The organism is Sphingomonas pollutisoli (genome assembly GCF_029167165.1).
Classification (GTDB): domain Bacteria; phylum Pseudomonadota; class Alphaproteobacteria; order Sphingomonadales; family Sphingomonadaceae; genus Sphingomonas; species Sphingomonas pollutisoli.
Map to the genome: position 1 here is coordinate 56,370 of NZ_JARFNJ010000008.1, position 55,460 is coordinate 111,829.

Below are 55,460 nucleotides of genomic sequence, written 5' to 3' on the forward strand. Positions count from 1 at the left end.
TGACCGCGCCCGCGTCCGCCTGATGGGCGAGGATGCCGAGATCGCCGGCCGCGTCGAAAGCATCGCCGCCGCGATCGCCGACGATCAGCGCGATGACACCGGCAATCTGCTTCCGAAGGTCGCGCCGACCTTCTCCTGGGTCCGGCTTGCCCAGCGTATTCCCGTCCGCATCCATATCGACCGGGTGCCCGCCGGCATCCGCCTGATCGCGGGGCGGACGGCGACCGTGGAGATCCTTCCAACCATCGCGGCGCGGGCAGGGGGGCGGCGGTCGTGAAGCGCGCATCCGCCTTCCTGCCCGCCCTGCTTCTCGCCGCTTGTGTTGCCGGGCCGGACTATCACGTTCCCCCGGCAGCGATCGTCAACCGACCCGAAGCGGCGGCACCGTTCCTAGGTGGCAAAGAGGCAGGCGTGTCCCAGGCCGAGCTTCCGCCGCGCTGGTGGCGGCTCTATGGTGATCCCCGACTCGATGCCTATGTCGAGGAGGCGCTGGCGGCGAACACCGACCTTCGTGCTGCCGACGCCAACCTGCGCCGCGCCAGCGCGGTCGTTCGCGAAGCCGCCGCGGCACGGACCGTGAGCACCGGCTTGAACGGCCAGGCAACGGGCGGCCGGATCGGTGGACCGACCGCTGGCCTGCCGGCGCCGTTCAGTTACGCGCTCGGCTTCGACGTCGGCTATCCGCTGGACCTTGCAGGCGGCATCCGTCGCGGGATCGAGGCGGCGACGGCGCAAGCGGAGGCGGCCTTGGCGGCGCGCGATCAGGTGCGCGTCGTGGTCGCAGCCGCCGTTGCGCGGAATTATGCACGGGTCTGCACCGGTGGGGTGGCATTGTCCGCCGCGCGGCGCGTCGCCGCCATCCAGCACGCTACGCTGACTGTGGCGGTGCGGATGGCGCGCGGGGGGCGCGGCACCCGCTTCGACACCGACCGGGCGCGGGCGGCCGTATTCGCCAGCGAGGCCGCCATTCCCGACATACTTGCCGACCGCAAGGCCGCGCTGCTCGCACTGGCCGCGCTGATGGGTCGAACACCCTCCGAGTACCCGCGCGACCTCGAGACCTGCGCCGCGATACCGACGATCGCGCGGCCGATCCCGGTCGGGAATGGCGCGATGCTGCTCAGGCGCCGTCCGGACCTGCGGAAAGCCGAGCGTATGCTGGCCGCCGCCACAGCGGGCATCGGCGCCGCGGAAGCCGAGCTCTACCCGAACGTCAGCCTCGGCGGATCGGCCGGCACGGCTGCTTCCGTGGGTCGTGCTTTGGGACAGAGGTCGTTCGGGTTCAGCCTCGGGCCGCTCGTCTCCTGGTCATTCCCGAACAGGAAAGCGGTGCGCGCTCGGATCGAACAGGCCGGTGCCGATGCGGACGCCGCGCTGGCAGGCTTCGATGGCGCCGTGCTGGTCGCGCTGCAGCAGACGGAGACGGCGCTATCGGCATATGCGCGCGCAACGGACCGGCTGAGGGATCTCGAGCGGGCGGCAAACGCCGCCGCCGATGCCAGCGGCGATGCCGAAAGGCTGCAGCGGTTCGGCCGCACGCCCTTCCTCGACGTCCTGAACGCGCAGGCCGGTTACGCCGATGCCCAGGCGTCCCTGTCCGCCGCCCGCGCCAGCGTCGTCGATCGGCAGATCGATCTGTTCCTCGCGTTGGGCGGTGGGTGGGATTGATGGCGCATGAGCTGACCGGCCTTGTAGCGGCATGAATCTTCGATTGGCTCGGGTCGCCTTCAATGAGACAGCCGATTGCCGGCCTTCCGATAGCGAAAGAAGGATACGGACGCCGCATGCGTCACCCGCTCGCGCGCCCCGCCTGTTCGACCGAGCGGTCGCGCAGGATCAGCACGGGGATGTCGGATGCGATGCCGGGATCGACGCGTAGCACGGCGAACAGGTGTTTGCCGGTATGCCACGCGCGCAGCGTGCCGTAGCGCGGGGCGGAGCCGTCGAGCGCGACCGGCTGCCACCCCGGCGGTATGCCCGCGCCGATCGCTCCCCATAGTTTGCCGTCGTTGCCGGGCGCGACCGCATAGTCGCTGACGTCGAGCTTGCCCCAGGCGGGTTCGAGCCGATCGAGGCTCGCGAGCATCGCCACGACGCGGCGGTGGTTGACCGCGTCGCCATAGGGCGGCTCATCGTGCTGGACGAGGATCGCGGGCAGCGCGACCGGCGCCGGCGCGGGGTGGCAGGCGGCGGCGGTCATCGCCAACGCGAGCGCGAGCCGCAGCTTCAAGGCCGCGCCCGGCGCTGGACCGACGCGAGCGTGTCGTCGAACGCGCTCGACACCTGATCGCCGACGCCGAGTTCGCCGGTGCGCGCGTCAACCGGCAGTGCGGCGTTTTCGAGCCGGGTGCCGGCGTTGGCGGTCGGATCGGCGATCGCGGCGTTGACGGCGAACTGGACCCATTCCTTGGCCACGCTCGCGCCGGTGCCCACCGCTGCGGCGGCGGGGCCGCCGATCTTGGCCTTGTCGATGATGGTGAGCGCGGATTTGAGGATCGCGGTGACCTGCGCGCGCTGTTGCGCGACATCGCCCGACAGCGACTGCGCGCCCGCATAGACGCTGCCGACGAAATAGCCGAGCGCGCCGGCGTTCGGGCGCCGCTCCTGCGCGGTGTTGGCGACGGTGACGGTCTGGTCGAGGCGCGTGACCGGGTTCTCGGTGCCGGCGTTGCCGACTTGCAGCCGGCCCATTTGCGCGCCGAGCTCGGCCTCGCGGCCTTCGTGCAGCATCTCCTTGGCATAGGCCGAGAAGCTCGATCCGTCGGCAGTTGCCCGATTGTAGGTCAGTTCGCGCATGACGCCGGTCGTATCGCTGTCGATGATCCGGGTCAGCCCGTTGGTCATCTGCTGGAGCGCAGCGTCCTTGCCGACCACGGTGAGCCCGCCGATCACGCTGTTGGTGTCGCGCAGCGCGCGCATCGCCTGCACGCCCTGGTCGAACACCTGTGCCTTGAGATCGGCATCCCCCATGCTTGCGGCGGCCTGCATGATGCCCTCGAACGGACTGGCGTGCCACGTCATCGTATTGGCCGCGCCCGCACCCGAGGTTGTGGTGGTCATCTGCGCATCGACCGAGGAGGTCAGCACGTCGGGTAGGTGGGTGCCGAGCGCGCGGAACCCGGCCTCGGCCTGGGTGCCGCGCAAGCTGCCGAGCACCTGGCCGACCGCCGCGCCCTCGGCATCGCTGAAGCTGGTCTGGCTGAAGCCGAACCCGGTGTCGAGCCGCGCAGTGCTGTCGCCGGTGGCGCCGGCGAGCGCGTGGATGTAATCAACCTTGACCTGTGCGCTCGCATGGGTCGCGACCGCGCCGCCAAGTTGGGTCACCGCGCCGAAGGCGCCGTTCTTGTCCGTGCCGGCGAACGCGGTGCTGAGCGTGGCGAGATGCTGGCCGTCGAGCTTGCCGGCCATGTCGGCGAAGAACTGGCCGCGCTCGTCCGCGGACAGCCCGCCGAGCCCGAACGGGCTGCCGTCCTCCACCTCGCCAGCGATGCGGCCGAGTTCGCCGCTGTGCTGCAAACGGTCGATCAACTGGTTGGCCTGCGCCGGCGGGAGCGACGTGATCGTCGCGACCACCTGCTTGATCTCGCGGTTGGTCACGGGGTTGAGGAAGCCGGTCTCCATCTTCTGCGTGATGGTGTTGACGGCGTTGGAGACGGGATCGGTCACGTGCGGACTCCTCTCACGGGCTTGGCTTTCCCGGTATCGCAGGCTTCGTCGACGAACGCGCTAGTCGATGCGACTAGCGCGGCAGCGGCCGCTAATCGGATCGCTTATCGTGGCGCCGCGACGATGCCGCGTATCATCGCGCCATCCCCAGCGTGAAAGGTGACGCGATGAGCATCGAGATCGACACGGGCGTGCGGTCGCTCGGTCCGGCGGGCGGTATGCCGCCCGATCCGCTCGAAGTGCTCGCGCAGCGCGGCGATATCGACGCGTTGCGTGCGTATCTCGGCGAGCATCCCGGCCAGCGCGACGCGCTCGACAGCTTGCTGGTGCGCGCTTCGCGCTACGGCGACGTGTACGCGCTCGCCGAGGGTGAGCGGCGGGCGGCAGGACCACAGGCGGCAGCACCGGTCGATACCAAGCCGAAGCCCAAGCCCGTCGATTACGACACCCCGGTGTGGACCAAGACCAAGGTCGGCGACGGCCCGGCCTTCCCCGGCCGCAAACCCTCCGATACAAGCTACCGCCTGTCGGAAAGCGCCGCCTGGGGCGGGATGGTCGCGCAGGGCACGGTCAGCGAGTCCGAACAGCGCGTCATCAGTCGCATGGCCGATAATGAGGGGCGGCTGGATTCGGTGCAGTCCTACGACAACCAGATCGTCACGGTCGGGTCGATGCAGAAGACAATCAATCCGCAGGGGAGGGGCGAGTTCGCGCGCCAGGTGTTCGAATTCTCGCAATCGAACCCCGACGCCTATGCGTCGCTGTTCACGGAGCAGGGCTGGAGCGTCGAGAATAGCGGGAAGGGGACCGGCGACGGCGCCTATACGATGTCGCTGACCGTCGACGGCACCAAGATGACCGGCAATGCCCTTTCCGCCTACATCAAGGACGAGCAGCACCCCGATCACTGGATGACCGCGCTGTCGCCGCTCCAGAATGCGGGCCGCGATGCGGCTTTCCAGGCGAAGCAGATCGGCGATTTCGTCGCGAGGCTCGACAGCGCGCTGGCCAAGGTGCCGGCCAGCGCGGTGAAGGGGCAGAGCTATACCCGCCCGATTTCCGCCTATGTCACCTCGGAGCAGGGTGCGGCGCTGGTGCTGGACGAGAGCGTCAACCGACCCGCGCACGTGCCGAACACCTTCGGCAAAGCGCTCGACGCGTTTTTCGCGGATAACCCCAAGGCCGAGCGTGATCCGACGCTGTGGACAGCGGCGCAACGCGCGACGTATGAGCCGCGGATCGTTTCCAAGTACGAGGCGCAGCGCCTAGTGTCGCGCATGACCGATCCAGATCAGCGCGCCGCGCATATCACCGGTAAGGGTACGACGCTGAGTGCCGATCCCGGCAGCTTCGTGCGCGTGTCGCGCTGAAGCGCCTCCTCCTCGCGCTGCTGCTCGCCGCGGCCGCGCCGGCGCCGCACGCTTCGACGCGCTACGCGGTGTCCGGCACACCGGGCGCGACCAGCGCGATCACCATCATACCGGGCGGCGGCGGCAGGATCGTGGCGGACCGGCTGCTCGACCGGCCGACGCTGATCGCGAACGAGACGGATGCGTTCAGCGCGAACACGCTGCCGCGCGGCAGTTGCGGCTATGCCGCTGCGGCGCGGCCGTTCACCCGGCTGCGCGGTTATGATCGCAGCGGGCGGCTGGCGTGGAGCTGGGATCTGGCGCGGGAGCAGGTGGCGCTGCGGCTGCTCGGCACCGGCATCGACGATTGCCTGTCGCCCGATCACGCGCATCTGCTGGTCTTGATCTACGGGCTGGCGCCGGGCGATCTGTCGTTCAGCGAAGCGTTGCAAGCGCAGGGTGTGGTCGCGCTGGGACCACGGCACGGCTTCGTCCGTGCCAAGCCGAAGGGCGCGGCCGAAATGTTCGGCAACGCACGCCGCACCAGCGCGATCGGCTGGCGGCCGGGCGCACCTGCGACGCTCGATTATGAGGTCGATGCCGACGTCGATGGCGATGTCGTCAAGGCATCGACGGATTTCAGCACGCCGCTGGCGAGATAATTTCCGCTGGCGTGGCTTGGACCGTAGTAAAAGCAGGCGTGCTCACGCGCCCGCTTTCTCTTGGCGGTAATGATCGAGGTAGTGATCGAGCCGCTCCTCCTTCGCTTTGTCCCAGATGCCGTTGAGGCGCTTGGGCGCATCGTAGGAGAAGTGGAATGTGTACGTGCCCGGCTGGTCGATCTGCAGTTCGAAGCCGCCGAGTACCTCGCCCGCCGCCTTGCGCTGCTTGTAGAGATCGACGATCGCCGCGCGCGCGGCCTCGCTCAGATCGAACTGCGGGTCGCTCAGCGTGCCGGCTGCGTCGCGCGCCACCGCGAAGCTGACCGTGTCGAGCTGGTAGCCGTCGTCCTGCTCGGCGATCTCGACATCGGCGACGATCCGCTCCCACGCGGAGACCGGCACGGTGCGCACAACCTCGATGACGATGCGGTTCTGGAGGTCGGTCAGATCCACGGCTGGTCCTTACTTGTTGACGAAACTCTGCGTGCGCCACTTGCCGTCGTTGACGCGGTACGACGCGATGAAGTCGTCGGGCCGCTTGCTGGCGTTGGCACCCTCATATTTCGCCTCGATCTTCACTTCCACCGTATTGCCGGGCTTCGCGGCAATGTCGGCGACCGTGTTCTCGAAGCGCTTATAGGCGCCGGTGTTGAGGTTGGGGAGCCCATCGCCGATCGGCTTGCCGTTCCCCGGCACCACGTTGAGCCGGTTGGTCTGGCCGCCGAAGCGATCCGCGATGAGGTGGAAGCCGACATCGGTGTCACGGCCTTCATGGCCGATCTGGCTTTGCAGCGGATTGTCGTTGCGACCCGTCGGGGTGAGCGCGATCTTGCCCTCGGCGGTCTGGACGCGGCCCTTGGCATCAGTCGTGTAAGCGTAGCTACCATATTCGTAGCGGGTGTTCGCCGCCGCCTTATTGGCCGATGCGTTGAACTCGGCGGCGGTGGAGAAGCGCTTGACCGCGAGCTTCTCGCCGGCCTGGACCGCCTCGTCGGCGTGTTTGGCGACCGCGCCGGCGACCTCCGCGCTCGCTTTCTCGCCGCCTCGGATCAGCCCCTTGGCGGCGTCACCGACGCCAGGGATGAAGCCGACCGCCGAGGCTGCGAGATTCGTCCAGCCGCCCGTTTCACCGTTCCAGATCTGGCCGATCGCATGGGCGGCGTCGCGCACGTCGGCGATCTGCCCGGCGATCGGCACGAAGCCCATCGCGACCTGCCCCGCGGTGGCGGACCAGCTCGAATTGCCGGCGAAATCGCCCTTCACCGCGCCTTCGAAGAACGACCCGATTCCTTCCTGTGAGTCCGCATGAAGCGCAGCGGCGAACTGGCCGCGCTCCACCGGGGTCATCTGCGCTTCGAGCGCGGTGGCGAGCGCCGCCGTCTTGGCTTCGTCACCGCCCGCCTGGGCCTTGACCGCCGCCGCCAGCGCGGGCACGTCGAGCGCGCCGCCCAAGCGGTTGGCGGCGAGCAGGCTGGCGGCAAGGCTTGCCGATGCGCTGGCGCCGGGCGCGGTTCCGCCGATCCCGGCGGCGTTGGTGGCTTGAACACTCATGACGCTCTCCGCATCCTTTGGGGACGATCGTTCAGGCAAAGGCCGCGCGCAGCGCAGCCGACTGGGCGACGCGCTGGGCGCCCGCCTCGAATCCGGCGACCACCCCGAAGAACAGGAAGGTCGACAGCGCCTGGCTGACCTCGCCGAGGCTCGGCATCTCGCTGTCGGGGCCGTAGAGCTGGCCCGGACGAGTCATGTCGAGATCGGCCTGGGTCGCCTGCTGTCCGGTCAGTTCGGAGGTCCAGCCGGTCGCCGTCTGGTCGAGGACATAACCGTCGCGCGTGGCGGCATCGAGCGCATAGCCGTCGTGCGACAACGACACCGAAAGGTCGCCGAGGGTGTTCTGGCTGAGCCCGTTGATCTGGAGCGCCTGATCGCCCTTGGTGATCGTCACCGCGTTGGCGACGTACATGCTGGGATTGGCGGCATATTGTTCAGTATTGATGGTGATCTTGGTGCCGTTGCCGAGCGTGAAGGTCGTAGTGCCCCAGAAATCGAACTTGTGCTCGCCGTTCACCTCTACGTGCGGATCGCCCCAGATCTTGGTGGTCTCGCCGGTGTTGGCGTCGTGGATCACCATCTGCGAGTTGTTCTCGTCGAGTTGCAGCGTGTAGCCATCGCCGAGGTCGACATCCGCCGTGCCCTGGCCTTGCAGCGTCGCGGTCCATTCGGCGCCGGGGGTCGGCGCGAATTCGGGTGCGGCGCTCGCCTGTTCGGGCTGCTGCATCGTGCCGCCACGCATCGCCAGCAGCATCGGCAGCACCGCGAAGGCGAAGGCATTGGCGACGAGCGGGTTGACGAAGGTGCCGAGGACGCCGGGGGAAAGCTGAATCGCCTGTCCCTCGACGGCGCGGTTCGGCGCGGTTTGCGGGGCAAGCGTCGCCTGGAGCGTCAGGCCGGTGTTGAAGAGCAGGTCGGTCATCATGCCATCTCCTTGTGCCTGGCCCGCCGCGTCCGGCATGCGGGCGGGTGGGTTAGCGTGCGTCGCTGATCGTCGCCGCCGCGCGTTCGAACGAGGCGCTGACCGCCTCGATATCGTGAGCATTGAAGTCGGCGATCGCGCTGTCGACTCGGTCCAGCGTGCGGCCGTCGGCGAACGCGGCCATGTCGGCGGCGACGGCGCCGGCGAAACTCTCCATCGCGCGGTACAGCGTGCCGACGGCGGCCGGGTTGCCGTTCGGGAATGCCGCCGCGACCGTGTCGGCGAGCGCACGTACGCCGTAATTTTCAGCAACGTTGCCGGGCCGGGCGGGGGCGAGCAGCAACTGGCCAGCGATATGTCCCACCACCGCGACCGCGATCGAGCGCGCGCTCGCCTGGGCGACGTCTGCGCCACCGCTATCGCCAGCGCGGCCAAGCGCGCTGATCTGGGAGGCGGAAATCGGGGCGATCGTCATGGTCTCATCTCGTCGGTTGATGCGAGAGTAAGACCATATTCGACGGTGGATTGGGCTCGGCGATCCGATTAGGCGGCTAGTCGGATCGACTAGCCGCCACCGTCTTCAATAATACCCGGCCGCGCGGCAGAGCCGGAACAGGTGTTGGGTCGCCGGGTGATCCATGCCGAGGTTCGAGGCGACGGTGTAGCGGCGCGCGCATTTCGCGCGCGCGCTTGCTTCCGAAGTGCTCATCGGTGGTGCGCGGCGCGTGCCGCGATGTCGCAGGCTGTGTTGCATCGCCGCGCCGCCGGCCCAGCCGGTCATCGCGCCGGGGTCGAGCGCGGGGCCCACATCTTGCGCGAACACCGGGAGGGGCAGGGCGGCGATGGCCAGCGCCAAGGCAAGGGTGCGGGTCGCCCGTTTCATGCCGGCACCAGCCCCTGATCGGTCAGCGCCATGCCGCGCAGATCGAAGCCGTAGGAATTGCGTGCGCCCTGCGCGACCGTTTCCGTGATCTTGGGAAGAAGCTCAGGGTTCTTCTTCGCCTGCTCGGCGACGCTGCTCAGGATCATGGCCTGGATCAGGTTCGCCTCGCTGAGTTGCTGCTTCATCGCGTCGCTTGCACTAGCGAATTCCGGGGTCGCGCCGATCGCGCGGGCGAGTTGGTCGCGCAGGCCGTGCAACTGGCCCGGCGTAGGGTCGCTGGTATCGGCGCGGATCGTGTACCAGGCGGTGGCCAGATACACGGCCAGCGCGTCAGCGACATTGGTGGTGCGCATGCCGTATCGGCCCATCCATTTCTGCGCCTCGGCCATCACGTCGGTGGTGGCGAGGAGATGTTCGAGTTGGCTGGCACCCTGCGGATCTACCACACGCGTCTTCGTGATGAATTGTGCGTAATTGGCTTTGCGCACCGCCGGATCGGGCCGGAACGACACCGCGGCCGTCGGCGGCAGCGGGGCGTCGGAAGCATGCGGCGTGGCGAGCAGACCGCGCATTGGCAGCGGCGCCTGTGCCGCGCGCCGTTCGAGATCGTGCTGGACGGCGGCGCCCCCGGCCCAGCCGACCATCACGCCGGGGTCCAGCGCCGGGCCGATATCCTGCGCAGCGGCGGGGGCCGAGCCGCAGGCGGCGGCGAGGATGAGCAAGGTTCGCGGAAAACGCATGGCCAATCTCCAGACAATCGGGAATCATTGCTGAAAAGAAACGGGGCTCCGCGACTTTCGTCGTGGAACCCCGCGAGGAAAACACTTTTGCGGTGAAGCGCTTACTGCTTGCGGGCAGTCGACGACATACCTTCGCCGATCGACTTGAGCGCGGTGCTCGCGGCGTTGAACAGGATACTGAACTGCTGCGACAAAGCGCTGAACTTCGTGGTGATGTCTGGCGTATCCTTGCTGATCTTGCCGGCCATGTCGTTCATGTCCTGCGCCATGCCGTTGAGCTGCTTGCCCAGCGCCTCGGCGATCGCCATCAGCCAGCCGCCCTTGTTCGCGACCTTTTCGCCCTGCTTGCCGAGATCGACCGCCATGTCGTTGATCGAATCGTTGATGGTGCGCTGCAGGTCGCCTTCCTGCGCCGGGCTGCCACCGAACGCATCGGAGAAGCCGCTGACCGCTTCTTGCACGTTCTGGAACGCGCCGGCCTGATCGCCCATCGCGCCAGCGAAAGCGCCCTGCGCGAGATCGATGGTCGATTGCGGCAGGCCGAGCTGCTGGCCGAGCTGCTGGATGACCTGCTGGCCGATCGACGACGCGAGCGTCTTTACCGCCAGCGCGGCCCAGCCGGTCGGGCCGGTCGCCAGCATGGCTAGGTTGGCCGGGTTTGTGAACACGTTGGTAATGCCACCGAGAAAGCTCATCATGTCCTCCAACGATTGAGGGGCGGCCCTGAGGGGGAGTGGGGTTGCCGCCGTTTGCGAAAATGTCCGCCGGGTGATCCGACGCCGATCCTTATCCGCGCTTTTGCCGTCGTCCGCGCTCACCGATCCGACTAGCGGCCTAGTCGGATCGCTTAGGTGAGCGGGTGGAAGAGCAGTCCCGCCAGCGCGTTCAGTTCGCGCACGCCGTCGAGTTCGAGTTTGCGGCACATGTTGTTGAGGTGGACGCGCACGGTATTCTCGCTGATCGCGAGTAACGTCGCGATGTCGGCATTGGCACGACCCCAGCCGAGAAAGCGCAGCACCGCGACTTCGGACTTGGTCAGCGTCGCGATGCTGTCGAGATGCCGTTCGGGGATGCGCGCGCGGGGGATGCGGAAATCGCCGACACTGCGCTCCTCCTCGGCAGCGCGGTCGTCGGCCTTGCGCAGCAGCCGCATCAACTCGCGCAGCCGCGCTTCCTCCTCCAGGTCGATGCCGAGCGCGGGCGCGTTCATCGTGCCAGCACCTCGACGACCTGCCGCGCGACGTCGCTGCGGCTCGCCACCTCGGTGATGACGGCCTGGGCGAAGGCGGGGATCAGCGTGACCAGCAAGATCGTCGCCGCCCAGCTCTTGAGCGAGAGCGACAGCGTGAACACGTTGAGCTGCTGCGCGAACCGGTTAAGCAGGCCGAGCCCGGCGTCGATCACGTACAGCAAGGTCAGGACGGGCGCCGCGAACAGCATCGCGAGCATCACCAGCCGGCCGAATTCGCCTTCGAACAGCAGCAGCCCGTGCATGTCGAGATCGGGCCAGTCGGCCGCCATCGGCCAGATCGCATAGCTCTGCATGATCGCGCCGACGAACAGCGACAGCCCGCCCACCGACATGAACACCACGTTGGCGAGGCGCCCGAGCAGCGCGCCATTGAGCGAGGTCTGGTTACCGCCGAGTGGCTCGACGATCTGGCCGATGGTGGAGCCGATCTTGGCGTCGATGATCTCGCCCGCGGCCTCCATCGCCCACAGCATCGTTCCGAAGAAGAAGCCGATCACGACACCGACCACCGCCTCCTTGAGCAGCAACCGGACCCACCCGAACGCGCCGAGCAGCGCTGGCTCGACATGCGGCTGCATCGTGAACGCGACCCCGCCGAGCGTGAGGATGATGCAGTTGCGCACCGTGGACGGGATCAGATCCTGTGCGAACATCGGCACCAGCGCGAAGGCGAAGCCGAACCGCGCCGATGCGACTGCCACCAGCAGGATCTGGTCGAACCACGCGCCCCCTGCGGTCATCCGCGCACCATGCCGGCGAAGCCGCTGAAGATCGTGTCGGCGAACTGGTAGAGGCTGCCCGCGAGCAGCGAGGCGGTGACGAACAGCGTCGCGACGATCGAGAAGAACTTGAGCGTATATTGCAGCGTCTGTTCCTGAAGCTGCGTCGCCGCCTGGATGATGGCGACGAGCAACCCCACCGCCGACGCGGCAATGATCGGCGGTGCGGAGAGCAAGAGCACCAGCCACAGCGCCTGCACGGTGATGTTGACGATCGAATCGGTCATGCGCGTGCCCCCGCGCCGCCCGGCGAGAGCGACGCCGCGCGATCGATCCGGCGCACGTCACACATAGCTCAGCACCAGCCCGTGGCTGATCTTCACCCAGCCATCGACCAGCACGAACAGCAGCAGCTTGAACGGCAGCGAGATCGTCACCGGCGACAGCATCATCATGCCAAGCGCAAGCAGGATGTTGGAGATGACGAGATCGATCACCAGGAACGGCAGGAAGATCAGGAAGCCGATCTGGAAGGCGACGGTGAGTTCCTTCACCACGAACGCCGGGATGACGATGATGAAGTCGCTCGCCGAAGCCGCCTGCGTGCCGCTCTTCTGCGCGACCCGCTGCTCGGTGCGCAGAAAGAACTCGCGCTCGGCTGGGTCGCTGTGCTTGAGCAGGAAGGCGCGCAGCGGTTCCTTGGCCTTGTCGGCGGCGGCGAACAACTGATCGGTCTGCGCGGGCACCTTGGTCGTGCCGGCAGACGCCTGCATCTGCTGCATCGTCGGGTACATCACGTAGAGCGACAGGATCAGCGCGAGCCCGTTGAGCACCATGTTGGGCGGCACCTGCTGCAGCCCGAGCGCGTTTCGGATCAGGCTGAGCACCACCACGATCTTGGTGAAAGACGTTACCATCACTGCGAAGAAGGGTGCGAGCGCGAGCAGTACGACGACGACCAGCGCCGAGCCGGGTGTGAATTGCGAGAGATCCATCACGCATCGCCCGCGATGAGCACGCCGTAGCCGTCGCCGATCGCGACGAGCGTGCCGCGCGCGAGGGGGCGGCCGCTGGCGAGGATCCGCACCGCGATACTGCCGCCGTCGCTGCCGATCGGCAGCACCGCCCCTTCGCGCAGCGCTTGCAGGCGGTCGAGGGGCACAACGCTGTCCTCGATCTCGATGGTGAGCGGAACGTTGAAGGTGGCATCGGGCGCCGGCTGCGGCGCGGGGGCTGCGGAACTATCCTGCATCAAAGGCTCCTCGGGCGGGGTCACGCGGGGATGAAACGAGCGGCGGCCGGATCGAACCGGCCGGCGAGCGGGGCTTGGCCGGACACGTGCAGCGTCGCGGCGAGCGGATTTTCGAGCAGCAGGAGGTCGCCCGGCGCGAGGCTGGCGGCGGCGTGCGGCGCGAGGCGCGGCCCGGCGATCCGCACCGCCACGCGCACACTGACGCCGCCCAACAGTTCGGGCGCGAACTCGGGCGCGGCGGGGTGCAGCATGAGCGTGGGCGGCAGCGCGAGCAGCAGGCGCTGGCGCGCGATACCCTCGGCGAGCGCCGTCACCTCCACGATCGGCGTGTGCGCGGGCGCCTCCACCAGCCGCTCGGGCACGAGCGCGATGCCGAGCCCGAGTTCGATTTCGCGGAGCAGCGGCTCGCATGCCTCAAGCGCCTCCGCCGCGGTGGGGCCGTCGTCAGCGAGGAGACGCGCGTCGCGGCCGTCGCGCAGCAGCAGCGCGAACGCAGCCTCGTTCGCACATGCATACCACCAGCGTGCGGTCGACGGCGCGGCCGGGATGCGCGCGACGAGCGTTCCGTCCGCACAGCGCCGCCCGGACAGCGCGGCAGGCACCGTCTCGCGCAGGCGCGCTTCGGCGGGATCGAGCCGGGGCAGGCGATCGAGCATCATCGTAGATCTTCCTGGGCGATGGCACCGGGGTCATCCTCGGGCCAGCGGGCGAGCAGGCTGATGCCGCCGGCGGTCACGCCGAGCAGCATCGTCTCGCCGCGCACCGCAACCATCACCACGCGCTCGGTCTGGCCGAGCGGCATCGCGCGCAGGAAGCGGATCGGGCGCTCGCCGCCGTCCTCCTTGCCCTGGAAACGATCCTGCCAGGTGCGCAGCGCCTTGAGCAGCACCCAGGCGAGCCCGAGCACGACTGCGAGCGCGATCACCACCGCGAACAGGCTGGAGAGCAATGCGCCGGTCATAGTCCGAACTCCTGCGCGTCTTCGCGGTGCAGTGGCGCATCGCCAGCGCGGGCGCGCTTTGCCCATAGGATGATCTCGGCAATCGCATCGAACAGCGGCTCGGGTATGATCGCGCCCGCCTCGCCGGTGGCGAAGATGGTGCGGGTAAGCCCGATGTTGCGCACGATCGGCACGCCATTTTCCTCGGCACGGGCGCGCATCGCGGCGGCAAGCGGCCCTTCGCCCTTGGCCGCGATCACCGGCACCGGGCAGGCGCCCGGATCATAGTCGAGCGCGATCGCGAGATGAGTCGGGTTGACGAGTAGCACGTTGGCCGCGCCAGCCGCGCCGATCGCGTTCTGGTTGGCATATTCCTCGTGCATCTGGCGGCGCTGCTGCCGCAGCAGCGGATCGCCCTCGCTATCCTTATGCTCCTGCCGGATGTCGCGGCGGCTCATTTTGAGCTTCTTGATGAACGTGTGGTGCGCGTAGATCCGGTCGGCGAACGCGACGAGCAGGAACACCGCGGTCGTCCAGCCGATCAGTTGCAACGTCACCGATTGGCTGAGCGCGAAGATCTGCGCGGCGACCTGCGGGCCACTCGATTGTACCGGAGACCATGCGGCGGCGTTGAGCAACTCGCCGAGCGCGCCGAACGAGCCGCGCATTACCGCCACGACGATCGCGAGGATCAGCAGCGCCTTGACCAAGGTCTTCGCGAGCTCGACCAGATTGTCCATGCTGAACATCTTCTTGAGCCCCTCTATGGGGTTCATCTTGTCGAGCGTCGGCTTCATCTTGTCGGTGGTGAGGATCACGCCGGTCTGGAAGAACTCCGCGGCCAGCCCGACGATTGCCGCCGGCACCAGCGTCATCGCGGCGATGCCGAGCAGCAGCGTGACCGCGCTCCAGCCGACCAGGGGCAAGGCGGTAGCGAACGGCACCGCCACCGCGCGATCGAGCGTCATCGTCGTGAAATCGGCGATGCGGCCGCCGAGCAGCCCCGCCGCCGTCGCGAACAGCGCCAGCCACACGACCATGCCGAGCGCCGCGCCAAAATCCTTGGACTTGGCGACGTCGCCCTTCTTGCGCGCATCGCGCAATCGCTTCGCGGTCGGCTTTTCGGTCTTGTCGCCGCCGTCGTTCTTGTCGGCCATAATAGCTTCCCGGATCGGGCGCGATCATCGCGCCGACTTGGGGCATCCCGTCACGCAAGTATTACGCGACATTCAAGACTTTCGGGCAGGCAATTCGGATAGAAAAATCGAAGTAAAAATGCCACCGGCTCCGAGTTGGTCAATACAAATGTTACAAGATACGATGAGCCGTGTGGCTTTTACAGATATTGCGATTCCGGAATGATTCTTCGCAAAAACGTAGCAAATCTGCAACAGTCAAGGGGATTGCGATGAATGGGGCCGGAATGGCTCGACTCGTCGCAAAAAGCATAACGGCTCGTCGCCAAGCGGTTCCATTACAATCATTTGACCGACTAGCCGTTGGCGCAAGACACGTGCCGTCACGCTACGGACACATGTCGTAACAGGGATATCACCACAGGTCACAGTGCAGGCAGGGCGCCACGACGGGCATCGGGCGCCTGGACAAGACGGTTCGGATCGACATTTCGCCGGGTTCCTTAAGTTGGATCGGAGACCGCTTCGTGACGAAGAACGCTATCCGCACTACCGTTTATAGTTTGGCCGCTTCCGGTTTGATTGCTGCGTGCGGTTCAACGTGCTTGGCGCGGCCGATCAAAGATACCGATCTCTTCGCGAAATGTCCGCTCACGGCGAATCTGCGCGTGGCGGACCCGCGCACGTTGAACGAGTTCGAGTCGCTCGAAGCGTGTCGTGACACGATCGTCAGCCAGGCGCCCGCCGATGTCCCGGACGATACGGGCGTGGTTCGCATCATTGGCGTGAAAGCGAAGCCGGCGCCGCGCGGCAAGCGGGCCGCGCCGCCGCCAGAGCCAGACGCGGCTGGCGGCGTGACCAAGGCGAGCTGGTCGGCCACGCTCAGCCCGTTCGATCGCGACGTGGCGCGCACCGCCGCCGCCTATCGGATCGATCCGCTGTTCCTTCATGCCATCATCCGCACCGAATCCGGCTATCGCCCGGCGGCGGTGTCGCATGCCAAGGCGGTGGGACTCATGCAGATCATGCCGGCGACCGGCGCGACGCTCGGCGTGCGCACCGCTGGCCTGTACGAACCCGCCACCAACATCGACACCGGCGCGCGGCTGCTCAAACGGCTGCAACGCCGCTACGGCCGCAACTTCGGGCTGATCCTCGGCGCATACAATGCCGGCGAGGGTGCGGTTGCGCGCTACGGCAACCGCGTGCCGCCCTATCGCGAGACGCGTGCCTATGTCGGCACGGTGATGGGCCGCTACCAGGCGTTGCGCGCCGCGTCGTTCAGCGCGGGGGTGGCGCGGTGAGCGCCGTCACGCTGTTGCGCCGACTGCCGCGCACCTCGCTGCGCGCCGCCGATCTGCTGCTGGTCGGCGCGCTGGTCGCGGTGATCGGGCTGCTGATCCTGCCGCTGCCGCCGCTGGTGCTCGACGTGCTGATCGCCACCAACATGACCGTCGGGGTGCTGCTGCTGCTGAGCACGCTGTACGTCACCAAGCCGCTCGATTTCTCGACCTTCCCGTCGGTGTTGCTGCTGACGACGCTGTTCCGCCTCGCGATTTCGATCGCGACGACACGGATGATCCTCGGCCATGCCGAAGCCGGGCATATCGTCCGCCAATTCGGCGAGATGGTGGCGGGCGGCAATCTGATCGTCGGGCTGGTGGTGTTCCTCATCATCACCATCGTTCAGTTCGTGGTGATCTCCAAGGGCGCCGAGCGGGTTGCCGAAGTCGCCGCGCGCTTCAGCCTGGATGCGATGCCGGGCAAGCAGCTCTCGATCGACAGCGATCTGCGTTCCGGCCTGATCGGCAAGGACGAGGCGCGCGCACGCCGCCGCACGCTCGAGAACGAAAGCAAGCTGCACGGCAGCCTCGATGGCGCGATGAAGTTCGTGAAGGGCGATGCGATCGCCTCGATCATCATCGTGCTGGTCAACCTGATCGGCGGCCTCGGGGTCGGCGTGTTCTCGCACGGCATGCCGGCGGGCGAGGCGATCACGACCTATTCGATCCTGACGATCGGCGACGGCCTGGTCGCGCAGTTGCCGGCGTTGTTCAGCGCGATGGCGGCTGGCCTGCTCGTCACGCGCACGACCGACGAGGAGGACGAGCGCGATCTCGGGCCGACCATCGCGCGCCAGATCGCCAGCAAGCCGCGCGTGCTCGGCATCGCCGGGGCGCTGTGCCTGTTGCTCGCGATCATCCCCGGCTTCCCGACCCTGGTGTTCGTCGCGCTCAGCGCGGCGCTGTTCGCTGGCGGCGCGTGGAACCACCCGGTCTCCAACGCGGCGATCCGCGCGCGGCTCGCCCGCTTCGACAGCGCGCCCGCGCCGGTGCCGGAGAGCGTCGAGGCCAAACCGGCGCCGCTGCGCGCGGTGCGTCCGCTGGTGCTCGAAGTCGCCGCGCCCGGCCTTACCGGGCCGCGCGTCGCAACGCTGTCGCAGGCGGTGACGGCGGTGCTGGAGCGTACGCAGGCGCGGCTCGGCCTGCCGGTTCCGCCCGCCGAGATCGTGCCGAGCGCGGTCGCGCCGGGTGAACCGGGCAAGTGGGCGCTGTTCCTGTATGACGCGCCCGCCGCGAGCGGGGTGATCACGCACGAAGATTTCGAGGACCGGCTGTGCGACGATGTCGAGCGCGTGCTGCGCCGGCATGTCGGCCAGTTCCTCGGCCTTCAGGAAGTGACCGGCATCCTCAACCGGATCGGCACCGACTTCCCCGATGTCGTCAAGGAAGTGGTGCGCGCGGTGCCCGTCACCCGCATCGCCGAGATCCTGCGCCTCCACGCCGAGGAGGAAGTGCCGATGCGCAACATGCGCGACGTGCTCGAGGCAATCGCCGAGGCCGGGCAGAACGAGCGCAATGCGATCCCGCTCGCCGACCTTACCCGCGTTGCGCTCAAGCGTTATCTGGCGCCGCCGTACCTCACCGCCGACGGGCGTTTCCGCGTGCTGGTGATCGGCACCACGCTCGAACGCTTCTGCCGCGACAACATCCGCATGCTCGACGGCGTGGCGCGGCTCGCGATGGAGCCTGACCATGCGCGCACGATGATCGGCATGATCCGCCGCGAGGTGGCCGAGAGCGGCGCCCGCGCCGTCGTCACCGCCTACGACCTGCGCCGGCCGCTCCGCCGTCTGCTCGCCGCCGACCTGTTCGAGCTGCCGGTGCTCGCGTTCAACGAGCTGATGACCGACGTGCCGCTCGACGTCGCCGGTCAGCTAGACCGGACGCCGATCGCGATCGAGGATGTCGACACGGTGGGGGCGGCCGAATGATGCGCGCGCTCCGTGACCTGTCGCGCGTCGGCGCCGGGCTGGGCTGCATGGTGCTTGCCGCGACGCCGAGCCTCGCCGGGCCGATCCCCTTCGCCGCCAAGCCGGTCGCGATCGAGGCGCGCGATCAGGATATCGGCACTTTCCTCAACCAGTTCTTCGCCGCGGCTGGCCTGCCGGTGGTGGTCAGCACCGACTTGAGCGGCAAGGTCAACGGCCGTTTCACCGGCCCGCCTTCGAGCGTGTGGGCGAACGTGTCGCGTGCGTTCAACCTGGTCGGCTACCATGATGGCGCGACGGTGGCGGTCTATGCCGCGAAGGACGTGCAGAGCCGCACCGTGGCGGTGCCCGCCGGCCGCGCGCAGGAACTGGCGAGCGCGATCGCGCGCGCCGGGCTTGCCGATGACAACAACCATGTCCGCGTCACATCCGCGCAGTCGCTGCTCGCGACCGGGGTGCCCAAGTTCGTCGATCAGGTGCAGCAACTCGCCGCCGCCCTGCCGGCCGCGCCGGGTGCGGGGCAGGGCGGCATCGACCGGATCAGCCCGTCACGCGCCGCGATCGCGCCGGTCGACGCGGTCGAACCCTACGAATTGCGCGTCTTCTACCTCAAATACGCCCGCGCCGACGACACCATGCTCGATGCGGGCGGGCGTGAGACCAAGGTGCCCGGCGTCGGATCGACGCTCAGCAAGATCATGGGCGACGGCCAGCCGGTGGCGGGTTCGGTGACCGGCCAATATGGCAGCCGCCGCATCCGCCAGAGCCAGCCGCGGCTGATGGGCCGCGGGCTCGATGCGGTCGATCCCGATGCGGCGCAAGCCTCGCCGACGGCGCCGTATGACGACGAATATCTCGGTCTGCCGCCGGCGCAGGGCAACGCCGTGGCTTCGGCCGCCGCCGGCGCCAATGGCCGCTATGTCCAGTCTGGCCCGCGCATCAGCATCGACCCGTCGCTCAACGCGGTGATCGTGCGCGATCGGCCGGAGAACATGCCGGCCTATGAGGGACTGGTCAAAGCGCTCGATATCGCGCCGCAGGTGGTCCAGCTCGAAGCGACCATCATCGATCTCAACATCGACAAGGCGCGCGAACTCGGCATCAACTGGCGCGTGCAGAGCCAGGGCTTCAACGCCCTGTTCGGCGGCGACCTGACCCAGCGCAGCGGCAATGCCGCGAACGACATCGCCAATTTCGGCAGCGCCAACAACGGCCTGTCGCTCTCCAGCGTGATCGGCGCGCACCGCGAGCTGATCTCGCGCATCACCGCGCTCGAACAGAAGGGCGCGGCGCGGATCGTGTCGCGGCCGCAGCTCGTCACGCTCGCAAACGTGGAGGCGGTATTCGATCGCACCCAGACCTTCTACGTGCGCGTCGCCGGCGACCGGCAGGTCGATCTGTTCAACGTGACCGCGGGCACCGTGCTGCGCGTCAACCCGCACGTGCTCACCGAGAACGGTGCCCCGCGCATCCGTATGGTGGTGGCGGTGCAGGACGGCACGATCCTCGACAACCGCGTCGATCGCATTCCGGTGGTGGAGAATGCCAGCGTCAACACGCAGGCGCTGATCAACGAAGGCGAGAGCCTGTTGCTGGGTGGCCTCACCGTCAACGCGAAATACGATGCCGAGAGCAAGATCCCGATCGTCGGCGACATACCGGTGCTGGGCGAGCTGTTCAAGAGCCGCTCGAAATCGTCGTCGCGGATCGAGCGGCTGTTCCTCATCACCCCGCGCGTGGTGCGGCTCGATCAGGTCGCGACCGCCGCGGCCGTGACGACCACGCCCCTCATCCCCGGAGCCAAGCCATGACCAAGCCCCCGACCGTCACCGGCGACGTGCTGCGCATCATCGGCGGCCGTCTGGATGGCAAGGAATATCCGCTCATGCCCGGCGCGCGCATCCTGATCGGGCACGCGCTGGCGAGTGACGTGGTGCTGCGCGGCGCGGGCACGCGTGAGCTGTGCGTCGAACTGCGGGTCGCGGCCGACGCGGCGGTGGTGCATGTCGTGTCGGGCACGATTGAGCTGCTCGGCCGCCCGCTCGCCGCCGGCGATGAGGCGATGCTGCCCGCCTATCTGCCGTTCCGCTTCGGCGAGTTTCTCGTCGCGCACGGTGCCGCCGGGTCGGCGCGCTGGGCCGAGGCGGAGAGCGTCGGCGGCGGGCGGTGCGGCGCTCCGGTCACGCCGCTGCCGGTGCCCCGGCTCGGTGATCGGCTGGTCGCGCAGGGCCGTGCGCAGGCCGCGCGGGTGGTGGAGCGGTTCGGGGGGCGGCGGCTCGCGCTCGCGGCGGTGTCGGCAGTGTTGCTCACCGCGGCGGTGCAGCCGGTCGGCGCGCTCATCTCGGATCGCGAACACTCGCCCGAATCGCTCGCACAGACGCTCGAACAAGGCGGCTTCCACAGCCTCAAGGTCAGCGCCGATCCGGTCGGCGGGCTGATCGTGCACGGCGCGGTCGCGCGCGACGGCGATCTCGCGCGGCTGCGCACGCTGGTCGCGACCCGCGACGTGCCGGTGGTGCTCGACGTCACGTCATCGGCTGCGCTCGCGACGGCGGCGGCGGACGTGCTGCAAGCGCAAGGGGTGCAGGCGAAGGCGGCACCGGCGGGCGCGGGCGGCATCGTCGTGACCGCCGCCTATATGCCGGTCGACACGCAGGAGCGGCTGCGCAAACTGCTGTCGAACGACGTGCCCGGCCTCCAGCGCGTCAGCTTCCGCACCGACGACGCGCTCGGCGACAACCCGCTGCAAAGCTATTTCGCGCGGAGCGGCGCCGGGCTGGCGACCGTGGTGGAAGACCCCGGCTACATCGCCACAGCCGACGGTTCGCGCTGGTTCCCCGGCGCGACGCTCCCGACCGGGCACAAGCTCGTCGCGATCGCCGACGGCCGCATCCGTTTCGAAAAGGACGGCCGCTTCGAAGACGTCCGCCTCTGACTCACTCAAGGAGAAGTGCCATGACGACGATCAACACCGGACTCACGCTCTCGAACCTCGCCGCCGCCCCGGCCTCCGGGCGACTCTCTTCGCAGAACAGCTCCTCCGACAATTGGTTCGAAGCGTTCGCCAACGCCTGGGGTCAGGCGCTCGACAAACAGGCGTCGGTGATCGAGCAGCAATCGGGCGCGATCAGCGAAGGCGGCGACCAGCCGTCCGACATCACCAAGCTGACCGCCGAATCGATGAAGATGAGCTTCCTGTCGGAAAGCTCGCACAGCTCGATCGACAGCGTGTCCAAGTCGCTCGAGACGATGGCGCGGAAGTCCTGACGATGACCGTCGAAGCGATCGCGGCGGCCACCGCCGCACCGCCGCCGCGCGTGACCGATCTCGCGCCTGCCATGCCGCAGGCGCCGGGGCTCGGCACGCAAGTGCAGTTCGAAGGCGCGATGCACCAGGCGGCGGCCCCGCAGGCCAGCCACGACGTGCCGCCCGCCGTCAAAAACATGCTCGACACGCTCGACAAGGTCGATGGCGAAGCCAAGGGCATCGCCGAATATGCGCGCACAGCCGAACAATCGGGCGGCAAGCTGACCCCCGGCGAGATCGTGCAACTGACGATGCGCTGCCAGGAATTCGCGTTCCACGCGCAGCTTTCGTCGAGCATCGCCAATCGCAGTTCGGACGGCATCCAGCAGCTTTTCCGCCAGCAGGGCTGAGCCGGGAGGGAGAGGACCATGACAGACGCACTTACGGCGTGCCGCCGCTGGGTGGTGTTCGCACTGATGCCGCTCTTGCTGCTGTCCGCGTGCGGCAAGCAGGAAGTCTATGGCAAGCTGAAGGAAGCCGAAGCCAACGAGATGATCGCGGTGCTGCGCACCGCCGACGTCGACGCGAGCAAGACCAGCGGCGCCGACGGCAACTGGAGCGTCGCGGTCGCGCCCGACCAGTTCTCGCGCGCGGTGCAGGTGTTGCGCTCGAACGGTTTGCCGCGCGATAGCTTCGCCACGCTCGGCACGGTTTTCGAGAAGAAGGGCTTCGTGTCCTCTCCGGTCGAGGAGCGCGCGCGGCTGATCTATGGGCTGTCCCAGGAGCTGAGCCATACCGTCAGCGAGATCGATGGCGTCGTCGAAGCGCGCGTCCACCTAGCCATCCCGCAGCCCGATCCGCTGTCCGAGACGATGAAGCCCTCGTCGGCGGCGGTCTTCATCAAATATCAGCCCGGCTTCGACGTGCGCAGCCAGACCGGCGCGATCAAGGCGCTCGTCACCAACAGCATCGAGGGGCTGAGCTACGACAAGGTGTCGGTGGTGATGGTGCCGAGCCAGATCGCCGCGCCGGCGCCCGCGATTTCGATGCAGACGATCGACACCCCCGTCGTGCGGCTCGGGTTGATCGCGGCGGCGCTGCTCGCGGCGGCGGCTGCGCTGTTCTGGCCGCGTCGCCGGCGTGCCGCCAGTACCAGCCTGCCGGTGCCGGCCGAGTGAGCGGCGCCGACACCCGGCGGCGGCTGGTGGCGAGCGCGATGCTCGCGCGCCAGCTCGATCCGGTGGCGCGACGCGCGGCGGCGTTGCTCGGCGCGCGGGGGCGCACCCCGCCGACGCTCGCCGATCTCGCCCAATGGCCGCGCTGGCCGACACTTGACGGAGATGCGCGGTCCCGCATCTTCGCGCTCGCCGCGTTGGTCGCGGGGCGAGACCGGCTCGCGCGCGAGATCGACGGCGAGCGGCTGCGCGATGTCGCCGCGCTGGTGGGTGAGGACGCGCTCGAGGCTGTGCTTGCGCTGCCGCCGGGCGGCGACCGCGTGCTCGACCCACCCAAAATGCTGCCCGCCGCCGGGCGCGCGCTCGCGGAACAGGCGCTGCCGCCGACGCTGGCGCAGCGGCTCGGCCGGTGCGGACGCGATCTGCCGCAAGGCGACGGGTTCGTGCGCGCGGCGGAGCGAATCGCGGAGGCTGCCGCATGACCTTCTATTTCCTCCACAATGACGGCGCGGCGCTGATCGCGACCGACCAGCCGGTGATCCGCGCCGGCGATGCGGGTGCGATCGCCGAGGCGCGCGACTTGCTCGCGACAGTGCGCGCTTACGCCGCCGACACTGCCGCGCGAGTCGCCGCCGAGACCCAGGCGGCGATCGAGCGTGGCCGCGCCGAGGGCTTCGCTGACGGTCGCGCCAGGTTCGTAGCGGCGATCGCGGAGCTCACCGCACAGGCAACGCGACGTGAACGCGAGCGTGAGGGTGAACTCGCCGCGCTCGCGCTCGCCGCGGTCCGCCAGATGCTCGGCGCGATCGGCGACGCGGCGGTTACGGCGGGGCTGGCCTGCCGGGCGGTCGCGGCGGTGGCGCCTGGGGGGACGATCACGGTCGAAGTGCCGCCCGCGCTCCAGCAGCCGGTGATCGATGCGCTCGCCGATCATCACGGCGACGGCGCGGTGCAGGTCGTCGCCGATGCCGCGCTCGAGATCGGCCAATGCCGTGTGAGCGGTGCGGACGGGCGCATCATCGCCGACCTTGGTGTGCAACTCGCCGCGCTCGCCGAACGCTGGGAGCTCGCCGATGTCGCTTGACGCGGCGCCTCCCGAAACACGGCTTTCGCAGCTTTTCGAGCGGCTCGACGCCGCGCCCGCCTTCGAGCAACGGGGGCGCGTGAAGGGTGCGATCGGCACCGCGATCCGGGTGAGCGGCATCACCGCACGGATCGGCCAGACCTGCGCATTGCTCGATCGCGCCGATCAGCCCGCGCTTCTCGCCGAAGTGGTCGGCATCCACCAGGGCGAGACGATCCTCGCGCCGCTCGGCGACTTGCGCGGGCTGTCGGTTGAAACCGAGGTGGTGGTGCGGCTTGGCGAAGACAGCGTTCCGGTCGCGCAAAGCCTGCTCGGCCGCGTGCTCGACGCGCGGCTCCAACCGCTCGACGATCTGCCGCTGGTCCGCGCCGAGTCGACCCAGCCGCTCTACGCCGACGCGCCCAACCCGATGCGGCGTGCGCGGATCGAGCGCCAGATCGAGACAGGCGTGCGCGCGATCGATGGCGTGCTGCCGATCGGGCGAGGGCAGCGCGTCGGCGTGTTCGCGGCGGCCGGCGGCGGCAAGTCGACGCTGCTCGGCACGCTCGCGCGCCAGACCGAGGCCGACGCGATCGTCATCGCGCTCATAGGCGAGCGCGGGCGCGAAGTGCGCGAATTCATCGAAGACAATCTGGGCGAGGCCGGACTCGCGCGGTCGGTGCTGATCGTGGCCACCTCGGACCGGCCCGCGCTCGAACGCGTCCGCGCCGCGCACGCCGCCACCGCGATCGCCGAGGGATTTCGGCGTGACGGCAAGCATGTGCTGCTGCTGATGGACTCGGTGACGCGCTTCTCGCGCGCGCTGCGCGAGATCGGGCTGTCGGCCGGCGAGCCGCCGGTGCGACGCGGCTTCCCGCCGTCGGTGTTCGCCGAATTGCCGCGGCTGTTCGAACGTGCCGGCACCGATGCGCGCGGCGCGATCACCGGCATCTACACCGTGCTGCTGGAGGATGAGGAGGATGATCCGGTCGGCGAGGAGGTGCGCTCGCTGCTCGACGGGCACATCATCTTGTCGCGCAAGCTGGCGGCGCGCGGCCATTATCCGGCGATCGATGTGCTGGTGAGCCAGAGCCGGCTGACCACGCAATTGGTTTCCAGCGAGCAGCAACGCGCTGCGATGGGACTGCGCGCGCTGCTCGCCAAGCTCGACGAGATCGAACTGATCGTCCAGGTCGGCGACTACAAGCCCGGGCAGGACGCGCTCGCCGATCGCGCGCTGGCCGCCAAGCCGACGCTCGACGAGTTCCTGCGCCAGCCCACGCGCGACCGCTGCGATCTCATCAAGACACAGACGATGCTGAGGGGATTCGAGCCATGAGGGACCAGATCGACAAGCTGGGCGTGCTGCTGCGACTACGGCGGCGCGAGGTGGACCGGCGCGCGCGCGAGGCAGCGATCGCGGCGGCGGCGGTGCAGGCCGCCGAGGCGGCGCGGGACGAGGCGGAGCGTCTCGCCGCCGCCGCGCGTGTCAAACGCGACCGGGCGCTCACCGAGCGGCTCGCCGCGCCCGCCGACGCGCATATCGCGGCGTTCTGCCTCTCGTGCGAGCAGCGCGTCCACGAGGCGATCGAAGCGCTCCGCCGCGCCGAACGTGCCATCGCCGGCGCGATCGAGCGTGCCACCGCGATCCGCCAGCATCTGCGGCGCGCCGAAGCGCGGCTGGAGGCGCTCAGCACGCAGCTGCATCAGGCGGTCGCGCGGCAGCGGCAGGCCGGCGAACGCCGCGCCGCCGACGATCGCGTCGTGTCGGGAGCGTTGGCATGGGCGTGAGCGCGCCGGCTGCTGCATCGGCCGCCGCCTCGACCCGGTCGGCGCCCGCCGCCGCGCCGCGCCCCGAGGGCGAGGCGGCGAAGCGTTTCGGCGAAAGCCTTGGCCGGCACGCCGCGGGCGCGCAGGGCGATGGGGCGGGCGCCGATACGCCGCAGGGGGCCGTGACGGTCGGACTCCACCCGCCGCGAAAATCCGTGCCGCCAGGTGACACGGGCGGGCAGGGCGTCGCCGCCGATCTGCCCGCGCCGCGCCGTGTGCGGGACGAGCATCCCGCCGCGCTTGCGGACGGCACGCCGACGAAGGCGGTGACCGCAGCGCCCACCGAGCGCGCACCGCCGAGCGGCACGCCCGCGCAACCGGCGGTCGAGGTCGCAGTCGCCGACCGGCTTGGCTTGCCCGAACCCCGTGGCGGCGAGACCCGGGTGAGCTTCCCCGACGCACAGGCCCCCGCGCGTGACGTTCTGGTCGTACAGGACGCGGGCGGCGGTGTGTCGATCGACATCACCCTGCGCGATGATCGCCCGCGCGACACCGCTGTAACCGACGAGCTTCGCCGCCGTCTGGCCGCGCGCGGCATCCTCGTCGCGCAGGTCGCCGCGCATTAGCTGCGCGCCGCGGCTCAGGTGAGCGCGCCGCCGGGGTCGCGAGAAACGCGAACGCCGCCCCTTATCCTAATCCATGTTACATTTCCCGCGCTATGATATCTTCAGGTGTGTGCGATAGGTCGCACCGCAATGGTTCGCGAATCGGTTGTCCTGCGTCTCTTTCGAAAGATCCTGATCGTCTGGTGCGCGATCGTGTCGCTGGGGGCGGGCGCGTTCGGCGGGCCGGCACCTGCTTTTGCCGACGTGCTGCGGGTCGGCCGTCCGCTGTGCTATGCGGTCAGCCGGACAGTCGCGAAAGACGGCGGCGCGCCCCCTGCTTTTCTGTGTGCCGGGCAGCCCGAGGGCTACCAGAAAGGCACGCTCTGGTTTCGCGCGATGCTGCCTCCGGGAGCGGACCGGCGCGACGACCTCTCGCTGATCGTTCACAGTTCGCGGTTCGATCGTCTGATCGTCACCTTCTCCTACGCCGATCGCGCGGTCGAGCGGCAGGACGTGCGCAGTGGTGATTTCGGTACCCACTGGCGGGCGGGCGGACAACTCGCCTTCCGCGCGCCGCACCGCGACGCGCCGCTGACGGGCGTTACGATACGGTTCGATAAAGTCGCGAGTGCGCACCTGCTGCGTATGAGGCTCGTCGGGCGCGGGGAGGAAAGCACGCAGACGGCGGGATTGGCCGCCTTGATCGGCGCGGCGCTCGTGCTGTTGCTGGCGGGAGCGATCTACAATGCCTCGCTGGCGCTTGCCCTGCATCGTCAGTTCTCGGCGTGGCAGGCGGCGTGGGCGATCTGCATGGTCGCGTGGGGCGCATGCTGGTCACAGCTCCACCTGCTTTTCCTTCCGGCGATGGCCGGTGCGGTGTCCGCGCAAATCTGCACGTTTCTCTCCTGTCTCGCGATTCCGCTGGCCACGCTGAGCGCGGTCACCGCGCTGGAAGAACGCTACGTCAGCCGCTGGCTGAGACGATCCACGCTCTGGCTGACGGCGGGCGTATTCGTGCTCGGCATCCCGCTCTCGCTGATGCGGTCCGGGCCAATCGACACGCTCGGCGGCGTGCTGAGCGTCGTGGTGCTCGCCAATTTGGTCGCGGTCGCCTTCTGCATCGGGCAGGCCTGGCGGCGGGGGAGCAGCGACGCGCGCAGCTACGCCGGAGCCTGGGCGGTGCCGATGCTCGTTCTCGCCTCCACCAGCTTCTTCGATGCCGACGCGATGTTCTGGGGTGGTGGATCGCAGATCCTCGTGCTTTTTGCGGCGGCGTGGCAGACGCTCTTGCTTTCCGCCGCCGCCTCTCGCTCGCACGGCCGCCTGCGCGCGGAGCGCGACATGGCGCGTCGAGCCGAAGGCCAGGCGCAGGAACTGGCGCGCCGCGATGCCCTGACGGGTCTGCTCAATCGACGCGGCTTCATCGAGCGGATCGGCACCGTCCTCAATACGTCGCGCGACAGGGGCGAGGCGGTGGCCCTGCTGCTGATCGACGTGGACTGGTTCAAGTCGATCAACGACGCTTACGGGCATGAGGCGGGTGATGTCGTGCTGGCGGCGATCGCTCACTGTATCGCGCATCACGAATGCCCGTCCTGCATCGTCGCCCGCCTCGGCGGCGAGGAGTTCGCGGTGATGGTCGCGGGGCTGGATGGCGCCGAACTGATGCGCTTCGCAGAGGGGCTTCGCCAGCAGGTCCGCGACTGCGAGCACGGCGACCTCATCGACAACCGCAACGTGACGGTGAGCATAGGCATTGCCGAAACCATCACTGGAGCCGATTTCCGCGCGCTTTATCGGCTGGCGGATGAGGCGCTTTACGAGGCCAAACGGAACGGACGCGACCGGGTCGTGATCCGCCCACCGGACGCCGCTAACCCTTGCACCGATGATCTTGACCAGGTCGCCGTGGGGCTGTGAGGTGTGCTGCTGCCGTCGCCCGGCGAAAAGATCATGATCCGGCATAGGTGAAAGGGACTCGCTGTCCCACGCTTCCGGGGGCGTGATCGGCGTGGCGCTTTTCACCTATACGAAGCGCCCGCGATATGGTCGATTTCGGCGAACCTACGCTTCGGGGGCGGGTCGAATGGCCGAAATCGAGCAGTTCTCGGAACCCGATGGCGAGCATCTGCTCGGCCTGTTCGATTCGGTTTCCTATGATGCCGACGGGGTCGGGCTGGCGCTCTCGGGCGGGGGGTATAAAGCGGCGGCCTATCACCTGGGTGCGTTGATCCGCCTCAATGAGCTTGGCTGGCTGCCGAAGCTCTCGCGTGTTTCCAGCGTTTCGGGCGGCTCGATCGCGGCCGGATTTCTCGGGCTGGTATGGCGCAAGCTGATCTTCGCCGCGGATGGGGTCGCGACCAATTTCGACACGGTGTTCGTCGAGCCGCTCGGCACGTTTCTCACCGAGGTCAATCTCGACATTCCGCAGGGTCTGCTCGGATTGCTGCTGCCCTTCCGCTCAGCGGCCGACGGCGTGGCGAAGGGCTATGACCGCCATCTTTTCAAAGACGCGACGTTGCAGGATTTGCCGGCGGACGGGGAGGGGCCTCGCTTCGTGATTCTCGCGACCAATTACGAACTCAATTCCCTCTGGCGCTTCGCGCGACCCTATGCCGCCGATCACCGCGTCGGGATGATCGACAATCCGGTATTGCCGCTATCGCGCATCGTCGCGGCTTCGTCCGCGTTTCCGCCCTTCTTCTGCCCGATCGAGGTCGATTTCGCGGGGCAGACGGTGAAGCCCGTCGCTGGCGCCGATCGCAACGAGGGCGATTTCCTCAAACGCGCGATCCTCGCCGACGGCGGCATCTACGACAATATGGGGCTCGAGCCGATCTGGAAGCGCTACGGCACGCTGCTCGTCAGCAACGCGGGCGGCGCGTTCGACGAGGAACACCACCCGACCGACTGGTTCAATCTGCTCTTGCGGGTGATCAACATGATCCACCGCCAGGCCGAGAACAACCGCCAGCGCGCGCTGATGATGCTCACCAAGACCGGACAGCGAAAGATCGCCTATTGGCCGCTCCGAAATACGGGCAGCGTCTATCCGAGACCATCGCCCGCGCAGCCTTCGCCCGAGGACGTCACGCGCGCGCAGGAGGAGGGTGTGCGGCTCTGGTCGCTCGGCGCCAGGGCGTATGCGCGGCTCGTCAATCATGGATACAGTCTGTGCGATTCGGCAATGGGATCGTATCTCGGCTCCGGCACGCCGCCGCCAGCCACGCTTCCTCTCTAGGAGTCGATCATGGCGAAGATGGTGCCGATCCCGCAACCGACCGCCCGCCGGCTGCGCGTCTATGCGTTCGATCCCAACGCCTCGCTCGATCTTGGATCGGCCAAATTCAGCCACGCGACGATCGCACTTGCCTGGTCCGACCCGACCGAGGAACCGATATCGGTCGGCCCGGTCAACGAATATCTCGAGGTGATCGATATCGATCCGGCGAGCCGTCAATTCTACCCGCCGCTCGATCTCAACGCGCCCGACGTGCTCGGGCAGGACGGGCTGCCGCCGTCGGAAGGCGATCCGCGCTTTCACCAGCAGATGGTGTTCGCGGTCGCGATGAAGACGATCAAGCTGTTCGAGCGCGCGCTCGGCCGCAAGGTGATCTGGGCGCCGGCCTGGGACGACGACGAAAAGACCTATGTTCCCACGCTCAAGCTGCGCGTCTATCCGCATGCGCTGCGCGAGGCGAACGCCTATTACAGCCGCGACAAGCGTGCGCTGCTGTTCGGCTATTTCAACGCGACGCAGCGCGCGGCGGGGGCGAGCTGGATCTTCACCGCGCTTTCGCATGATATCATCGTGCACGAAACGACGCATGCGATCCTCGACGGGCTGCACCCGCGTTATTCGGAACCGACCAGCATCGACAGTCTGGCGTTCCACGAGGCGTTCGCCGACATCGCCGCCCTGTTTTCGCACTTCCAGCTCTATGAGGCGGTGTACGATTATATCGAGAAGAATGCCGGCCATCTCGACCAGATCGGCCTGCTGAGCGGGCTGGCGGGGCAATTCGCGAAGGGTACCTCGGGGCATCCGTCGCTACGCGATTTCATCGACACTAAGCCTGACGCCAATCTGATCGAGAACACGGACGAGCCGCATGATCGCGGCTCGATCCTGGTCGCGGCGGTGTTCGATGCGTTTCTCAGCATCTATTCGGCGCGAACCGGCGACCTGCTGCGGATGTGTGGAATCCAGATGGGCGCGACCGGGCCGCTCCATCCCGATCTCGTCGCGCGACTGACCGGAGAGGCAACCAAGAGTGCGGATCACGTGTTGCGGATGTGCATTCGGGCGCTCGATTATCTGCCGCCTGTGGATGTGCGATTCGGCGAATTCCTGCGCGCGATCATCACCGCCGATGCCGATCTGATCCCCGATGACAGGCTCAATTACCGGCTCGCCTTCATCGAGGCGTTCCGGCGACGCGGTATCTTTCCCGAGCATTGCCTCTCGATGTCGCCCGACAATCTGCTGTGGGACGCGGCCGACCCGGACTTGACGATCAGCGATATCGACGCCGAGGGCATGAACCTCGTCCCGCAATATAGGCGGAGCGACATTGTCAGGACGGCCGAGGAGAATCGCCGCAAGGTCTGGTACTGGCTCACTCAGCCGGAGTTGAGACTTGCTGGGCCGCCGAACGCGGCGGATGAGCAGCGTTTCGCCGCCTTCCGCGCGAATGCGCGCGCGGTGTTCGCTCACGACCATGCCTGCACCGGCGCGCGGTTGACCGCCTACCTGGCCGATATCGACGCCGATCTCACCTGGCTGGGCATTTCCGAACCCGACCGCGAGAAGCTCGCGGCCGATCTGGGCGCGGCGCCGACCCACTTCGCACGGTGGGAGACGTTTCTGAAAGTGCTGACCGATCCGACGCGCGCGACCAATGTCGTGTCCGATAAGAACGTCGATCGGGCGTGGGAAAGGGAGCTGGGGCTGTTCTTCCAGCGACCGTCCGACAACCCGCTATACACGATTCGGGGCGGGATGTCCGGCCTGTCGGTCGAGGTGGCGAGCGTACGCACGACCCGGCGCGCCGGCCCCGATGGGCAGGACATCCGCCAACTCGTGATAGAGATCACGCAGCGCCGCCAGGGCTATTTCGACCCGAAGGTCCAGGCTGCCAGCGATGCGACCCCGCCACCGCAAGGCACGTTCCCGAAAGGGGATTTCATATTCCGTGGCGGTGCGACGATAATCATCGATCTGCGCGACAACACGCTACGCTACGTCATCACCAAGCGGATCGACGACGATGTTCGGCTCGATCGCCAACGCCAGCATCTGCTCGCACCCGAAGCGATGGGCTTCACTTACGATCCTGCCGCCGCCAAGGAACCCTTTGCCATGCTCCACCGGATGTAGCGCGATGGCCAGGCGCACCACCAAGCCCGCCGCACCTCCGGCCACGGCATCGGCCGGCAAGGGCGAGACGATCACGATCCGCATGTACCGGCAGATACTGGGCGACTGTTTTCTGCTGACGCACGACTATGACGGGCGGCGCTTCCGCGCGCTGGTCGATTGCGGCGCGCTGCAGTGTATCGGCGCGAGCAAGCCGAATACGAAGGCGGCCGTCGCGCACATCGGCGCGGTGGTCGACGATCTCCTCGCCGATACCGGCGGCGAGCTCGATCTGGTGATCGGAACGCACGAGCATTACGATCATCTGTCCGGCTTCCTGCTGCATTTCGACGTCTGGCAGAAATTCACCATCAAGCAGGTCTGGCTCGCCTGGACCGAGGATTATACCGACAGCGTCGCCAACGACATTCGCGATAAGAAGTCGAAGGGGCTGGCGGCGCTCGCCGCGCTCGTCGGCCTTGGTGCCGAGGGCAAGCCTAATCCGTTCGCGCTGGATCGCACGAATGCGGAGATCGACGATACGGTGACCCGGATCAGCGATCTCTTGCAGTTCTACGGCGAGATCGACCCGTGGCAGGCGCCTGACGGTCAGGCGCTCGCCGGCGCCGGGCGGGCGCCGCGCGTTTCGAAAGTGCCGCCGCGCAGTTGTCTCGACGTCTTCGACTGGCTCAAGAGCAAGGCGGCAGACGGCAACGTGACCTATCTGTCGCCGGGTCAGCAGAAGGTGTTCGGCGTAGACAATCGGCTCAAAGCGTCGGTATTCGGGCCGCCGCGCACCCGCGACCGGCTGCTCAAGCTCGATCCGACCGATGGCCCGACGCGCGAAACCTATCTCGTGCGCCCGGACGACGTCAACGCGCTCGACGTCACGCTCAAGCTTCGCGCGGCGCAGGCCGATACAGCCATGACCGACGACCCCGGCCACTACCCGTTCGCCGAGCGTTTTCGTCGATGGGAGGACGAGACATCGACCGACGCGGTCGCCGCGCTTTATTACAAGGGCCAGGCAAAGCGGCGGATCGACGGTACGTGGCTCGGCTCGGCCGAGACGCTTGCGCTCAAGATCGACGGCGACGTCAACAATACCTCGCTCGCGCTGGCGATCGAGGTGCCGGGGCGCGACGTGTTGCTGTTCCCGGCCGACGCGCAGGTCGGCAACTGGCTGTCGTGGCATGACCAGCAGTACCCGGCCACGCCCGTGCCGCCCGGGGGTGCGCAGGAAAGCGCTGAGCAAATCCTCGCGCGCGTGATCTTTTACAAGGTCGGCCATCACGGCAGCCACAATGCCACCGCGCGCCTTAAGGGGCTGGAGATGATGACCAGCCCCGATCTCGTCGCGATGATGCCGGTCGTGGAGGCGATCGCCAGGGAGCAGGTGACGAAGACCAATCCAGATGGTTGGGCCATGCCATACGGCGATCTGTATGCGCGGCTGAAGGATAAGACCGCGAAACGCATCGTGCGCGGCGACGGCGACCGCGCGGAGGAGGAAGCGGCTTTCGCCACCCCGGGCGGCCGCTTCGCGCTGACCTATTCCGACAACGGCCCCAACCCGCTGTGGGCCGAGCTGACCACGATCTGTCGTCCCGCCTGAAGTGTGGTGGCTGCTGCGAAGCCGCTCGTGCGAAGTAGGGCGCGGGGAAGGTCCGCGGAGATTCACCCGTCGCACTTATCGGTCGATCGAAGCCGCTTTGCCTTTTACGACAGGCACGCGACGCGAAAGCGGGCACCGCCGGCCTGTCGAGCATCCACTGCGCTTGGGGCAGATCGTCGAGAAGCGCCGCAGTAATCGCTGACCTGGCCAGCGGTCGTGAAGAAGCTCAGCGGGCGACCGCCGCGCGACAAGAGGCGATGGATGCCTAGCACCCCTGGGCTGCGCGTGCGGGGTTCTCGGTCGCTGTCTTTGAAATAATATGTCCCGTTCAACATCAGACCTTCGCGGTTGAGCTGATCTCGCTCGTGCGCATACACTGCGAACGACATGCGCGTGACGCGTCCGTCTGGATAGGTCAGCTTCAGCGTATAACCATCGACCTCGTAGTGCCCGCGCGTGCCGGCGCCTCGGCTCCCGCCCATCGCCGACGCGCCTTCCGCGCCCGGACCGCCGCCGGCCATGAACGAGGTGCTGCGATCGCTGCTGAACGTACCGTCGGGGAAGAAGCTGTACGAGCTCTCCGACAGCACCGAGTTTCCGCCGCCGAAGGCGATGTTCCCCGAGCCGCTGACATGACGATATTTGCCGCTGAGCTTCATGCCGCGCCGACCCGCCGTCATAGCATTGGTGGGCGTTACCTTGATCGTGTCAGTATCGCCGTCGCTCCAGGTCACGATGATCTGGTTGCCGCTGCGGGTCCAGCGGCCCCATGCTCTTGGCTCGGCGCGACGCGACGCGGCGGGGTCGATCAAGGCCGGCGGCCGGTCGAACGCGCGCTTGGCGGTGCCGTCGCGCAAGAACAACGGGCTGTCGATCGAATAGCCCGTCATGAAGCCGCCGGCCCCCATCGTGTTGCCGCCGGTGGTGTACAGACCGGCGATCTGCCCGTCCTGGAGTCCTCCGGCAGGGGGCGGGATCTGTGTGGCTGCGATCGCGGCCTGGCGCCGGTGTTCGACTTGCCCGGACCTCACGGCTTGCAGGGTGCGGTCGACAGCATAGGCGCAATCCTTGAGCCACTGCTCGTTTGGGCAGCGTACCCCGACCAACACCGTACGGCCGTCGGGCAGATTGACCGATCCGGCCATTTGAACCGCGGTTTTGTCTACGCTTCCGGGTAAGCTGCGTCGGATCCACGGATTGGTGGCGGTGCCCACCCACTTCAGCGGTCCCGGCGCCTTGTCGTCTTCGTCGATGAGCGCGTCAGCGAAGCGGGTGATGCTGTCGCGCAGCCCGGTGGCCGAAAGTGCCGACGGTGCGGTGGCATAGACCGTGGCCTGACGCGTGCCCATCACCTGACGAAGTGTGAGCACCGAGGTGCCGTCGGCAAGATACTGACTCTCCCAGCCAGGCACGGTGAGCGGTTCGGGCGGTTCTGGCATCACGATCTGACCGCGTTGTATCAGCACGAGCAGCGTTGTCGCGCCGCGAAGGCATCGATCGCCGCCATACTGATCGGGATGCGCGGTGTCGCAATTGATGTGGAACGGCAGATAGCCGCCACGCGCAGTCTTCGCCACGCCCCAGACGCTCAAGTTCTTGTCGAAGGCATAGTCCCAGCGTAGCGTCTTGGCGATCACGTCCTGCCCCATCGGCTTGGCCCCTGCCATGCTGACGGGCACGTCGTCCCCATCCGTCGCGGCATTGGCCCAGGCGCTCTCCAGCGCGTTCTGCATCGTCCGGCCGAGCGCCGGCTCCTCGGGCGCGACCTCGAGATAATAGTCGCTCTGCCACGTGAACTTGCTTGGATGCAGTTTGAGGAGACCCCTGCGCCAATCCTCCGCCTCCCAGTCGGCCACTGCAGCCGTGACCTTCTGCGAGAAGGCAGTCGGCGGATCATCGCGCGCGGGGGCGCGGGACGCGATCAGGCACAGCGCCAGCCCTGCGCAAAGCGATCGAAGCCTTACCATTCCCGGCCTCAGCGCTTGGCGAGGACGAAGCCGGTCGGCGTCAATTCCATCGCATCGAGATCGAGCGACATCGCTTTGGCGCCGGTGCGCGCACTGGCCTGAACCTGCGCCATCTTAGCGGGGTCAGCCTTGGCCTGCGCGGTCATGGCTTCGAGCAACATCGCCTGGATCAGGAACGCCTCGGCCATTTCCTGCTTCCGCGCGTCGTTGAGCGTTGCAATCTGGCCTGTGGCCGCGATGGCGTTGGCGGCCTGGCGGCGCACCGCCTGTGCCTGCTCCTTGCTGTTCTGGTCCGAGCGGCCGCGCGACGCCATCCAGGCGTTCAGCCAATAGACCGTCATCGCATCGGCGACATCGTCGGTGCGCAGCCCAAAGCCGGCGAGCGCAGGAGTGATCTCGGCGATCACGTCCTTTTGCGCGAACAGTTTTTGCAACTCATCGGCACCCTGCGGAGTGGCGGCGCGGGTTTTCTCAATGAACTGGGCATAATTGCGCTTACGCAGCTCGAGGGATGGCGTGAAGCGGAACGCCGCCCCGGAAGCCGCCGGGGCGGCGGGCGGCCTCGCCGCGCCGCCGGCGGAAGGCCGGGTAGGCGCGGACAGCGTATTAGTCAGAGTGCTCATGTCGAACACGCCCTGCGCGCGGGCATCGACCGAGAGCGTCGCTGCAAAGAACAGGATCGGACTGAACAGAAGAAGGCGCATCTCGTCAGGCTCCCTCGAAGAAAGCGTGCCCATGCAAATTGCAGCGGCTGGTCCGGGCATCTCCTTCGGCTGTTGCATTTGCAAGACATGCGCACCGGCTACGGAGCGTTTCGTCTGATGGTAAGTGCAATTTGCCTTGATACGGTCTACGGTCGCTTCTCGTACATCGCTGTCGTAACCACGCCAGTTTGCAACCGGCCCAGTCCTAGCCGTTCCGCATAACCTGTACCAGCGCCCGGTTTCCGAGAACGCTCATGCCATGTCGAACGTCGGCTATTGAGTCGCCACGGCCGTCTGGATGCGAACGCTTCAGCGAGCGATGGATTGAACGCGAGCCGCGACGAGGAAGGCGAGATCCCACACGATCATACCACCCACGGCGCGATGCTCGTGCTCGATCCGCTGCGTCAGCGTGGCGGGGTCGATCTGTTCGACGGTCGCGATGCCTCGTTCGACAATTCGGGGCAGCATCGCTTGCGCCAGTATCGGGACGAACGAAGGCTGGTCGGGGTAGAGTAGGATAGCCTCGCAGCGCGCTTCCTCGACCGAAAGCCTCAAGCGCTGCATCAGTTCCGGGAGCCGGAGTGCCAGCCCCACATCGCCTCCTTCCGCTGCAACCGTCCGCCAGTTCCAGTCGTACAACTGGCGGTGCAACGCGAGATCCCCGAGCCCTGCGGGAAGGCCAGCGCGTGCATGTTCCTGAAACGCCAGGATCCCATCAGGCTTCGCCATCGCCGCCAGCCGCTGCACCGCTTTGGTGGCGTCGGGCAGGTACATCAGCACGCGACGGCCAACGATTGCATCGAAACGGCCAAGATCGGGCAGGTCATCCGAAAGATCGACGGCGTGGTACCGGATAGGCGCGGCACGTGCGTCTACGTCGATCTTCCGGGCCATCGCGAGCGCCTGTTCGCTTCGATCGATCGCGATGATTTCGCCGCTCGGTCCGGCAAGCTCAGCCACATATCGGCTGAGGTCACCATTGCCGCAGCCGACGTCGAGCACCCGCGCGCCGGGCGCGATGCCGATACCGCCAAAGAAGCGGGCGCTGGGAGCATTGGCTGGGTTGGGCGGGGCGGACAGAAGTGCATGAGACATTGTCTCATCATAGCCATGACGTTCGTCGATGCCAAGTGTATCGGTCGCGCGGAGGAGGGACAAGAGGTAGCATGATGAAGTCGCTCCACGAGGACGCTATGCTCGCGGCGATCGTAGCGTAAGCGATCGCCGATCTGAGAGCTGATGTGCGGAGCAATCCGGAACGCTGCCACTCTGCCGATCCGCGTTTCGGTTGCGAGCAGTCATACCGATCGTCAAAAGGACAGTCATCCCCGCCGCTCGCAATCCCGCGCGCTTCGCTGCTTGCTGGCGCGGTCGGTCGGTGGCACACACCGGCGATGGAGCGCGAAAGAACGTCCATGTTGGGGAGGATCGACGTCGACGGCGCGCCTGGCGACCGGCGCGTCGTCCTTGCGCGGCTCGCGCAGACCTATGACCGTGCGCTAAGCCGGTTCTTCGAACGGCGGGTCACAGTGAACGCCGACGTACCCGATCTGGTGCAGGACGTATACCTCCGCCTAAGCCGCATGCCGGATCCGGCCGGGATCGAAAAGCCTGAGCATTTCCTGTTCGTCACCGCTGCCAACGTGCTGCGCGACCGGGCGCGGCGCAACGCGGCGCGCGGCGGCGGCCTGCACGATGCGATCGACGAGGATCTCGCCGGTTCGGAGATTCCGCCCGACCGCGTCTTGGAGGGCAGGGAGGCGGCGGATCGCTTGCAGGCGGTGCTGCTAGAGCTTCCCGAACGAACGCGCGACGTGTTCGTGCTGCGCGTGCTGGAGGGGATGAAGATGGCGGAAGTTGCCAGCGCGATCGGCATTTCGACACGCGCCGCCGAAAAGCATCAGGCTAAGGCGCTCGCGCGCGTTACCGCCGCGCTGGAGGACTGGCGCCATCGCTGACGACGCGCTTCTTGTCGAAGCGGCCGCGTGGCACGCGCGGCTGGCGCGGGCCGACGACGCCACGCGCGCCGCATTCGCGGGCTGGCGCGCTGCGCGCGCCGACCATGCCGCCGCCTACGCACGGGTGTGCGCGGCACATGACCACGCGGCGACGCTTGCCGAGCACGACCCGTTGCTGGCGCTGCGAGGGGCGACGCTGGCGCGCACGGCGGCGGCGCGACGTTCGCGCAAGAGACGCTGGCGGGTCGCTGCCGCCGGGGCGCTGGTGCTGGCGGGCGCACCGCTCGCTGCGTTCGGCATCCGCGCCTTCTCCGCTCCGCCTGCCCCGCCTCCCTATGTGCAGACCTTCCGTACCGGCATCGGCCAGCAGACCGACGTGACCTTGCCCGACGGATCGGTCGTGACGCTCGACACCGCGAGTACGCTCGAAGTGCGGTTCGGCGCGGGCGCGCGGGCCGCGAAGCTCGACGGGCAGGGGTGGTTCCGCATCACGCCCGGCGCGGCGCCGTTTCAAATTCACGCCGGCGGCCGCGACTTCACCGCGCGCGAAGGCGTGTTCGACGTGCGCACCGATGCCGACCGGGTGCGGGCGTTCGCGGCGGCGGGGCACCTGACGCTTGAAAGCGACGGGTCATCGGTTGCGCTCGCGCCCGGCCGGCTACTGGCCGTGCGCAATGCCGATGTTGTGATTCGCACGCCCGAGGATCCGACCAACTTCACCGGCTGGCGAACCGGGCTGCTGCAATTCGACGACACGCCGCTGGCCGAGGCGGTGGCCGAGTTCAACCGCTACAGCCGCCGCCCGATCCGTATCGCCGACGGCCGCGTCGGCGCCTTGCGCGTCTCCGGCGCGTTCCGCACGACCGGCGCGCCCGCCTTCGTCGGCGCACTCACCACCGGCTTCCCGGTGCGCGTGCAGCGGGATGCGCGCGATGGCATCGTCATTGCGGCGCGCTGAGGCGCGAAAAAAGACGATAGCCGGGTTCGGACTTTCAGCGGCGCTGCGTCTAGTCCTTCGGAAGACCCCGCATGTGACGGGGCCGCTTGGAGGGAAAGGGGTGTCATGGCGACTGTGCGGCGCGATCGCAGCGGCCGTGGCGCTCGGCACGCCTGCGGCTTCGCGTGCGGCGTCGGCGTTGCCCTTCGACATCCCCGGCGGCGACCTTGCCGATGCGCTGATGCGGTTCGCGCGGCAGAGCGGGCGGCAGATCCTGTTCGCGCCCGCGCAGGTGCGCGGGCTGCGCGCGACAGCCGTGCATAAGCGGCTCGATCCCGACCGCGCGATCGCGCGGCTGCTGAGCGGCACGGGCTTTCGCGCGCGCCCCGCGCCGGGCGGTGCCTATCTGCTCGAAGCGGTGCCGGTGCCGCGCCCCGCGCCCGCGCTGCCGCGCGCGATCGCGCCGGCCGATATCGCGCAGATCGCCGATATCGTCGTGGTCGGCACGCCCGGTGGCGGCAGCCGGCGGCAGGAGGCGGCGTTCGCGGTAACGACCGCGAACCGCGCCGCGATCGACCAGCTCGGCGCGCCCGCCACCGCCGATGTACTGCGGCTGATGCCCGGCCTGACCGTGGAGACCTCGGGCGGCAAGAACGGCGCGAACATCTTCGTGCGCGGCTATCCGTCGGGTGGAGATGCCGAATATGTCACCTTCCAGACTGAGGGCGTGCCATATTTCCCGCCGGCAACATTGTCCTTCCTCGAAAACTCGCAGCTCTACCGCATCGACGGGTCCGTTCAGCGCGTCGAGGCGGTGCGGGGCGGCACGGGCGCGCTGCTCGCCTCGGGCCAGCCCGGCGCGACCATCAATATCATTCAGCGCGAGGGGGACGATCATCTCGCGGGGCTGGTCAAAACGAGCGTGATCGACGACGGCGAGGGGCGAGGCGACGCCTATGTCTCGGGCCCGCTCGGCCCGCGCACGCACTTTATGATCGGCGGCTATTATTCACGCGGCAACGGCATCCGCTCGCCCGGCCTCGCCGCCGATCGCGGCGGGCAGATCACCGCCAACCTGCGCCGCGACCTCGCGCGCGGATCGGTGCTGGTGTTCGCGCGCTATCTCGACGATCGCAGCCAGTGGCTGCTGCCGATCCCGGTCGAGCAGACCGGTCGCAGCATCGGCGCATATCCCGGTTTCGATCCCGGCACCGGCACGCTTGCCGGACCTGATACCCGCACCGGCACCCGCAACGACGGCAACCGCTACGACCTCAACGACGGGCGCGGCGCGCGGATCGTCAATCTCGGCACCAATGTCGAGCTTCGTTTCGGTGATACCGTGACGCTGCGCGACAAGGCGAGCTGGCTGGCGGGCCATGCCGATACGACCGGGCTCGTCTCGGACAACGTGCCGCCCGAAAGCGCCGTCGCTTACGCCGCACGGCTGGGCGGCGCGATCGGCATGCTCGTCACCACCGCCGACGGCCGGGCGGTCTCGCCCGCGAAAGCCGTGGTGCAGGCGGGCATCTGGACCGTGGCCAAGCGCATCGATGCCTTGGTCAACGACGCCACGCTCGAATGGGCGACGGGGGTGAGCAAGGCGACGGTCGGTGTGTACGCGACCGAGTATGGATCGCGCGACCATTGGGATATCGGCAACGCGTTGCTGCTCACCGCGCAGCCGCAGGCGCGCCGGCTCGACCTGACGCTTGCGAACGGCACGGTGGTGACGCGCGACGGCTTTGCGAGCGGATCGAGTTTCCTCGTCGATGCACGGTACCGGGGCAGTGATCTTGCCTTCTATGGGGTCGAGGAGGTTACGCTCGGCGATCATGTCCGGCTCGACGGCGGCGTGCGGCACCAGCGCCACAGCGTCGACGGCAGCGTGCGCGATACGCGGGCGGCTGGGTCCGGTGGGCTCGATGGCGATCCGCGCACGCTCTACGACAATGACGATATCGTGTTCGGCGATACCCGCTCGCAGGTGCGCTATCGCGGCGGGGCATGGTCGTGGACGTTCGGCGGCAACGTCGACGTGACGCGACGCTTTGGCGGCTTCACACGATTCAGCCGGGGCACCAGCTTCCCGTTCTTCGACAATGTGCGCGACGGCATCACCGTGGCCCCGCGCATCGACACGATTGAGGGCGGGGTGAAGCTGACCGGGCCGCTCAGCCTCTTTGCGACTGTGTTCCGCAACAGCTTCCAGGGGCTGGCCACCACCGTCATCGCGGGCGGCGCGCCGATCGCCTCGATCGGCGGGGCGCGCGCGACCGGGGTGGAAGTCGACGGGACATGGCGGGTGGCGAAGCCGCTGTCGGTGGCGTTCACCGGCACCTGGCTCGACGCGCGCTACCGCCGCTTCTTCACCGACGCTGGCCGCACCGATCTCAGCGGCAACCGCGTCCAGCGCCAGCCGGTGTGGCAATGGCGCGTCACGCCGAGCTGGGACTTCGAAGTCGCCGCGCGGAAAGCGGGCCTGTTCGCGACGCTCGCTTATATGGGCGACCGCTGGTCCGACGTGCAGAACCAGCAACTTCTGCCGGGCTTCCTCAAGTGGGATGCCGGCCTGACATTCGACCCGACCGACCGGCTGCGCCTGCAAGCCACTGCCGACAACATCACCAACGCGATCGGCCTGACGGAAGGTAATCCCCGCGCGCTCGGGACTCAGGCGCCCGGTGCGATTTTCGCGCGGCCGATCCCCGGTCGGTCCGTCAACCTCTCCGCCAGTTTCCGGTTTTGAGCATGAACCGCCACCACCCACCCTAATCATCCGGGCCTGCGTCGATTTTGCCCGAATGCCGCGTCGGCACCGCTCCGACGCGTTGGCGGCGTGCGCCCGCAGCGCATGGCCGCCCCCCCAAAACAAAAGACCGTCAGGAGGACTTCCCATGATCCGTACGCACACGCTCACCTTCGCCTTGCTGGCCGGGACCGCGCTTGCCGCGACACCGGCTTTCGCGCAGGCGCCCGCCGCCGCGCCCGAACCCGCCGCCACCGCCGACGCCGCGCCGATGGCGGACATCGTCGTCACCGGCAACGCCAACCGCGAGGGCTTGCGTAAGCTCGACGCGAGCTATTCGATCTCCACCGCGAGCGCCGAGCAGATCCGCCAGGTCCAGCCGACCTCGACCGCCGACCTGCTCAAGATCGTGCCGGGCGTATGGGTCGAAAGCTCGGGCGGCAATGCCGGCGCCAATGTCTTCATTCGCGGCTTCCCATCGACCGGCGACGCCCCGTTCCTCACGCTGCAACTGAACGGCTCGCCGCTCGTCGCGCCGTCCTCGCTGTCGTTCATGGAGAACAGCTCGCTGTTCCGCCTCGACGACACGATCGAGCGCGTCGAGGTGCTGCGCGGCGGCCCGAGCCCGATTTTCTCGAACGGCCAGCCGGGCGCGACCACCAACTTCATCCTCAAGGAAGGCACGTCCGAGCCGCACCTGTCGCTGCGCGGCACCTACGGCACCGAGGGCACTTATCGCGGCGACGTGGTGGCGCAGGGGCCGATCGCAGCGGATACGACGTATATGATCGGCGGCTTCTACCGATATTCGGACGGCTTCCGCCACACCGGTTTTCAGGGCGATCTCGGCGGACAGGTGACGGCTAGCATCACGCACAAGTTCGATGCCGGCAAGCTGACCGTCTATGCCCGCTATCTGGACGACCAGAACGCCTTCTACACGCCGATGCCGCTGCTCGAGACGAACGGCAAGTTCAGCACCTTCGCGGGGTTCGACGCGCGCACCGACACGCTGGTCGGACGCGAGATCGAGCGTACGCTGATCGAGACCGGCCCCGCTGTCGGCGGGGGTGCGACGCAGAAGAAGGCGGTCGATCTGTCGCGTGGGCGCGGCGCGAACCTCTACACGTTCGGATCGACCTTCAATTACGATCTCGGCAGCGGCTTTGGCGTGCAGAACACCGTGAACTTCACCAAGGGCACGTCGGAGACCAACGCGCTGTTCACCGGATCGAACCCGCAGACCGTCGCGCAATATCTCGCCGCGTCGGGTGGCCCTGGCACCGTCACCTATGCCGGCACCGGCCAAGCGCTAACCGGCGGCCAGCAGACCATCCAGGCGGGCATCTGGAGCGTCGCCAAGCACATCCAGAGCTTCACCGACGAACTCAAGCTGTCCAAGGAGCTGTTCCAGGGCAATACGCTCACGCTCGGCGGCTATTTCGCCAGCGTGCTCGATCACGACACCTGGAACCTCGGCAACAACATCCTGCTCGCGCTCGAGCCGCAGGCGCGTGTGCTCAATGCCCGTCTCGCCAACGGTACGATCCTGACGCGGAACGGTTTCACCAGTGCCAACAGCTACGACGTTAATGCCTTCTACAAGAGCACCAACATCGCCGGCTATGTCAGCGACGAGTGGAAGTTGGGTGCGCTGCGCCTCGACGGCGGCGTGCGGGTGGAGCGGGTGAAGCTCCGCGACACGTTCGAGAACAGTTCGACCGGCGATCTCGACAACAATCCGCTCACCGCGTTCAACAACGGCGCAACCTATCTGAATGGCACCTTCACCACGGTACGCTATGCGAAGACGCAGGTATCGTGGACGGCGGGCGCGGATTATGCGTTCACCAACACGCTCAACGGCTTCGTGCGGGCGAACTCGGGTGCGCTGCTGCCGCAGTTCGATGATCTCCGTGGCAACGCGACGGCAATCCAGAACATCAAGCCGCAGACGGCGGACCAGTATGAGGTCGGCCTCAAGACCTCGACCCGGCTCTACGATCTCTACCTCACCGGCTTCTACAACCGCTTCCACAATCTGATCTTCCAGGACATTCGCGTCGTGAACGGGGTCGAGCAGAACGTCGTCCTGTTCGGCGGCTCGCGCGCATATGGGCTTGAGTTCGAAGGCGCGATCCGCCCGGTCGACGGGTTCCAGCTCGCCGTGCGCGGCGTGGTGCAGGACGGCAAGTTCAAGGATTTCGGGCCGAACTCGGGTAACGATGTCAACCGCCAACCCAAGTTCCAGATCGCCGCGATCCCGTCGTACACGTTCCGCAGCGCGTGGGGCCAGGCACGGCTGTTTGGCACGTTCACGCATATCGGCAACCGCTTCGCCGATATCGAGAACCAGCAGCGGCTCGGCAGCTATGAGACGCTCGATCTCGGCGCGTCGATCGATCTAAACGACCGCTTCTCACTGCAGGCAACGGTAGACAATGTGACGAACACGCTCGCGCTCACCGAGGGCAACGTTCGCACGGTCGGATCGGCGGACAACAACGGTTTCTTCCTCGGCCGACCGATCTTCGGCCGCCACGGGACGATCACCGCTGCCGTCAAGTTCTAATGCCTTCCGCCGGCCGGGGCATGCCCGGCCGGCCCCTTTTTCACGAGGCCCCCATGATCGTCCGCTCGTCACTCGCGCTTGCGCTTGCGCTACTCGCCCCCGTTGCGGCGAATGCGCGCCCGCAAACCCCAGCGGATGCCGCTCGCGCCGTGCAGACGCCCGAGGATATCTACGGCCCGCTCTACCGCGCGGTCGAGCTTGCGCGCGTCTTCCCCGACAGCAAGACCTTTGCAGACATGGTGCCGCTGAGCACGCCCGCCGCGATCCTCACCGCTTACCACGCCGAAGCGCCGCAGGATCGCGAGGCGCTCGCCACGTTCGTTGCGCGCCATTTCCGCAAGATCGGCGATGCCGCGCCTGCCAAGCCGACGATGCGTGAGCATATCCGCGCACTGTGGCCGGTGCTCGCCAAGCCGCCGATGGCGGTGGTTCCCGGCTCCTCCGCGATCCCGCTACCCTATGCGTATGTCGTGGCGGGGGGCCGTTATCAGGAGATGTATTATTGGGACAGCTACTTCACGATGCTGGGCCTGAAGGCGGACGGCGAGAGCGCGCTGATCGACTCGATGCTCGCCAATTTCACTGCTCTGATCGCCAAGTACGGCCATATCCCCAACGGTACGCGCAACTACTATCTGTCGCGCTCGCAGCCGCCGTTCCTCGCGCTGATGATGGACCTGTCCGACACACACGATTCCGCTACTGACGCGGCGCGGCTGGCTGCGCTCAAGGCCGAACATGCCTATTGGATGGCGGGTGCGGCCTGCCTCGGCGCCAGCGGCGCATGCGAGCATGTCGTGCGCATGCCCGATGGCAGTCTGCTCAACCGCTATTGGGATGCGCGCGACACGCCACGCGACGAATCCTATGCCGAGGATGTCGCCACTTCCACCGCCGCGGGCCGCACGCCCGGACAGGTTAACCGCGACCTGCGCGCGGCGGCGGAGAGCGGCTGGGACTTCAGTTCGCGCTGGCTCGCCGACGGGCAGACGCTCGCGACGATCCGCACGACGCAGATCGTGCCGGTCGATCTCAACAGCCTGATGTGGAACCTTGAACGCACGATTGCGCGGCGTTGCGCCGCCGCCGGCGACGCGGCGTGCGCCCGCGATTTCACGGGCCTTGCCGCCAAGCGCGCAGCCGCGGTTTCCATGTACCTCTGGTCCCCGTCCGAACAGCGTTTCGGCGACTGGGACCGCGCGACGGCCAAACCGACGCCCTCGATCAGCGCGGCAATGATGTATCCCCTATTTGTCGGCCTCGCCACGCGCGAACAGGCCGACGCCACCGCGACTCTGGCGCAGGCCAAGCTGTTCGCGCCCGGTGGGCTGCGCACAACGACGATCCGCAACGGCCAGCAATGGGACCAGCCCAACGGCTGGGCGCCGTTGCTGTGGATCGGCGTGCAGGGGCTCGATCGTTACGGCAAAACCACGCTCGCCGAGGATCTTGCACGACGGTGGGTCCATACCGTCTCCGCCTATTACGATCGCAGCGGGCTGATGATCGAGAAGTACAACGTCGAGACCGGTTCGGCCGGTGGGGGCGGCGAATATCCTGTGCAGGACGGATTCGGCTGGACCAACGGCGTGACACGCGCGCTGCTCGATCGCTATCCGGCGCTCGATCCGGTCGGTCGCGTCGCGACCGGGAGCAAGGCGCGCTCCCGGTAGCCGCATCGCGCGCGAGCAGGACGACGCGGCCGGCGTTCGGCGACGGGTACCGCGCTTTCGCGGTCGCACGGCGGGCGCGCGCAACGTCGTCTTTGAGCGTGATCGTGGGGTTCTGCACCGCCAGCACCTCGTACTCATCTCTCGTCAGCCGTCGTGGACGCCGCAACGATCGCCACCGGATAGTCGAAGACGCGCGCCGACCAAATGACGGTCGCTCTCGCTCTGATCGCAACTTTCCGTTAAATCGGCAGTTCATCGACCGGGAGTGATCGCATTATGCGCTGTTTCAGATTTGGCGTAGCGGCGATTCTACTCGGCGCGGCGCCTGCGTGCCACGGGCAACAGCCGGCGACACCACTGACAAATGGGCAAGCGACGAAGGCGATCCGCGACTTGCTGGGGATACCCGGGCTGCAGGTGGTGTTGGGAACGTGCAAGCCGGCGCTGAAAGCCAAGTTCCCTGGGCAGACCGCCTGCACGCTGGATGGCGTTTCTCAGGCAGGGACGTCCGAGACGCAGGCGGACTTTCATTGGAGCGGGACAGAATGGATCGCAGAGCCGAGCGAATCGCAAACGATACTGCCTTTCCCCGATCCCGTCCTGATGAACGTTCATGCCGGGGCGAGTGTTGACGAGAATGCCGGCCCACTTAGCGGAAGCAGAAGCAACTGAGGCCCGGCTCCGGTTGTGACGGTCGAACGGTCATTCTTGTGCCGAGCGAAATATCGTCGGCCAGTCTCCAGCTTCGACACCACCGCAGGTCTGTTGCAATTGCATGCTGGCGATTACGAAGGCGCCGCCGTTCCAGATCCAGCTTGCGGTCATCCCGCAGTCCGCCAAGGCACGGCCCTTGGCCGAGGTGCTCAGCATGCCCCTCTTGGGATCGAAGTCCACGTTCGTGAAGTAAGTCGTACCGGATCGTTGAGGATCGTTTCCGCGATAGGGCCGCGGCAGGACAAGGCGTTTCGCGGGGCCCCCCGCGCGCGGAACGATGAACGCAAGGGAGGAACTCTGATAGGCTCCCATAATACATGGGATGAAAACGAGTGCTTGATTTTCACTTAGCGCGTGGGCTTCTGGTTCCATATTCGTCAGATCGGTCTGGCAATCCTCCTGTTTGAACACCGCCTTTTGGTCGGTTCGGGTGGCCGCGATCAGACGCGCGCTCTCTCCGGCTTTCAGCGTCGCTGTAATCCTCCGATATGGTACCCGCGGTAGCGGGGGCGAAGCCGGCACGCGCGACGCCGGCAAGGGGCCGGGCTTGGCGATCGCAGTTACCCCGCCGATCCTGTGCTGTCGCTCGTCAAAGCGCAGAACCGCGGCGGCGAGCCCGTCGAGCGACACTTCGGATTTTCCGCCGAGTGTCAACTTCGAACCGTTGCGTAGCTTGGCGACCAATCGCCGGATCGCGGGCAGGGCGTTGCTCGCAGCCGTGGTCACCCCGTCCGCAGATTCGACCGACCAGTCGGACCCGGAGAGTGCGGCAGCCTTCCCGTCAATGGCAATGTCGCCAATCGCGAACGGCTGGTCTGCGCTGATCGCGAGTGAAAGCTTGCCCTGCGGACCCCCGTCCCGTTCGATATCAATCTCTGCGCCGGCATAAGCTTCGGAGACGCCCTTGGCGACACAACGCAGAACATTATCGCAAGCGACGAACCACGACTGATAGCTGTCATAGCTCGGCACGACGACCGGAGGCGGCGCTGCCCGTGCGGTGGTTGAGATCGCGAGCAGGAGGGCTACAAGATATCGTGATCGCATCAGGGTACCTCGTGCGCTAACTCGGCCGCAATCGTTTAGCAGTATGCGAACGGTGAGAGAGTGTCGATCGATGCAGATCGAGGTCTGAAATCTCGGAAGGTATTGAGGGGTTTGGAGATAGTTATTATGGGCCATACCATCTGCGCTTGGCTTCGTTGATGCTCATTTGAACCGATCCTCACTGGCCGGAGAACGGCCGTTATCTTCGCTCGGCTTCGCAGAGGCCATCGTCCTGATATGGCGCCCATGCCGCAGGACGGGTCTAAGCGGTTGTTGAAGCGATTGCGCGACGCTTGCGCGGTGAGCGAATTTTCAAGCCATTGCGCACGCCTTCGACGATGCGGAGGGCGGTATAGATCAACAGAACAAACGAGAGATCGCCTTCTGCCAGATCGAAGACGCACAGAGTTCGCGCTCCCGTTCGGTTCGCGCGACAGCTTTCTCGCAGCGTACAACGAGATCGCGGCAGGAGCGAAGAAGGGCTGCATGCTCGCAGTCGCCCGTGCAGCGAGCCAAGACGTGGAGCGGCCCAATCCAATCATTGGCCGCGTGCCACAACCACCTTCATATCCTAGCAGTCTCGAATCGCCCGCCGGCGACGGCGCATAGACAGCGAGAGAGCTCGTTCGACGGATCGAGCTAATGGGGCCGGCGATCGCGGAGTGGGTGCTGCGTCGGTTCTCAGGCCGAATTAAACCTATCGCGCCGAAGTCGAACACCTCCAGGCGCTAACGCGAGAACCATTGCTGATCTTCAGCGCAGATCGCGTTGCGGATTTTAAGCGCGAAGAGAACAACATTCGCTGGGCAACATACATGAGTAGTTGCGGCCCAAAGCGGAATAGTAGGTTTACAGAGTCTAGGAAGCACTCGCCCGAGCACGATAGCTTCGTAGTCCCAGATGTAGTCCGAGAAACGAATCCTTCTGGAAAACTTCCGGTTTCCTCAAAGAGGATATACTTAAGTCATTGAGAAGGAATGGTGGACGCACTTGGGCTCGAACCAAGGACCCGCTGATTAAGAGTCAGCAGATTTGCCAATGTTTTCAACAAATCTTACGTCATTTTCTGCGTCTGTACCGGAATGATGGCCTGAGGCAGCTTCAAATTTGTCGGAAAGGCCAAAAGTCAGCGGCGCGCCCTGTACTGGCAACCACACATACTCAGGAGCCAAAATGTCCGACGCACGATCACTACGGATGCCGCCCGGCTGGAGGTCCATGGGAACGATGGCAGAGATCGCCGAGGCTACGGCCGATTTCAACGAAGCCCGCGGGGCGTCGCTGGGCCATATCTATTTCATCGGTGGAGACGAAGGGCCGATCAAAATCGGCTACTCAGGGAAGCTGTTTCAACGGCTCAGAGCGCTCAAGAATAGCTCACCAGTCCCCGTGCGCCTCTTGGCCGCTACGCCCGGCAGCCGTGCCGCGGAAAGACGCTACCATGAGCGCTTTGCGGAGTACCGATTGCACGGCGAATGGTTCGATCGCGTTCCAGATATCCTCAAGGAGATCGCTCGCATCAGCAAGGAATAGCGATGGGAGAGGATTTGCAGTCCTCTGCGTCACCACTCCGCCATCGGGCCTCGATCGCGTGGAGGGCGCGCAAATGCGTGGGTTTTGCTCCCGCGTCAAGCGCGACAGCGGAAAAGTTCGCAGTCGTTTTTGGAAAGTTCGCACTGTTCCTGATTCGGGCTCGCCGCCGAACGCCGGCGCGGGGCGCGCCTCGCCTCTCCCCACACCCCCTCTCGCTGCACGGGTGTCGTGATGAGCGGGGTGGAGATAGCCGCGCTCTACGTCGAGGCCGGCGGTTGCTACTTCGGCCTGCCCGGCGTCGATCCGTGGGACGAGGCGAGGGACGCTCGCGATTATATCGGGCCGCATCCCGTCGTCGCTCATCCGCCATGTCAACGCTGGGGCCGGTTCTGGGGAGGCAATCCGGTGCAGCAGCCGCGCCTAAAGCTTGGCGATGACGGAGGATGCTTTGCCGCTGCGCTTGCGGCTGTCCGGAAGTGGGGCGGTGTGCTCGAGCACCCAGAGGCGTCCCATGCTTGGGCGCACCATGGCCTAAACAAACCTCCGAAGACAGGCGGTTGGATTGCCGCTGACTTCGAGGGTGGCTGGACCTGCTGTGTCGAGCAAGGCCACTACGGCCACCTATCCCGCAAGGCAACGTGGCTCTACGCTGTTGGCGTCGAGTTGCCGGAACTCGTTTGGGGGCCGGCCTAAGACAAGCTGCGCGTCGCTGGTGCTGGCTTTCACACGAAAGCGGAGCGTGATGCAGCAAAAGCTGCCGGACTAGCAAGCCGCACGCAACTCCCCACGAAGATGCGCAACGCCACGCCGGAGCCATTCCGCGATCTGCTGCTGAGCATTGCGCGGACGGCCAAGCCCCGGAGCCTCGCAGCATGACCCCCGATTGGCAGCCCTGGACGGGAGGGGAATGCCCGGTGGCGCGTGGAACTGAGGTCGATGTTGAGCATCGTGACGGCGAGATTTATCTCGGTCATCGCGCTGGCATCCACAGCAGCAAAAGCTATGCCGCTGCGGTATGGCGGCACTTCGACATGCCCGGCGATATCGTGAAGTTCCGCTACCCCTCCCGGAAGGAGATGGAACAGTGACGTTCATCAGCGAAAAGCCAGTGAAGTCGGTCAGGAAGCGCCATTGCTGCAACGCCTGCAATAAGTTGATTGAGGTCGGCGAGCCGGCAGTCAACTGGTGCGGGGTGACGGACGGGCAGTTCGATAGCTCCTACTACCACCCTGACTGCCGGGAAGCCGAGGTCGCCTACAACCGCGATTGCATCGAAACGCACTGGTCCGATGATTGGGATCGGCTTTGCGAGGCGGAACACGATAACCTCCCTTGGATCAAAGAGCATTGGCCGATCCCGTACCTGCGCATGTGCATGACGCAGGCGCAGTGGGCGGCACACAACTCTCAGAAGGCTCGCCCATGACCCCCTCCCCCAACACCGGCCTCAATGACGGGGTGCTGGAGAAGCCGCGGCGCGTGCAGCTATCGCGGCGCAAGGGCTGGCGGATGCCTGAGAACACGGTGAGCGTGGCGCGGCCAAATCGGTTCGGCAACCCTTACCCGATCGGGCGCGAGGGTCCGCTTGAGCGTGTCGCGTCGGATGCCGAAGGTGCCGTTGGGTTCTTCCGGGCCATGATGGGCGACCCTGAGTTGCGCGCAGAAGCCGGATATCCCGACCTGGAGATCATCGCCCGCGAGCTACGCGGCAAGAATCTCGCTTGCTGGTGCCGTCTCGGCGACTGGTGCCACGCCGACGTGCTGTTGGAACTGGCCAACACCCCCAAAGGAACACCCCATGAAGAATGTTGATGGGCTGCGGAAGAAGCCACGGCCGAATTTGAGTGGTATCGCACAAGAGCGGATACCGTTCGGCGCGAGCGTCCTGTGCCGAGACTTCCGGGTATCGCTGGCTGGTCCAGAACTGGCGAACGGCACCGTCAACGATCGTCCGCGCTTCTGCCGCGAAACGGCATACGAAGCGGGGCAGATCGTTTTCGTGCAACCGATCGAAGGTTTGGGCGCGCGGAGCCTCCAAGCGCTTGCCGATGGGCCGATAATGGACGCTCGCAGCCTGTACCTACCCGCCGGCAAGCTGACCGAAGCGGAGTACCGCGCACGTGTCGCCGCTGACCTCACCGATCTTTCAGGAACACCCCATGAAGAACGCTGATGACGGGCTGCTGGTGCTGGCTGAGCGCCGAAGTGACCTCGCGACGTATCTGGATGGCGTCGAAGGGGTTGTAGAGGCGACAAGCTACGAGAAGCACATGCTTTGGCTAGAATATGCTGAGGATGCGGACAAGTATGGTCGACCCGATCATGTCCGCTACTCTTGGTCGGACACGCTGCATGGCACGCTGGAGAACGTAGGCAGCATTGCGGGTCGGCCAATCTGGATCAGCGTACTGACGACTACCGTTGACGGTATGAAGCTGCTGTTCTGGCACATCACCAGCCCAGTTGCGGATCACGACCAGTGCGATGCTTGGCTAGAGCAGCATTTGCCAGACACCGCACGCCGCACTGATGGCACGATAAACCGAACGGATCCGATGAATTTCTGCAATATCCTCCGCGCACGGTATGGCGATCGGGGGCGGGGCGATGCGTAAGGTACGTCACTGCCAACGCTGCGAACTGCCGAAGCCTGCCTGTGCTTGCGCCGATGCCCGAGCAGCCGACCGTGCGTGGCGCAAATCGCAGCGTACCCCATCCGCCCGCGACCAGACTGAAGGAGAGTGATGATGGGAAGTCTTCATTCAATTCTTGCGGCAGTCCAAGCTGCGAATAAGGAACCCCACCCATGAGCACTCCCACAATCAAGAAGATGATGAGCGACACGGAAATCTACCTCCGCTGCGTCGAGTTTGTTCGCGAGCAGTCGGAAGGCGAGTGGGACGAAAAGACCATCGCGAAGGATGCTGAGCGGATGGCGGCAATGATCCGCGAAATTATCCAAGTGGCACAGGCGGGGACGGATCAATGACCACTCCCACAATCCAGAAGATCGCAGAGGGGCTGACGAAGGCGCAGCGACGCTTGGTGCTCGCTAATGCGGCTTCAGGAGACTTTTCGATGCGCACGGTGGAGTGGCTGATCAATAACGGGCTTATGCACATACGGCCGGACAGCCCAGATGGGAGGTATGGACCGCTAGAGTGCACCCCTCTCGGCCAGCAGGTCCGCTCTTACCTACAGGAGAAGGGGCGGTGAAGCGCAAACGCAAGAAACCCGAGCCTCGTAGCGAATGCTGCCATTGGCCGCTTGATGCCATCGGCTGCACCCGATGCGCCAAGCCAACGATCAGGCCAAATCAACCGCAAGGAACTTCCCAATGACCAACGACCCACTGCGCGAGAAGCTGGAAGGGCTGACACGTCCGATTATCGGCATCGAAAACCGGACGGCTCTAGAGGTGTTCGACATCATGTCCGATCGTATCAACCGATCAGACCTCCTACCCGCCGCGCGTGCGGGAGCGGGGGAAGTCGTGGTTCCGCTGGCATCGCTCAAGATGTGTCGCGATGTTGCAATGGAGCATACCGCATATGCCCACATTCCCGAATGTGGAAAGCTCAGCCTGATCGCTCAAGAACTAGATGCCTGCCTCGCCGCAGTCCTCGACACGCAACCATCGCCACCCGCTGCCGAGCAAGGGGAAGGCCCGTACAGCTACGAAGCGCTCAAGCTCGGTCACGAGATGTCACACGAGGCGGCGACCAGCATGGGCTACCCCAGCGTCACCGAAGCGCTCGAACACCTGAGCGAGTTGCGTTCTACCCCACCCGCTGCCGATGCCGCGATGGTGGAGGCGCAACAGACGATCCACGACGCGTTGATGGATAGCCAATATCTTGCTGGCGTTGGTGCCGGCTGGAACGCGGCGCAGGCTGATGACCCAGAAGTGGCATTTGCAGCACTGCGGAAGTCGCGCGAGGGCCACCTTGCCGGGTATGCGGAAGCCAAGGCTATCCTCGCCTCTCGCCAGCCTGCGGGGGTGCGGTGCGGCTATTGCGATGGGACGGGGGACGTTCATCGCGCAGACGGCGAATGGCTTGGGAAGTGCGTTTGTGCCGCCGCCCCGGCAACCGATGCGGGGGAGAAGTGATGCGCTTCGGGTATCCATTCGAAAACCAGCAGTGGAGGTGGCCTATTGTTCCACCCGGTTGCATTTGCCCTCCGACAAGCGAGAAGACATGCCAATCACCCCGCTGTCCTCGCCAGCCTCCGAAGGACCAGACCCGATGACCATCCAACACGACGAGGCGGTAGAGGCGCTAACGAAAGCTGTTCGATGGGTCCGGGACGATGGAATAGATAGCGCGATTCCGAACCTATTAGACGCAGCAGACCAAGTGATATCTACTCACCACGCGCTCTCGGCAACAGCAGCGCCAGCAGGGGAGGTGACCATCCCCACCACCCCATCCGATGTTGCCGGGCTGGAAGTGACGCAGGAGGCCGACGAGGCCGCATTGTCATATCTGAACGAGCCGGTGCAGGATAACTGCCAGCTAGCCTATGCCTTCGCCCGCTATGGCGCCCGCATCCGTGCGGAGGTGATGGAGGATGCGAAGCGTGCGGTGCGCGACGTCATGGTAGCTCAGGAATGGCCACCGCAGGACGGAGACAGGCAGATCGACGAAGTGCTGGCGGCGCTAGATGCTCTCGCTGCTCCAGCCGAGGTGACTTCCAAACGGAAGGGACGTGCTCCGGTCGCGGGAGAGAAGCGGTGAAGGCGAGCGAGGTCTATGCCGGTTACAAGCCAACCGCGGTAAGCAAGCATCGGGCACTCAATAACGTCCACTTGAAAGCCGTGATCGATCGGTTGGTTGCGGCCGGCGACCATGAAGCTGCCGATACGATCATCTGGCAAATGTGGTGGCGCGATCTTGATGCGCAGCGCGAGAGGTTCCTTATCGAACAATTCCGCGAGCAAATGGCCGAAAGGTTGATGAAGCGTTGGTAGCGCTCCGGTGACCCGCCGCACCAATCCCATCGGCCTCGTTATGCTGGTCTATGTCCTCGCCATGCTCGCGGTCAATGTGATACGCGGGGTTATGGGGATGGGGTGGAATTTGTGAAAACAAGACGATCCCGGTAAGGTACACCGTACATGTGATCGCAATCTCCATCCGGCGTAGAGCAGCAAGCTACAGCTTGAAGGTTTGCAGGTTCGAATCCTGCCGATCGCGCCAGCTAGTTTCGTTCAATGGTAGGATGCCCCCTTTGTATGGCGGTGATGCGGGTTCGATTCCTGCAACTAGCTCCAGATAATGCTTCAGTAGCTCAACGGTAGAGCCAGCCCCTCATAAGGGCCGGGTTGTAGGTTCAAGTCCTTCCTAAAGCACCATCCCCCACACGCAAAAAGAGCGCCCGAGCCGAAGCCCGAGCGCTCTAGGTGGGGGAGAGGGGTTTCGCGGTTCCGTTAGGGCATATCGGCGACCATGTAGCGTACCATCGCCTCGGCCTGCGTGGCGTCGAGCAGATTGGTGCCATGCGGCGTGTGCTTCATCGGATGGGGAGTGCCCTCGTTGAAATCCGCCTTGAAGCTGATTCCTGCGTCGGGGTTGAAGTCTTCCGGCAGCTTCCATGCGAGGAAGCGGTTTGCCATGTGCTTGATCTGGTCTTCGGTCATGGTCATTTTCCTTTCGAAATTACGTGAGGTGGGTTCCGTTAGGGCGTGCAGATATCCGGAGTGACGCCGGGCATGTGCATATCGGCCGCCCACCGGCACAGACGCCCAACCTGCGCCCATCCTGTGCGGCCCCAGATCAGCACCTGATCGTTCCAGGCGTTTGCCGCGTCCTCGCCTTCCTTGCCCGGCTTGAGCGCCGCCACGGGCACGGGCGGCTCAGCGCGCGGGCGAAGGTCCGCAACCGGAGGCGTCGGCAGTTGCGTTACGACCCTGCTGCCGCATGACGACGCACAGCCGAGCGCGGCGAGCATCATCAGAAGTCGAAGTGGCTGTGCTTTTCGCGACATCCTTGAGTTCCTGTTCCTGGTCTTTGATCTTCATGGTGTCCGCGACCCGCGCGTCCGAGGCATTGCCGTCCGCCGAGATCGTCTGTGTCTGCATCTTGATCGTCTCGCGATCGTCTTCGGCGCGGACACCGCCACCGCCGGCGCAATAGGCGAGCGTTAGGAGGACAATGACGGCGACGATAATCCCGGCGTAGAGCAGCAGCGGCTTGTTGGCGCTGATGAACGCCGAGACGGGGTTTGGGATTAGGCTCATGGTCTCACCTCGATCGAGACAGGATCATCGGGCTTGCCGGTCGGGCCATCGCCGATCGCTGCAGCGCTGGGCAGCGAGGCAGCCAGCTTGTCGGTCAGGTTCGACCGATCGACCGCATCCCAGATCGACCGCATTGACGCTACAACCTCGCGGAACGAGAGCAGAAGCGCGGTCAAGCCGAACGCC

60 protein-coding genes and 2 tRNA genes (2 of these 62 cut by a window edge) are annotated in these 55,460 nt (G+C 66.5%); 37 read left to right on the plus strand and 25 right to left on the minus strand.

The genetic code is table 11. From position 1 onward, the window contains the following. Both PX554_RS17750 and PX554_RS17755 read left to right on the plus strand, forming a co-directional pair. Positions 1–277, plus strand: partial view of an HlyD family secretion protein gene (locus PX554_RS17750; RefSeq protein WP_275503868.1) — the end only. 620 nt of this gene lie to the left of the window's left edge; only the last 277 of its 897 coding nucleotides appear in the window; the start codon falls outside the window, past its left edge; it ends in the stop codon at positions 275–277. Continuing rightward, a complete protein-coding gene (locus PX554_RS17755; protein WP_093225862.1) occupies positions 274–1,668 on the plus strand; it encodes an efflux transporter outer membrane subunit in 1,395 nt (464 codons plus the stop codon). The genes PX554_RS17750 and PX554_RS17755 overlap by 4 nt, the downstream gene beginning before the upstream one ends. 121 nt (positions 1,669–1,789) lie before the next feature. On the opposite strand, the gene PX554_RS17760 is transcribed toward PX554_RS17755, so the two are convergent. After that, positions 1,790–2,230: a hypothetical protein gene (locus tag PX554_RS17760; RefSeq protein WP_093225863.1), complete on the minus strand. Its 441-nt coding sequence runs from the start codon at positions 2,228–2,230 to the stop codon at positions 1,790–1,792. Next, positions 2,227–3,666 carry a hypothetical protein gene (locus PX554_RS17765; RefSeq protein WP_275503869.1) on the minus strand — a complete coding sequence of 480 codons (1,440 nt, stop codon included), beginning with the start codon at positions 3,664–3,666 and terminating at the stop codon, positions 2,227–2,229. Before PX554_RS17765 ends, PX554_RS17760 begins: the two co-directional genes overlap by 4 nt. A 167-nt stretch (positions 3,667–3,833) precedes the next feature. Here PX554_RS17765 and PX554_RS17770 point away from each other — a divergent pair, with 167 nt between their 5' ends. Beyond that, a complete protein-coding gene (locus tag PX554_RS17770; protein ID WP_093225866.1) occupies positions 3,834–5,036 on the plus strand; it encodes a hypothetical protein in 1,203 nt (400 codons plus the stop codon). 68 nt (positions 5,037–5,104) lie between these two features. Next, entirely contained in the window at positions 5,105–5,677 is a 573-nt protein-coding gene (locus PX554_RS17775) for a hypothetical protein (RefSeq protein ID WP_093225868.1), read from the plus strand. Positions 5,678–5,719: 42 nt separating this feature from the next. Here the strand turns inward: PX554_RS17775 and PX554_RS17780 are convergent, their stop codons facing one another. From PX554_RS17780 to PX554_RS17850, 15 genes are all read right to left on the minus strand, one after another. Continuing rightward, positions 5,720–6,130 (minus strand): hypothetical protein, encoded by a 411-nt coding sequence (locus tag PX554_RS17780; RefSeq protein WP_093225869.1) that lies wholly within the window; start codon positions 6,128–6,130, stop codon positions 5,720–5,722. A gap of 9 nt (positions 6,131–6,139) precedes the next feature. Then, entirely contained in the window at positions 6,140–7,228 is a 1,089-nt protein-coding gene (locus tag PX554_RS17785) for a DNA/RNA non-specific endonuclease (protein WP_275503870.1), read from the minus strand. A gap of 31 nt (positions 7,229–7,259) precedes the next feature. Further along, positions 7,260–8,150: a DUF1521 domain-containing protein gene (locus PX554_RS17790; protein ID WP_275503871.1), complete on the minus strand. Its 891-nt coding sequence runs from the start codon at positions 8,148–8,150 to the stop codon at positions 7,260–7,262. Between the two features lie 52 nt (positions 8,151–8,202). Next, positions 8,203–8,625: a hypothetical protein gene (locus tag PX554_RS17795; protein ID WP_093225874.1), complete on the minus strand. Its 423-nt coding sequence runs from the start codon at positions 8,623–8,625 to the stop codon at positions 8,203–8,205. Positions 8,626–8,730: 105 nt separating this feature from the next. Further along, positions 8,731–9,033 (minus strand): hypothetical protein, encoded by a 303-nt coding sequence (locus PX554_RS17800; protein ID WP_275503872.1) that lies wholly within the window; start codon positions 9,031–9,033, stop codon positions 8,731–8,733. Beyond that, a complete protein-coding gene (locus PX554_RS17805; protein ID WP_275503873.1) occupies positions 9,030–9,773 on the minus strand; it encodes a DUF6683 family protein in 744 nt (247 codons plus the stop codon). The genes PX554_RS17800 and PX554_RS17805 overlap by 4 nt, the downstream gene beginning before the upstream one ends. A 101-nt stretch (positions 9,774–9,874) precedes the next feature. Beyond that, positions 9,875–10,468 carry a hypothetical protein gene (locus PX554_RS17810; RefSeq protein ID WP_143023396.1) on the minus strand — a complete coding sequence of 198 codons (594 nt, stop codon included), beginning with the start codon at positions 10,466–10,468 and terminating at the stop codon, positions 9,875–9,877. A gap of 152 nt (positions 10,469–10,620) precedes the next feature. Then, a complete protein-coding gene (locus tag PX554_RS17815; RefSeq protein ID WP_093225879.1) occupies positions 10,621–10,983 on the minus strand; it encodes a helix-turn-helix domain-containing protein in 363 nt (120 codons plus the stop codon). Then, the gene (gene sctT, locus PX554_RS17820; RefSeq protein ID WP_275503874.1) at positions 10,980–11,765 is read right to left on the minus strand and encodes a type III secretion system export apparatus subunit SctT; all 786 of its coding nucleotides are present in this window, start codon (positions 11,763–11,765) and stop codon (positions 10,980–10,982) included. The genes PX554_RS17815 and sctT overlap by 4 nt, the downstream gene beginning before the upstream one ends. Continuing rightward, positions 11,762–12,031 carry a type III secretion system export apparatus subunit SctS gene (gene sctS, locus PX554_RS17825; RefSeq protein WP_093225881.1) on the minus strand — a complete coding sequence of 90 codons (270 nt, stop codon included), beginning with the start codon at positions 12,029–12,031 and terminating at the stop codon, positions 11,762–11,764. The genes sctT and sctS overlap by 4 nt, the downstream gene beginning before the upstream one ends. Positions 12,032–12,088: 57 nt before the next feature. Then, on the minus strand, positions 12,089–12,739 hold the full coding sequence (gene sctR, locus PX554_RS17830) for a type III secretion system export apparatus subunit SctR (RefSeq protein ID WP_275503875.1): 651 nt from the start codon (positions 12,737–12,739) through the stop codon (positions 12,089–12,091). Then, on the minus strand, positions 12,739–12,996 hold the full coding sequence (locus tag PX554_RS17835; RefSeq protein ID WP_176787241.1) for a FliM/FliN family flagellar motor switch protein: 258 nt from the start codon (positions 12,994–12,996) through the stop codon (positions 12,739–12,741). Before PX554_RS17835 ends, sctR begins: the two co-directional genes overlap by 1 nt. A 20-nt stretch (positions 12,997–13,016) precedes the next feature. Then, complete coding sequence (locus PX554_RS17840) at positions 13,017–13,655, minus strand: hypothetical protein (RefSeq protein WP_275503876.1); 639 nt, start codon at positions 13,653–13,655, stop codon at positions 13,017–13,019. Then, entirely contained in the window at positions 13,652–13,957 is a 306-nt protein-coding gene (locus tag PX554_RS17845) for a FliO/MopB family protein (protein WP_093225884.1), read from the minus strand. The genes PX554_RS17840 and PX554_RS17845 overlap by 4 nt, the downstream gene beginning before the upstream one ends. Then, the gene (locus PX554_RS17850) at positions 13,954–15,093 is read right to left on the minus strand and encodes an EscU/YscU/HrcU family type III secretion system export apparatus switch protein (protein ID WP_275503877.1); all 1,140 of its coding nucleotides are present in this window, start codon (positions 15,091–15,093) and stop codon (positions 13,954–13,956) included. Before PX554_RS17850 ends, PX554_RS17845 begins: the two co-directional genes overlap by 4 nt. Before the next feature lie 647 nt (positions 15,094–15,740). Here PX554_RS17850 and PX554_RS17855 point away from each other — a divergent pair. The 16 genes from PX554_RS17855 to PX554_RS17930 all read left to right on the plus strand — a co-directional run bounded on the left by PX554_RS17855 (position 15,741) and on the right by PX554_RS17930 (position 33,176). Further along, positions 15,741–16,376: a lytic transglycosylase domain-containing protein gene (locus PX554_RS17855; protein ID WP_275503878.1), complete on the plus strand. Its 636-nt coding sequence runs from the start codon at positions 15,741–15,743 to the stop codon at positions 16,374–16,376. Next, complete coding sequence (locus PX554_RS17860; RefSeq protein ID WP_275503879.1) at positions 16,373–18,346, plus strand: flagellar biosynthesis protein FlhA; 1,974 nt, start codon at positions 16,373–16,375, stop codon at positions 18,344–18,346. Before PX554_RS17855 ends, PX554_RS17860 begins: the two co-directional genes overlap by 4 nt. Beyond that, positions 18,343–20,154 (plus strand): type III secretion system outer membrane ring subunit SctC, encoded by a 1,812-nt coding sequence (gene sctC / locus PX554_RS17865; RefSeq protein ID WP_275503880.1) that lies wholly within the window; start codon positions 18,343–18,345, stop codon positions 20,152–20,154. The genes PX554_RS17860 and sctC overlap by 4 nt, the downstream gene beginning before the upstream one ends. Continuing rightward, positions 20,151–21,278, plus strand: coding sequence for a hypothetical protein (locus PX554_RS17870; RefSeq protein WP_275503881.1), 1,128 nt, complete (start codon positions 20,151–20,153; stop codon positions 21,276–21,278). Before sctC ends, PX554_RS17870 begins: the two co-directional genes overlap by 4 nt. A 20-nt stretch (positions 21,279–21,298) precedes the next feature. Beyond that, positions 21,299–21,610 (plus strand): hypothetical protein, encoded by a 312-nt coding sequence (locus PX554_RS17875; protein WP_093225893.1) that lies wholly within the window; start codon positions 21,299–21,301, stop codon positions 21,608–21,610. 2 nt (positions 21,611–21,612) lie between these two features. Beyond that, entirely contained in the window at positions 21,613–21,999 is a 387-nt protein-coding gene (locus PX554_RS17880) for a hypothetical protein (RefSeq protein ID WP_275503882.1), read from the plus strand. Between the two features lie 18 nt (positions 22,000–22,017). Further along, entirely contained in the window at positions 22,018–22,767 is a 750-nt protein-coding gene (gene sctJ, locus PX554_RS17885) for a type III secretion system inner membrane ring lipoprotein SctJ (protein WP_275503883.1), read from the plus strand. Then, entirely contained in the window at positions 22,764–23,246 is a 483-nt protein-coding gene (locus PX554_RS17890) for a hypothetical protein (protein WP_275503884.1), read from the plus strand. Before sctJ ends, PX554_RS17890 begins: the two co-directional genes overlap by 4 nt. Next, positions 23,243–23,848, plus strand: a complete 606-nt coding sequence (locus PX554_RS17895; protein WP_275503885.1) for a FliH/SctL family protein — start codon at positions 23,243–23,245, stop codon at positions 23,846–23,848. The genes PX554_RS17890 and PX554_RS17895 overlap by 4 nt, the downstream gene beginning before the upstream one ends. Then, the gene (locus PX554_RS17900) at positions 23,838–25,166 is read left to right on the plus strand and encodes a FliI/YscN family ATPase (RefSeq protein WP_275503886.1); all 1,329 of its coding nucleotides are present in this window, start codon (positions 23,838–23,840) and stop codon (positions 25,164–25,166) included. Before PX554_RS17895 ends, PX554_RS17900 begins: the two co-directional genes overlap by 11 nt. Continuing rightward, positions 25,163–25,618 carry a hypothetical protein gene (locus PX554_RS17905; RefSeq protein ID WP_275503887.1) on the plus strand — a complete coding sequence of 152 codons (456 nt, stop codon included), beginning with the start codon at positions 25,163–25,165 and terminating at the stop codon, positions 25,616–25,618. The genes PX554_RS17900 and PX554_RS17905 overlap by 4 nt, the downstream gene beginning before the upstream one ends. Continuing rightward, entirely contained in the window at positions 25,609–26,223 is a 615-nt protein-coding gene (locus PX554_RS17910) for a hypothetical protein (protein WP_275503888.1), read from the plus strand. Before PX554_RS17905 ends, PX554_RS17910 begins: the two co-directional genes overlap by 10 nt. A 129-nt stretch (positions 26,224–26,352) precedes the next feature. Continuing rightward, on the plus strand, positions 26,353–28,122 hold the full coding sequence (locus PX554_RS17915) for a GGDEF domain-containing protein (protein ID WP_275503889.1): 1,770 nt from the start codon (positions 26,353–26,355) through the stop codon (positions 28,120–28,122). A gap of 166 nt (positions 28,123–28,288) precedes the next feature. Then, entirely contained in the window at positions 28,289–29,443 is a 1,155-nt protein-coding gene (locus tag PX554_RS17920; RefSeq protein WP_275503890.1) for a patatin-like phospholipase family protein, read from the plus strand. A gap of 9 nt (positions 29,444–29,452) precedes the next feature. Then, on the plus strand, positions 29,453–31,582 hold the full coding sequence (locus PX554_RS17925; protein ID WP_275503891.1) for a gluzincin family metallopeptidase: 2,130 nt from the start codon (positions 29,453–29,455) through the stop codon (positions 31,580–31,582). A 4-nt stretch (positions 31,583–31,586) separates the two neighbouring features. Next, positions 31,587–33,176 carry a ComEC/Rec2 family competence protein gene (locus PX554_RS17930; RefSeq protein ID WP_275503892.1) on the plus strand — a complete coding sequence of 530 codons (1,590 nt, stop codon included), beginning with the start codon at positions 31,587–31,589 and terminating at the stop codon, positions 33,174–33,176. Positions 33,177–33,280: 104 nt separating this feature from the next. On the opposite strand, the gene PX554_RS17935 is transcribed toward PX554_RS17930, so the two are convergent. The 3 genes from PX554_RS17935 to PX554_RS17945 all read right to left on the minus strand — a co-directional run bounded on the left by PX554_RS17935 (position 33,281) and on the right by PX554_RS17945 (position 37,008). Next, complete coding sequence (locus PX554_RS17935) at positions 33,281–35,143, minus strand: hypothetical protein (protein ID WP_275503893.1); 1,863 nt, start codon at positions 35,141–35,143, stop codon at positions 33,281–33,283. 8 nt (positions 35,144–35,151) lie between these two features. Continuing rightward, positions 35,152–35,847 carry a DUF6683 family protein gene (locus tag PX554_RS17940; RefSeq protein ID WP_275503894.1) on the minus strand — a complete coding sequence of 232 codons (696 nt, stop codon included), beginning with the start codon at positions 35,845–35,847 and terminating at the stop codon, positions 35,152–35,154. A gap of 309 nt (positions 35,848–36,156) precedes the next feature. Further along, a complete protein-coding gene (locus tag PX554_RS17945) occupies positions 36,157–37,008 on the minus strand; it encodes a class I SAM-dependent methyltransferase (protein WP_275503895.1) in 852 nt (283 codons plus the stop codon). A gap of 257 nt (positions 37,009–37,265) precedes the next feature. Here PX554_RS17945 and PX554_RS17950 point away from each other — a divergent pair, with 257 nt between their 5' ends. The 5 genes from PX554_RS17950 to treF all read left to right on the plus strand — a co-directional run bounded on the left by PX554_RS17950 (position 37,266) and on the right by treF (position 45,739). Beyond that, on the plus strand, positions 37,266–37,808 hold the full coding sequence (locus tag PX554_RS17950) for an RNA polymerase sigma factor (RefSeq protein WP_256326319.1): 543 nt from the start codon (positions 37,266–37,268) through the stop codon (positions 37,806–37,808). Beyond that, positions 37,708–38,766 carry a FecR family protein gene (locus tag PX554_RS17955; protein WP_275503896.1) on the plus strand — a complete coding sequence of 353 codons (1,059 nt, stop codon included), beginning with the start codon at positions 37,708–37,710 and terminating at the stop codon, positions 38,764–38,766. Before PX554_RS17950 ends, PX554_RS17955 begins: the two co-directional genes overlap by 101 nt. A 100-nt stretch (positions 38,767–38,866) precedes the next feature. Then, a complete protein-coding gene (locus PX554_RS17960; protein WP_275503897.1) occupies positions 38,867–41,494 on the plus strand; it encodes a TonB-dependent receptor in 2,628 nt (875 codons plus the stop codon). 148 nt (positions 41,495–41,642) lie between these two features. Continuing rightward, complete coding sequence (locus PX554_RS17965; RefSeq protein ID WP_275503898.1) at positions 41,643–44,066, plus strand: TonB-dependent receptor; 2,424 nt, start codon at positions 41,643–41,645, stop codon at positions 44,064–44,066. 53 nt (positions 44,067–44,119) lie between these two features. Next, the gene (gene treF, locus PX554_RS17970; RefSeq protein WP_275503899.1) at positions 44,120–45,739 is read left to right on the plus strand and encodes an alpha,alpha-trehalase TreF; all 1,620 of its coding nucleotides are present in this window, start codon (positions 44,120–44,122) and stop codon (positions 45,737–45,739) included. A 702-nt stretch (positions 45,740–46,441) separates the two neighbouring features. On the opposite strand, the gene PX554_RS17975 is transcribed toward treF, so the two are convergent. Further along, positions 46,442–47,500 carry a DUF1176 domain-containing protein gene (locus tag PX554_RS17975; RefSeq protein ID WP_275503900.1) on the minus strand — a complete coding sequence of 353 codons (1,059 nt, stop codon included), beginning with the start codon at positions 47,498–47,500 and terminating at the stop codon, positions 46,442–46,444. Between the two features lie 1,227 nt (positions 47,501–48,727). Here PX554_RS17975 and PX554_RS17980 point away from each other — a divergent pair. The 12 genes from PX554_RS17980 to PX554_RS18035 all read left to right on the plus strand — a co-directional run bounded on the left by PX554_RS17980 (position 48,728) and on the right by PX554_RS18035 (position 54,389). Beyond that, on the plus strand, positions 48,728–49,033 hold the full coding sequence (locus PX554_RS17980; RefSeq protein ID WP_275503901.1) for a GIY-YIG nuclease family protein: 306 nt from the start codon (positions 48,728–48,730) through the stop codon (positions 49,031–49,033). Between the two features lie 872 nt (positions 49,034–49,905). Further along, entirely contained in the window at positions 49,906–50,121 is a 216-nt protein-coding gene (locus tag PX554_RS17985; protein WP_275503902.1) for a hypothetical protein, read from the plus strand. Further along, positions 50,118–50,459, plus strand: coding sequence for a hypothetical protein (locus PX554_RS17990; RefSeq protein ID WP_275503903.1), 342 nt, complete (start codon positions 50,118–50,120; stop codon positions 50,457–50,459). Before PX554_RS17985 ends, PX554_RS17990 begins: the two co-directional genes overlap by 4 nt. After that, positions 50,456–50,845, plus strand: coding sequence for a DUF4326 domain-containing protein (locus tag PX554_RS17995; protein WP_275503904.1), 390 nt, complete (start codon positions 50,456–50,458; stop codon positions 50,843–50,845). The genes PX554_RS17990 and PX554_RS17995 overlap by 4 nt, the downstream gene beginning before the upstream one ends. Further along, positions 50,832–51,206, plus strand: coding sequence for a hypothetical protein (locus PX554_RS18000; RefSeq protein ID WP_275503905.1), 375 nt, complete (start codon positions 50,832–50,834; stop codon positions 51,204–51,206). Before PX554_RS17995 ends, PX554_RS18000 begins: the two co-directional genes overlap by 14 nt. Beyond that, positions 51,193–51,648, plus strand: a complete 456-nt coding sequence (locus tag PX554_RS18005) for a hypothetical protein (RefSeq protein WP_275503906.1) — start codon at positions 51,193–51,195, stop codon at positions 51,646–51,648. The genes PX554_RS18000 and PX554_RS18005 overlap by 14 nt, the downstream gene beginning before the upstream one ends. 191 nt (positions 51,649–51,839) lie before the next feature. Then, positions 51,840–52,022, plus strand: coding sequence for a hypothetical protein (locus PX554_RS18010; protein ID WP_275503907.1), 183 nt, complete (start codon positions 51,840–51,842; stop codon positions 52,020–52,022). Positions 52,023–52,370: 348 nt separating this feature from the next. Beyond that, positions 52,371–53,144, plus strand: a complete 774-nt coding sequence (locus PX554_RS18015) for a hypothetical protein (protein ID WP_275503908.1) — start codon at positions 52,371–52,373, stop codon at positions 53,142–53,144. A 136-nt stretch (positions 53,145–53,280) separates the two neighbouring features. Next, positions 53,281–53,772, plus strand: a complete 492-nt coding sequence (locus PX554_RS18020; protein ID WP_275503909.1) for a hypothetical protein — start codon at positions 53,281–53,283, stop codon at positions 53,770–53,772. Then, a complete protein-coding gene (locus PX554_RS18025) occupies positions 53,769–54,005 on the plus strand; it encodes a hypothetical protein (RefSeq protein ID WP_275503910.1) in 237 nt (78 codons plus the stop codon). The genes PX554_RS18020 and PX554_RS18025 overlap by 4 nt, the downstream gene beginning before the upstream one ends. A 229-nt stretch (positions 54,006–54,234) precedes the next feature. Next, a tRNA-Thr gene (locus tag PX554_RS18030) sits at positions 54,235–54,308 on the plus strand. 6 nt (positions 54,309–54,314) lie between these two features. Beyond that, positions 54,315–54,389: transfer RNA gene (locus PX554_RS18035), tRNA-Met, on the plus strand. A gap of 75 nt (positions 54,390–54,464) precedes the next feature. Here PX554_RS18035 and PX554_RS18040 read toward each other — a convergent pair. The 4 genes in view from PX554_RS18040 to PX554_RS18055 are tightly spaced (at most 38 nt apart) and all read right to left on the minus strand, a layout consistent with a single transcriptional unit that may run on beyond the window. Continuing rightward, positions 54,465–54,674 carry a hypothetical protein gene (locus PX554_RS18040; protein WP_275503911.1) on the minus strand — a complete coding sequence of 70 codons (210 nt, stop codon included), beginning with the start codon at positions 54,672–54,674 and terminating at the stop codon, positions 54,465–54,467. A gap of 38 nt (positions 54,675–54,712) precedes the next feature. Beyond that, on the minus strand, positions 54,713–54,877 hold the full coding sequence (locus PX554_RS18045) for a hypothetical protein (RefSeq protein WP_275503912.1): 165 nt from the start codon (positions 54,875–54,877) through the stop codon (positions 54,713–54,715). Between the two features lie 13 nt (positions 54,878–54,890). Then, a complete protein-coding gene (locus tag PX554_RS18050) occupies positions 54,891–55,274 on the minus strand; it encodes a hypothetical protein (RefSeq protein ID WP_275503913.1) in 384 nt (127 codons plus the stop codon). Next, on the minus strand, positions 55,271–55,460 hold the 3' portion of the coding sequence (locus PX554_RS18055) for a hypothetical protein (protein ID WP_275503914.1). Its footprint extends 134 nt past the window's final position; 190 of the gene's 324 nt are visible here — the last part of the coding sequence; its start codon lies beyond the right edge, outside the window — the gene reads right to left on this strand; the stop codon is at positions 55,271–55,273. The genes PX554_RS18050 and PX554_RS18055 overlap by 4 nt, the downstream gene beginning before the upstream one ends.

Bases quoted from the DNA above. Each gene is read 5' to 3' on its own strand.
- PX554_RS17790 (WP_275503871.1), bottom strand. From the start codon at position 8,150: ATGACCGACCTGCTCTTCAACACCGGCCTGACGCTCCAGGCGACGCTT.
- PX554_RS17975 (WP_275503900.1), bottom strand. From the start codon at position 47,500: ATGCGATCACGATATCTTGTAGCCCTCCTGCTCGCGATCTCAACCACC.
- PX554_RS17835 (WP_176787241.1), bottom strand. From the start codon at position 12,996: ATGCAGGATAGTTCCGCAGCCCCCGCGCCGCAGCCGGCGCCCGATGCC.
- PX554_RS17880 (WP_275503882.1), top strand. From the start codon at position 21,613: ATGACCGTCGAAGCGATCGCGGCGGCCACCGCCGCACCGCCGCCGCGC.
- PX554_RS18000 (WP_275503905.1), top strand. From the start codon at position 50,832: ATGAAGAATGTTGATGGGCTGCGGAAGAAGCCACGGCCGAATTTGAGT.
- PX554_RS17965 (WP_275503898.1), top strand. From the start codon at position 41,643: ATGATCCGTACGCACACGCTCACCTTCGCCTTGCTGGCCGGGACCGCG.
- PX554_RS17840 (WP_275503876.1), bottom strand. From the start codon at position 13,655: ATGATGCTCGATCGCCTGCCCCGGCTCGATCCCGCCGAAGCGCGCCTG.
- PX554_RS18005 (WP_275503906.1), top strand. From the start codon at position 51,193: ATGAAGAACGCTGATGACGGGCTGCTGGTGCTGGCTGAGCGCCGAAGT.
- PX554_RS17770 (WP_093225866.1), top strand. From the start codon at position 3,834: ATGAGCATCGAGATCGACACGGGCGTGCGGTCGCTCGGTCCGGCGGGC.
- PX554_RS18040 (WP_275503911.1), bottom strand. From the start codon at position 54,674: ATGACCGAAGACCAGATCAAGCACATGGCAAACCGCTTCCTCGCATGG.
- sctS (WP_093225881.1), bottom strand. From the start codon at position 12,031: ATGACCGATTCGATCGTCAACATCACCGTGCAGGCGCTGTGGCTGGTG.
- PX554_RS17850 (WP_275503877.1), bottom strand. From the start codon at position 15,093: ATGGCCGACAAGAACGACGGCGGCGACAAGACCGAAAAGCCGACCGCG.
- PX554_RS17795 (WP_093225874.1), bottom strand. From the start codon at position 8,625: ATGACGATCGCCCCGATTTCCGCCTCCCAGATCAGCGCGCTTGGCCGC.
- PX554_RS17910 (WP_275503888.1), top strand. From the start codon at position 25,609: ATGGGCGTGAGCGCGCCGGCTGCTGCATCGGCCGCCGCCTCGACCCGG.
- PX554_RS17800 (WP_275503872.1), bottom strand. From the start codon at position 9,033: ATGAAACGGGCGACCCGCACCCTTGCCTTGGCGCTGGCCATCGCCGCC.
- PX554_RS17785 (WP_275503870.1), bottom strand. From the start codon at position 7,228: ATGAGTGTTCAAGCCACCAACGCCGCCGGGATCGGCGGAACCGCGCCC.
- PX554_RS17905 (WP_275503887.1), top strand. From the start codon at position 25,163: ATGAGGGACCAGATCGACAAGCTGGGCGTGCTGCTGCGACTACGGCGG.
- PX554_RS17900 (WP_275503886.1), top strand. From the start codon at position 23,838: ATGTCGCTTGACGCGGCGCCTCCCGAAACACGGCTTTCGCAGCTTTTC.
- PX554_RS17995 (WP_275503904.1), top strand. From the start codon at position 50,456: ATGACCCCCTCCCCCAACACCGGCCTCAATGACGGGGTGCTGGAGAAG.
- PX554_RS17875 (WP_093225893.1), top strand. From the start codon at position 21,299: ATGACGACGATCAACACCGGACTCACGCTCTCGAACCTCGCCGCCGCC.
- PX554_RS17930 (WP_275503892.1), top strand. From the start codon at position 31,587: ATGGCCAGGCGCACCACCAAGCCCGCCGCACCTCCGGCCACGGCATCG.
- PX554_RS17845 (WP_093225884.1), bottom strand. From the start codon at position 13,957: ATGACCGGCGCATTGCTCTCCAGCCTGTTCGCGGTGGTGATCGCGCTC.
- sctR (WP_275503875.1), bottom strand. From the start codon at position 12,739: ATGGATCTCTCGCAATTCACACCCGGCTCGGCGCTGGTCGTCGTCGTA.
- PX554_RS17915 (WP_275503889.1), top strand. From the start codon at position 26,353: ATGGTTCGCGAATCGGTTGTCCTGCGTCTCTTTCGAAAGATCCTGATC.
- PX554_RS17980 (WP_275503901.1), top strand. From the start codon at position 48,728: ATGGCAGAGATCGCCGAGGCTACGGCCGATTTCAACGAAGCCCGCGGG.
- PX554_RS17895 (WP_275503885.1), top strand. From the start codon at position 23,243: ATGACCTTCTATTTCCTCCACAATGACGGCGCGGCGCTGATCGCGACC.
- PX554_RS17985 (WP_275503902.1), top strand. From the start codon at position 49,906: ATGACCCCCGATTGGCAGCCCTGGACGGGAGGGGAATGCCCGGTGGCG.
- PX554_RS17920 (WP_275503890.1), top strand. From the start codon at position 28,289: ATGGCCGAAATCGAGCAGTTCTCGGAACCCGATGGCGAGCATCTGCTC.
- PX554_RS18050 (WP_275503913.1), bottom strand. From the start codon at position 55,274: ATGAGCCTAATCCCAAACCCCGTCTCGGCGTTCATCAGCGCCAACAAG.
- PX554_RS17870 (WP_275503881.1), top strand. From the start codon at position 20,151: ATGACCAAGCCCCCGACCGTCACCGGCGACGTGCTGCGCATCATCGGC.
- PX554_RS18020 (WP_275503909.1), top strand. From the start codon at position 53,281: ATGACCATCCAACACGACGAGGCGGTAGAGGCGCTAACGAAAGCTGTT.
- PX554_RS18015 (WP_275503908.1), top strand. From the start codon at position 52,371: ATGACCAACGACCCACTGCGCGAGAAGCTGGAAGGGCTGACACGTCCG.
- sctT (WP_275503874.1), bottom strand. From the start codon at position 11,765: ATGACCGCAGGGGGCGCGTGGTTCGACCAGATCCTGCTGGTGGCAGTC.
- PX554_RS17935 (WP_275503893.1), bottom strand. From the start codon at position 35,143: ATGGTAAGGCTTCGATCGCTTTGCGCAGGGCTGGCGCTGTGCCTGATC.
- treF (WP_275503899.1), top strand. From the start codon at position 44,120: ATGATCGTCCGCTCGTCACTCGCGCTTGCGCTTGCGCTACTCGCCCCC.
- PX554_RS17815 (WP_093225879.1), bottom strand. From the start codon at position 10,983: ATGAACGCGCCCGCGCTCGGCATCGACCTGGAGGAGGAAGCGCGGCTG.
- PX554_RS17810 (WP_143023396.1), bottom strand. From the start codon at position 10,468: ATGAGCTTTCTCGGTGGCATTACCAACGTGTTCACAAACCCGGCCAAC.
- PX554_RS17950 (WP_256326319.1), top strand. From the start codon at position 37,266: ATGTTGGGGAGGATCGACGTCGACGGCGCGCCTGGCGACCGGCGCGTC.
- PX554_RS18010 (WP_275503907.1), top strand. From the start codon at position 51,840: ATGAGCACTCCCACAATCAAGAAGATGATGAGCGACACGGAAATCTAC.
- PX554_RS17805 (WP_275503873.1), bottom strand. From the start codon at position 9,773: ATGCGTTTTCCGCGAACCTTGCTCATCCTCGCCGCCGCCTGCGGCTCG.
- PX554_RS17940 (WP_275503894.1), bottom strand. From the start codon at position 35,847: ATGCGCCTTCTTCTGTTCAGTCCGATCCTGTTCTTTGCAGCGACGCTC.
- sctJ (WP_275503883.1), top strand. From the start codon at position 22,018: ATGACAGACGCACTTACGGCGTGCCGCCGCTGGGTGGTGTTCGCACTG.
- sctC (WP_275503880.1), top strand. From the start codon at position 18,343: ATGATGCGCGCGCTCCGTGACCTGTCGCGCGTCGGCGCCGGGCTGGGC.
- PX554_RS17925 (WP_275503891.1), top strand. From the start codon at position 29,453: ATGGCGAAGATGGTGCCGATCCCGCAACCGACCGCCCGCCGGCTGCGC.